We start from the raw sequence: 53,453 nt of genomic DNA, 5'->3' as shown, positions 1-53,453 counted from the left end.
GGCAGCTCCTACATAGATCCCCGTAGGAGCTGCCGAAGGCTGCGATCTTTTGCTCTTGCGAACAATTTCAGCTGTTCGCTACGACTGACTAGATTGCCGCGCCCTGGTCCAAAGCCATAGCGATTCCGGCCGATCCGATGAAGTCTGAAAGTTAACCACGGTTTCAGAGCATGGACAGCTCAGTCTTCAATCAGACCCAGCTCTTGTTGTGCCCGCACGTCGCCCGCACGGGCCGCCTGGCGCAAAAGATCGTGACCGATGCGCCGGTCCCGGGCATTGCCGCACTCACGGCACATCAGTTGGCCGAGACGGCTTTGCGCAACGACTACGCCTTCGCGTGCCGGCTGCTTGAGCAGGCGTCCGGCGAGGTGCTTGGCATTATGGCTGTCACTCAAGCGCGGGCTATCGAGCAGCCATTCAGCTACACGCACGGAAAAGCGCTTGGGCGGGGTAACAGGCGGGTGTTGTGAGGTAACAGAGTCTGATGCTGAGCGAAACTTCATAAAGCACTGTGGGACAGATCGGAAGGCGCGCCACTCTACTCTCTTTTTCTTACAGGTAAAGTCGAAAAACATCCCGGCACGCCCGTGCTAGAGCAAGCGCTCGGGACAATCCACAGAAGCTGTGGATAACTCAGTGGACAACCGTCCTTCAACCCTCGCAAAGCCTTGTGGAATGGGGCTCGCAGTCAAACTGACGATTTTTTCACCAACAAAAAAAAGCGATGTTTTTCATTGACTTAAACTTTCGATGCAGGCAGCCATCGGGGTCAGGATTGGTATGACAGTATCGTTACAGCTCCCGCAACTAATGTGCACAAGTACCTGTTACCCGGTTATATCGATGCGCTTTTTCGGGTCATTTTGACGGTCAGTCTGGGGATAAACCGGTCTGCGACGTGGCTTCATGACATTTTCTTCACCGACCGACGGTCAAGAAAATGAGCCAGGACGGGGCGGGCCGTTACTGACGAAAACAGGGGTTGCCCTTCATGGAATGTTTTTTCAGTCAGGGTTTGCTTTGTGCATTTCGATCCGTTACTATCCGCGGCGTTAGTACCAAGCTGAAAGTCAATTCCGGTCGAACACATCCCCACGGTCAGCCTTCTTCCAAGAAGCCCCTACCGAACAAGCGGGAGCGACCCCTCGATGGTTTCCAGGTAAATCTTGCGACGACACTGCCTTTGAATGATGCAAAGGGTGTTGCGAAGACCACTTACTCTGACCGAACCAACCTGCAAATTGATCAGGATCTTCACCCCGGGCCCAGAACCTTTGCCCTTGATGTGTTGCCTGCCCTCCTAAGTACCTACCTGCCAGCCCAAGCGCGCCAACTTATCAGCGCTTCAAACTGGCTGCTTTGTTCCAGTCGGGTTCTTCGTTCGACCAATGGTGGTCGTCGTCACTGGAACGTTTTAACGTTGCACGGTTCTTATCCGTGTCATTTGTAGGAACACCTAATAACTATGTCTACTCAAATCCATACTCAGGATGCCATTCGCACCCTAACCAACGCTTTTGCGCCAATGAACTGCCTGATCATGGCCGCTCGCAAAGGCTGCTTCAGCTTCACTTTGGTCAATGAACACGGTATCGCCCGCCACAGCGAGCGTCTGTACCCCGATCAATACTCCAGCGCAGAACCGCTGCAGGCCGTGATCGATCGTACCCGTCAGGCACTGGTTGCCTGAAAGCCGAAAAGGCTGCAAAAGCAAAAGCCCCGCTTAAATTGCGGGGCTTTTTATTGCCTGATGTTTCACTTTTGGCCCGTTAGCGCTTAAGCACCTTCTGATATAACGGTTATAACTCGAAGCCGGAAATATTTTAAAAACAGGCCTTTACGTTGTGAATATGACACTACACTTCAACTCAAGCGGCTTGATCCGCTTTCGGCGAGCCTGAGTCGATCCACCGCTGCCAAGGCCCCCTTCAGGCATCGCCGCCCAACAACAAGATCCGAGGATTTTATGGGTATCGCTGCCAGCGAACTGTGTCGCTACGTGATCCGTCCTACGTTGATTTATCTGGGACGTCACTGCGCAACCGCCGAATCCCTGCTGCTGGGTATCGCCGCCAGCCAATCCGCCCTCGGGTCTGCCCTGCATGACCGCCGTGGCCACGGCCTCTACCGCATTGCCGAGCATCGCCATCAGGCACTGTGGGATGACTATCTGGCCCTCGATCCCGAGCGTGCCAGCCTGGTGCGCGGCCTCGCCAGCCAACATGCGTTTTTGAGTGGCCCGCACCTGGAATTGACCGTCAACCTGCGTTACGCCACCGCCATCGCCTGGCTGCTGGTAGAAGAACAAAACCCCACCCTCCCCGACCCGGATGATTTGCTCGGGATGGCGCGCATCTGGCGTCAGACCTTCCAACCCCAAGGTCGTCTGCGTGACTTCACTTGCGCCTGGCAAACCTGTGTTTCACCGCTGAATCAGGTCGCTTGCTGACCCGTCGGTTTCAGAAGATCTGCCAACAGGTCGCGAATCTGGTCGGATTGTCCTACAAAACCGCTCTAACTCAAGGCATACGGACTATAGCGCTGGGACGAAAATCTTGGTAATTTTCGCCCCGGTGATCACCAGGAGTTCTAATAATGAAAAAAGTAATGCTCAAAACCACCCTTAGCCTCGCCGTTACCATGGCATCCACCCAGATCTTCGCAGCTGGCTTTGCCATCAACGAACACAGTATCAGCGGGATGGGCACTGGTTACGCTGGGCGATCTTCTTCTGCCGACGACGCAAGCACTGTTTATGGCAACCCTGCCGGCATGTCGCGCATCACGCGTGAACAAGTCACTGGCGGTGTTGCATTCCTCGACGCAAAAACCGATATCAGCGACGCCAGCTCCAGCCCTAACGGCGGCAGCAACAAAGGCGACATGGTGCCCTTCACCTCCGTACCTATGGGCTTCTACGTCAAGCCGATCGATGATCATTGGGCATTCGGCCTGGGCGTGTACGTACCGTTCGGCCTGATCACCGATTACGAAAACGGCTTTGCCGGCCGTTACTTCGGCAGCAAGTCCGAAGTACAAGTCATCACCTTCCAGCCAACCGTGAGCTACAAGTTCAACGACGTCGTGTCGATCGGTTTCGGCCCGACCATCAACCGCATCGACGGCACCCTGGAATCGAACCTGTCGATTACCCAGGCAGCACCGGACGGCAAGGTCAAGATCAAGGGTGACGACACTGCACTGGGCTACAACATCGGTGTGCTGGTGCAAGCCACTGACACCACTCGCCTGGGTCTGACTTACCACTCGAAAGTCGACTACAAGCTCGAAGGCAACACCAAGGTCAACTACGGTGTGCTGGGCGCAATCGGTCTGGGCGCCAACCAGAAGTACGACGCTTCGCTGAAAATCACCACGCCTGAATCCGTGGACTTCTCGGTGACCCAGGCGATCAACGATCAGTGGAACGTCTACGCCGGTTCGACCTTCACCCGTTGGAGCCAGCTGAAGAAAATCACCGTCGAGAACTCGGGCGTTCAGCCGCTGCTGGCCGGTCAATTCGGCGAGATCACCGAAGACCAGAACTGGCACGACTCCTGGGCTTACGCCGTGGGTACTTCGTACCAGCTGAACAAGGAATGGGTACTGCGTACCGGTCTGACCTTCGACCAGTCGCCGACCAACAACGTCGACCGCTCGCCACGTATTCCAACCGGCGACCGGACGATCTTCAGCATCGGTGCTGGCTGGAGCCCGACCGAAGACCTGACCATCGACGTTGCCTACTCGTACCTGAAAGAAGAGTCGGTCAACATCCGCAATCAGAACGATCGTGGCCAGACCTACAACGCCAAGTATGAAAACTCGGCAAACGGTTTCGGTGTCGGCGCTACTTACCGCTTCTGATGCTGCGTGGCGAGGCTAACCCCTCGCCCACAAAAAAGCCCCGCTCTCTTTGCAGAAAGCGGGGCTTTTTCATGCCCGCGACTTACAACCTACAGGAGCTGTCGAGTGCAACGAGGCTGCGATCTTCTGATCTTGCTTTTCAAGATCAAAAGATCGCAGCGTGCCGCAGCTCCTACAGGGATTGCGTCAGGGATTGAGAGGTTTCGAGGCGATGGCCTTTTCGATCGCGGCAATAAACTCCGGATCATCGGGCTTGGTCAAGCTGGAGAAATTGGCAATGACCTTGCCTTGGCGATCAATCACGTATTTGTAGAAATTCCACTTCGGCGCACTGCTTTGCGCAGCGAGTACCTGGAACATATGGGTGGCATCGTCACCACGGACTTTCTGCGGTTCGGTCATGGCGAACGTCACGCCGTAGTTGGCGTAGCAGACTTTGGCGGTCTCGGCGCTGTCCTTGGACTCTTGCTTGAAGTCATTGGAAGGCACGCCGAGCATTTCCAGCCCTTGCCCCTCGTAGCGCTTATGCAGCGCCTCAAGGCCTTCGAACTGTGGCGCAAAACCGCAGAAGCTCGCGGTGTTGACCACCACCAACGGTTTGTCGGCGTATTGCTTGCACAGATCGATGGATTCCTTGGCGCGTAACTTGGGCAGCGAACCTTGCAACACTTCCGGGCAATCCGCAGCGTGGGCCAGGCCAGTCAACGCCACCAGCAACGCGGGAACAGCACACCAGCGCATCAGCATCTCGAGCATCCTTGAGCAGTCGTCAGACTTCGACGTTACTCGCCGCGCCACGTTCTAGCAAATGCTCATGCCCAGTTGCATCAACGCCAGGCCACCCTGATGCCAGCCCCACCACACCAGCGCCAGCAATGCGGCGCCGAGTGCGGTGATGACGATACGCGGCCAGAATCGACTCATGCGGCGACCGCAGCAGCTTGCAGGCGTGCAACCGGACGCTCGCGCACCGGCCAGTTCAGCGCAGCCGCCAGCAGGCTCAAGAGAATCGCCACTTGCCAGATCAAGTCATAACTCCCGGTTCGGTCATACACCACCCCGCCCAGCCAGCCGCCGAGGAACGAGCCGAGCTGATGGAACAGGAACACGATGCCCCCGAGCATGGACAAATTGCGCACGCCGAACAAGGTCGCCACCGTACCGTTGGTCAACGGCACCGTCGACAGCCACAGAAACCCCATGGCCATGCCGAACAGGTAGGCCGACGTGGTCGTCACCGGCAGCCACAGGAACAGCACGATCACCACCGCGCGTAACAGGTAAAGCGCGGTGAGCAAGCGCGGTTTCGACATGCGCCCACCCAGCCAGCCGGCGGTGTAAGTGCCGAAGATGTTGAACAGCCCGATCAACGCCAGCACCGTGGTGCCGACACTGGCCGGCAGATGCTGATCGACCAGATAGGCCGGCAGATGCACGCCGATAAACACCACCTGAAAACCGCAGACGAAAAAGCCGAACGCCAGCAGCCAGAATCCCGAATGCGAGCAGGCTTCGCGCAGCGCTTCGGAGAGCGTTTGCTCATGACCCAGCAGCGGCAACGGTTTGTCCTTGAGCATGCTCACCAGCGGCACGATCAGCGCCACCAGCAAGCCCAAGACCAACAACGCCGCCGACCAGCCGAGCCAGCCGATCAGGCCCAGCGTGCCCGGCAACATGGCGAACTGGCCGAAAGAGCCAGCGGCACTGGCAATGCCCATGCCCATGCTGCGTTTCTCCGGCGGCACGGCACGCCCGACGACGCCGAGGATGACCGAGAACGAGGTGCCGGAAAGACCGATGCCGATCAGCAGACCGGCGCTCAAGGACAGCGTCACCGCCGAATCCGACAGGCCCATGCACACCAGACCCGCCGCGTAGAGCACGCCACCGACGAGCACCACTTTCGCCGCGCCGAAACGGTCGGCCAGCGCGCCGGTGAATGGCTGCGCCAGGCCCCAGATCAGGTTCTGCAAAGCGATGGCGAAAGCAAATACCTCGCGCCCCCAGCCGAACTGCGCGCTCATCGGCGACAGAAACAGGCCGAAGCCGTGACGCACGCCCAATGACAACGCGAGAATCAGCGCACTACCGACCAACACCCAACCGCACGTACGCCACATCGATGTCATTATTGTTCTCCGCTTGCGGGTATATACCCGCTTGAGTTTGGAAGAAACCGGCCTCAGGCCAGTTCATCCAGCAATCTGAGCAAGGTTCCACGCTTCTCGGCGCCCAAGCGATCAATCAACCGTTGCTGCGCCGCCTCCCACGCCGGCAAGGCCGCCGCCAGGCGTTGCGCACCGGTTTCGGTGAGACGGACGATGCGGTTACGCATGTCCTCACCTTCGGCCAGCGCCACCAATCCTTCACCTTCGAGAACGCGCAGATTGCGCCCGAGGGTGCTGCGATCCAGGCCCATGGCTTCAGCCAGTTCCGAGATGCTCGGTTGATCCAGACGTTGCAGGTTGCACAGCAAAGAATACTGCGCAACGTTGATCCCGAAGCCATCGAGAGCGCCGTCGTAATGCCTGCTGACGCCACGAGCGGCGCGACGCAGGTTGGTGCACAAACACTGAGAAGGAAGCATGATGCGTGTATATACCCGCGACTGTGTTAAATCAAGTTACAGATGAAAAGATCGCAGCCTTCGGCAGCTCCTACAGGTTTACGCGAACCGATGTAGGAGCTGCCGAAGGCTGCGATCTTTTGATTCTAAATCAGCACAACACCAACCAACACCACCATCTCCAGCAATTCCAGCAACGCCCCCGCCGTATCGCCCGTCGTTCCGCCCAGCCGTCGCATCATCACTCGCCGCAGCCAGCTAAAAACGGCGATCGAAATGACCAACGCAACAACCGCGCTAAACCCGGCGATCAACCAACACGCCAGCGCACTCACCCCGAGCACCCACCACCCGGCCCGACGCGGCAAATGATCCGCCAACGCCTGCCCCAACCCACCCGCACGTACATACGGCGTGGTCAGAAACAGCCCGAGCAACGCCGCCCGTCCAAGCACCGGCACAATGATCAAAACGATCCCATGCCCCTGCTCGATCAACGCCAACAGCGCAGCAAACTTGAGCAGCAACACCAGCACCAGCGTCACCACCGCAATCGGCCCGCTGCGCGGATCTTTCATGATCGTCAGCGTGCGCTCGCGATCACCAAAGCCACCGAGCCAGGCATCGGCGCTGTCGGCCAGGCCATCGAGGTGCAACGCGCCGCTGAGCAACACCCAAGCCGTCAACAACAGCGCTGCATGCAGCAACAGCGGCGCGCCGGCCAACGCCAGATTCAATGCCCAGAGGATCACGCCAAACAGCAAGCCCACCAGCGGATAAAACAACAGCGAACGGCCAAGCTGCTGCGGCTCGGGCATTCCCGGCAGACGAATCGGCAGACTGCTGAGAAATTGCAGGGCGATCCACAGCGGCAACATGTCAGCGACCTTCCTTGAGTGAACCGTCAGCCTCGACTGTCAGCGCAAACATTGCGCCATGCCCGACTTCAACATTGAGCAGTTGTTCGCGCGGCAAGCCTCGCGCCTGCGCCAGTAACAAACGCATGACGCCGCCGTGGCTGATCAGCAAAACCCGCTCCCCGGCATACGCCGCGTGCAGCCGCGATACCGCTGCCAACACTCGCGCAGAAAAATCACTGACCGGCTCACCTTGCGGCGGTGTAAAGCCGTAAGGATCAGCCCAAAACAGTCCCAACGCCTCAGCGTCAGTCTCCATCAACGCTGCCGCGCTCTGGCCTTCCCACGCACCGAAATGCAGTTCCTGCAGATCCTTGTCCAACTGCACCGGCAGATTCAATTGCTCACCGAGTTCTGCGGCAAACCGCGCACAACGCTGCAACGGCGAGCTGACCAGTCGATCCCACGGCCCGCTCTCAGCCACCGCTGCACGCATCTGCGCCCAGCCCTTCTCGGTGAGCGCGTCGTCGAGACTGCCGCGCAGACCACCGCCCAATTCAGTCTCACCGTGGCGCAGCAGGTCGAGATTCAATGTCATGCCGGGCGATCCGCCACCGCCGCTTCGGCGAACGTCGCCATCTGCCCGTGCAGATCGCAGGCCAGACGCAACAGCGGCACAGCCAACGCCGCCCCACTGCCCTCGCCCAGACGCAGACCAAGTTCCAGCAACGGCTCGGCGCCGAGCGCTTCGAGCACATGCCGATGCCCCGGCTCGGCGCCACGATGACCGAACAACAGCCACTCGCGGCACGCCGGATTCAAACGCACCGCGACCAGCGCCGCGACCGTGCAGATGAAGCCGTCGACGAGCACCGCCACACCTTCCTGCGCACACGCCAGATAAGCACCGACCAGCGCGGCAATTTCGAAACCACCGAGGTTGAACAACGTCTGCAACGCATCACCGCGCTGCGCCGCATGCAGCGCCAGGGCACGCTCGATCACTTGCGCTTTGTGGCGGACGCCTTCAGCGTTCAAACCTGTGCCGGGGCCGGTCAGGTGCGTCACCGGGCAATCAAGCAACGCGCACGCCAGCGCACTGGCTGCGGTGGTGTTGCCAATGCCCATTTCGCCGCCGATGAACAACTGCGCACCCGCCGCTTTCGCGCGCAAGGCGCTGTCACGACCGGCTTGCAACGCCAGTTCGCCCTGGGCTTGGGTCATCGCCGCGCCGTCGACGAAATTCGCAGTGCCGGGACCGATGTTCAAGTGACGTACGCCTGGCAGGTTCAGCGTCGGCGTCACGGTGCCCAGATCGACCACTTCCAGTTGCGCGCCAAGTTGCCGCGCGAGCACGCTGATCGCCGCGCCACCGCTGACGAAATTGAGCAGCATCTGCCCGGTAACTTCCTGCGGGAACGCCGAAACGCCTTCAGCGACCACGCCGTGATCACTGGCAAAAATCGCGATCCAGACCTGTTCCAGCGTCGGCTTGACCTGACCTTGCAGCCCGGCCAGTTGCACCGCCACCGATTCCAGGCGACCGAGCGAACCAGCCGGTTTGGTCAGTTGCTGCTGACGCGCCGCCGCTTGCGCAAGCACCTCGGCGTTCAGCGGTTGGCACGGGTTCAGCCACCAGGTTTGAGTCATAACGCAGATCCTTTCAGAGTCAGGGGCAGGCCGGCGACGGTCAGCACGACACGCTGACAGCGCTCAGCCAGAGCTTGATGCAGCCAACCGGCTTCATCGACGTAGCGGCGAGTCAATTCGCCCAGCGGCACGACACCCATTCCGGTCTCGTTGCTGACAAAAATGATTTCCCCCGGCAGCGTGGCCAGGCAGTTGAGCAAGGCTTCGCGCTCGGCGATGAGGCGTTCGGCGTCGTCGAGCATCAGCAGGTTGGTCAGCCACAGCGTCAGGCAATCGACCAGCAGGCAACGCTCGGCGCCGGCCGACTCACGCAGGACGCGAGCCAGTTCGAGGGGTTCTTCGATCAGTGCCCACTCGGCTGGACGACGGGCGCGATGATGGGCGACGCGCTCGCTCATCTCGCCATCGAGCGGTTGGCTGGTGGCGATGTAAGTAACGGCAAGATTGCTGTCGCTGGCGAGTTTTTCTGCCAGGCGGCTTTTGCCGGAGCGGGCGCCGCCGAGGATCAGTTGGAGCATGGGGACATCCTGAAAATTATGGGTTGAGACGACTGGCGCTATCGCGAGCAGGCTCACTCCTACAAGGGAACGCGGTCAACTGTAGGAGTGAGCCTGCTCGCGATGAGGCCATTGAACCCACCTCAAATCCCACAGAGCTGACGCAACAGATCGGTATCCAGATGCTTTTCCACCAGATCCGCCAAGCGCTCGATATCGCGCTCGCGCAACCCGTGGTAATCCACTTCCTGCACATCGTTCAACCCGGCCCAACGCAGCAACGCCGCACTCGCCGCCGGTGATTCAAACAAGCCATGCAGATACGTGCCGAATACCTGCCCATCAACACTCTGTGCACCGTCGCAACGGCCGTCGTCCAGATGCACCGCCGCATTCTCCAGCGCCGCCCCGGTCGTCACGCCTGCATGAATTTCGTAACCACTGACCTCGGCATTTTCAAGCGCCAAACGCCCACGCACATTGCGCAATTGCTTGTCGGCCTCAAGCGTCGTTTCAAACGCCAGCAAAGCCAAACCGGCACTCGAACCGGGCGCGCCTTCAAGACCGAGCGGATCATGCACCTGCTCACCGAGCATCTGCAGACCACCACAAATCCCCAGCACTTTGCCGCCGTAGCGCAAATGCCGATTGATCGCTGTGTCCCAACCATTGGCGCGCAAATAGGCGAGATCGCTGCGCACGCTTTTCGAGCCCGGCAGAATGATCAGATCGGCAGCCGTAATCGCCTGCCCCGGCCCGACAAATTGCAGGTCGACCTGCGGGTGCAGACGCAGCGGATCAAAATCGGTGTGGTTGCTGATGCGCGGCAGCACCGGCACCACCACTTTCAGCACTTGTTCGGCCTTGTCGGTCTGGCGCTGATCGATGCCGTCCTCGGCTTCCAGATGCAGATCCATCACATACGGCAGCACGCCCACCACCGGTTTGCCGGTGCGCTCCTCCAACCAATCAAGGCCCGGTTGCAGCAAGGCAATGTCGCCGCGAAAACGGTTGATGATGAAGCCTTTGACCCGCGCCTGTTCACTCGGCGAGAGCAGCTCCAGCGTGCCGACCAGATGGGCAAAAACCCCGCCGCGATTGATGTCGGCAATCAGCAGCACCGGGCAATCCACCGCTTCGGCAAAGCCCATGTTGGCGATGTCGCCAGCGCGCAGATTGATCTCGGCCGGCGAGCCTGCGCCCTCGACCATCACCAGTGGATACGCAGCACTGAGCCGCTCGTGAGAAACCAGAACAGCTTTCATCGCGATGGCTTTGTAGTCGTGATAGGCCACGGCATTCATCGACGTGACCGCGCGACCGTGAATGATCACTTGGGCGCCGGTGTCGCTGTTCGGCTTGAGCAGCACCGGGTTCATGTCGGTGTGCGGTTCGAGGAACGCCGCTTGCGCCTGCACCGCTTGCGCACGACCGATCTCGCCGCCGTCTGCCGTCACCGCGCTGTTGAGCGCCATGTTCTGCGGCTTGAACGGCACCACCGCGACGCCCTGACGGGTTGCCCAGCGGCACAGTGCGGTCACCAGTGTGCTTTTACCGGCGTCGGAAGTGGTGCCCTGCACCATCAAGGTGGTCATGGATTGTCCTTGGCGAAGGCGATTAACGCCTGTTCGAGTCGCGCTTCCTCGGCCGCATCAGCAGGCAGGCCGAAACGCAGGCTGCTGTTATGGGTGAAGATGCGCAGGAGGATGCCGCGTCGGGCCATGAATTCGTGCAACGCCTCGGCGTGCTCAGTCACCAGCCACTGAAACAGCGCGCAGCCGCCCTGCGGTTTGAAGCCGTGGCGTTCGAGCAACGACGCCAGCCGTGCGCTCGCTGCTTCGCTGCGCATCCGCTGGCGCGTGTGGTTTTCAGTGTCTTGCAGACAGGCCTGCCCGAGCACCCGGGTCGGCCCGCTGACCGCCCACGGCCCGACCTGCTCGGCGAGCAACTTGAGTAACTTGCGCTCGGCCAGTACAAAGCCCAGCCGCACCCCGGCCAGACCGAAAAACTTGCCGAACGATCGCAGCACGATCAGCCCGACCTGATGCGCATGCGCCGCCAGGCTCAGGTGCGGCGTGTTGTCCATGAACGCTTCATCGACCACCAGCCAACCGCCGCGCTGCGCCAGTCGCGCATGCCAGTCGAGCAGCCGCGCCGGGGTCAGGCTCAGGCCGGTCGGGTTGTTCGGATTGACCACCACCAGCACGTCAAGGCTGTCGAGGAAAAACTCGACTTCCTGCTCCAGCACTTCACGCACGATATAGCCACTGCGCCGCCACGCTTCGGCATGCTCGGCATAGCACGGCGACAACACGCCGACCTTGCCGGCGCGACGTAAACGCGGCAGCAACTGGATGGCCATCTGCGAACCGGCGACCGGCAGCACTTGCGTCGCGCCGTAGTAATCACACGCGGCCTGCTCCAGACCGTCATCGGTTTCCGGCAAGCGCGCCCAGGCACGCAGCGGGATTTCCGGGATCGGAAAGGGCCACGGCGCGAGACCGCTGGACAGGTCGAGCCAGTCCGCCTCGGCGATGCCGTAATCGTGCGCCGCCTTACGCAGTCGGCCACCGTGCTCAAGCATAGAATTCAGCCCCCACGCAGAGAATCAGCAGCCATAACCATACCCCGCGCTGGACCAATTGCCAGCCACGGTCGATGGAATCGGCATCGGCCGGAGCGCCTTCGCCAAGTTGCGGACGCTCATGCAGTTCGCCGTGGTAAATCGCCGGGCCACCCAATTCAACACCCAACGCTCCAGCGCCAGACGCCATCACCGGGCCGGCGTTGGGGCTGTCCCAGTTTGGCGCCTGCGTACGCCAGCACTTCAAGGCGAGTCGGGTTTTGCCCAATAGCGCGTAGGTCAACGCCACCAGACGCGCAGGAATGTAGTTGAGCACGTCGTCGATTTTCGCTGCGGCCCAGCCGAAACGCTCAAAGCGCTCGTTGCGATAACCCCACATCGCATCAAGCGTGTTGCTCAAGCGATAGAGCACTACGCCCGGGGCACCGGCGACGACAAACCAGAACAGCGCGGCAAACACCGCATCACTGCCGTTTTCCAGCACTGATTCGGTGGCGGCGCGGGCCACGGCGGTGCTGTCGAGTTCATCGGTCTGGCGGCTGACCAGATAGCCGACTCGCTTGCGCGCTTCGTCCAGATCATCCGCGCGCAACGCTGCGGCCACCGGGGCGACATGCTCGCCGAGGCTGCGCATGCCGAGGGCGCAATACAACGCGAGAATTTCGACCACCCAACCCACGTACGGCGCCCATGATAAGGCCGTGGCAAGCAACGTCAGCGGCAGCACCGCGATTACCCACGCAGTGACACCATGGCTGCGCCAGCCACGACCACCGCCGTTGAAACGTTGCTCGATGCGCCCGGCAAAATTGCCGAACGCCACCAGCGGATGCCAGCGTTTCGGTTCACCGAGCAGCGCATCCAGCGCCACTGCGGCGACACTCAACAACGCCACACTCATTGACTCACTCCCCAATAATTTTCATACAGCAACTCATTCAGCGGCCGCGCCTGCGCCCACCCTTCGAGTACCAGCATCGGCGCGGAATAGAATTCCTTGACCGGACCCAGGCACAAAACAGCCAGGGGTTTGGCGCCTGCCGGCAATTTCAGCAGATCGGCGAGTGCCTGTGGCTCGAACAGCGAGACCCAGCCCATGCCCAAGCCTTCTGCGCGCGAGGCCAGCCAGAGGTTTTGAATCGCGCAGGACAATGACGCCATGTCCATTTCCGGCAGCGTGCGGCGCCCGAAAATGTGCTTGTCGCGATCGTCCATCAGCGCGGCGACCAGCACTTCAGCGCAGTCGTTGATGCCTTCGACCTTGAGTTTCATGAACTCGTCACTGCGCTCGCCGAGGGCTTCAGCGGTGCGGATGCGCTCTTCTTCGACGAGATTCTGGATCTGGCCGCGCAACGTTCGGTCGCTGATGCGAATGAAGCGCCAGGGCTGCATCAGGCCGACGCTTGGCGCCTGGTGGGCGGCTTCCAAAAGTCGGCGCAACAGCTCTGGCTCGACGCTGCCACCGGTGAAGTGGCGCATGTCGCGGCGTTCGGCGATGGCTCTGTAAACCGCTTCGCGCTCGGCTTCGGAGAATGCGTTGTCGGTCATGGCCCCATCGCTGGCAAGCCAGCTCCCACAGGGGATTGCATTTCTTCAGGAAGCTCACCTTCCACTGTGGGAGCTGGCTTGCCAGCGATGGCGGCCTGGAGGCCAGGCGCAAACAACGCAGCGACAGCCGCAGGATTCGACGGAAAATAGAAGTGCACATAAGAAGCCGTCATCCGCCCTTCCCGATAAACCGCCTCGGCGCCGCGCCCACCATTCGGGCTCAGCCCTCGAGCAATCGGCGTCAGCTCGGTGGTGGTCAGCGAATGATGATAAGTGTGCCCACGCAACGAACCTTCCGGCAGATCCACCGCCTGCAACGCCAACGCCGCCAGACGCTTCTGCATCACCGCGTCGCCCTTGAGCAGCCCAACCAGCTCAGCGCGAGTGCCTTCAACATCCGTCAGCGAATCGAGCAAATACAGCATCCCGCCACACTCAGCGAGCAACGGCTTGCCCGCCGCATGGTGCGCACGGATTGCCGCAACCATCGCGGTGTTCTGCGACAACGCAACATGGTGCAATTCCGGATAACCGCCCGGCAGGTACAGACTGTCCGCCTCCGGCAATTGCGTATCGCGGATCGGCGAGAAAAAGCTCAACTCGGCGCCCATCGCGCGCAGCAGATCCAGGCTAGCGCCGTAAGTGAAGGCAAACGCCTCATCACGTGCAACGGCAATGCGCACATTCTTCAGCAGCGGCTCAACCGCGACGACGTCCGGCGCGGCAAATTCCACGGCCGGTGGCAGCGCTACCTCGCAGCTGCTGGCGAGCGCTTCGGCTGCGGCGTCGAGGCGCACATCGAGGTCATTCAGTTCGCTGGCCTGAACCAGCCCCAGATGCCGACTTGGCAATTCGATGCCGGTCTCGCGCGACAACGCGCCGTACCAACGCAGACCTTCGGTAAGACTGCCTTCCAACAATTGCGCATGGCGCAACGTGCCAACCCGGTTGGCCAACACCCCGGCAAATGGCAGATCCGGCTGATACTTGGCCAGTCCCAGCGCCAGCGCACCAAAGGTCTGCGCCATCGCTGTGCCGTCGATCACTCCGAGCACCGGCACACCAAAATGCCGCGCCAGATCCGCGCTCGAGGGCGTACCGTCAAAGAGGCCCATCACGCCTTCGATCAGAATCAGATCCGCCTCGGCAGCGGCTTCCCACAACAGACGACGACTCTCCTGCTCGCCGACCATCCACATGTCCAGTTGATACACCGGCGCACCGCTGGCGCGCTCGAGGATCATCGGGTCGAGAAAGTCCGGGCCGCATTTGAACACGCGCACTTTGCGCCCCTGATTGCGATGCAAACGGGCGAGCGCAGCGGTGACAGTGGTCTTGCCCTGACCGGAAGCCGGCGCGGCGATGAGTACCGCCGGGCAGTGACGTGGTTGATTCAAAGTTCGACGCCTTTCTGCGCTTTGATGCCGGCCTGGAAGGCGTGTTTGAGCATGCCCATTTCGGTGACCGTGTCGCCCATCTCGATCATTTCCGGCTTGGCCGCGCGACCGGTGACGATCACGTGCTGCATCGGCGGACGTGCCTGCAGATCGCTGAGCACCTGATCCAGATCGAGGTAACCGTGCTTGAGGGCGATGTTCAATTCATCGAGCACCACCAGGCCGATCGACGGATCACGCAGCAGCTCACGGGAAACCGCCCATGCCGCTTCGGCTGCAGCGATGTCGCGCTGGCGATCCTGGGTTTCCCAGGTGAAGCCCTCGCCCATCACATGGAAGCGCACTTGCTCGGGGAAGCGGCGGAAGAACAATTCTTCGCCGGTGCTGTTCCGCCCCTTGATGAACTGCACCACACCGCACTGCATGCCGTGCCCCATGGCGCGGGCGAGCATGCCGAACGCCGAGCTGCTTTTGCCTTTGCCGTTGCCGGTCAGCACCAGCACCAGGCCGCACTCGTCGGGGGAGTTGGCGATGCGTTCGTCGATCACGGCTTTTTTGCGCTGCATACGCGCCAGATGGCGTTCGTCGCGCTCGGGGGAATCAGTCATGGGGGAGCTCTCCGTTGGGGCTGGATAACGGCGGGCAGGCACAAGAATAGACGGCAAAAAGCCTGGCATCGCCCACCGTGATGCCGCTGGATGGATCAGGCCGGTCTCCGGGCTCATGAGCGGCGTTGGCCTGGCTGCGCGCCTTCCCGCTTCTGTCGAGGCAGTGGCTCAAGGCGCAGCTTTTACTCATTTACCGTTGCGGGGGCAGCGCCGGGATCGTGATTGTTCTTCACCTGAAGACAACCCTCACCGGCTTCCCTGTTTCACTCTGTCGACGTGGGTCACAGAGCACCTGAAACAAGCCGCGAAGGTTAGAGGGTTGGGGGTGGAGCGTCAATTAAAGAGGCGGCCATCGGGCGAATAACTGCCGTCGATCAATTATCCGGCGCCAATCTTGTGCCACACTGATACAAATGATATCAAAGAGCCATGCTTTTCCCGAAAAAGCCCATCACAAGAATAAGGATGATGACGATGCAAGGCATGATCATCAGCAACCCGCGCCTGGAATTCCTGCGCCCGCTGCTTGAACGCTGGTTTGACTGTATCGACCGCTTTAACGCCGTACGCGGCGACAGCGACACACCGTACTGGCATGACGAGAAAGCCAATCTCGGCCTGCTCTCGGCAGCGGCGTGGATGGCCGAACTGGTCACCCTGAACGACACGCCCACGCGCAAACAGAATGAAGAAGGCGAGCGCAATGCCCGCGCCGACCTGTTCATTGCCAGCGCCGAAGATCGCGCTTACATTCAGGCCACGCAGCGCTGGCCACGGGTCACCAACCTCAACCTGACCCAAGCCCTGCTCGACATTACCAACGATGCCAAACGCATCAGCTTTGCCAGCGACCTCAAGCTCGGCTGCCTGTTTGTCGCCCCGCAAAAAGCCCAGCACAGCGCCAGCCCCGAAGAGCTGCAAGACATGGTCGACGACCTGCAAAAGGAACACACCTGCGCGGTCGCCTGGTATTTCCCCTACGCCTACCGCAAATTGCGCAGCGAAGCCGGCAATTATCATCCCGGCATTGCCGTGCTGTTCAAGGAAGCCCGCGGCTGAGCAGTTGAACCATCGGGCTTGCGCCCTCCTCTATGATTAGGAATGCATTCATAGGGAAGATCAGCAATGCGCAAGCCCCAGCTCGTTTTCGTCATCGCCCTCGCCGGAGGGCTCGCCGCCTGCGGTGAATCCTCCAGCCTGCAAGTCACCGACGGCACCGGCCCGTCGCCGAAATTGCCTGAACCGAACAAGACCCTGATCCCGACGGTGAACATCGCCCCGGCGATCGGCTGGCCCGAGGGCGGCAAACCGACGGCGGCGGCCGGCACTCAAGTCGCGGCATTTGCCGAAGGCCTCGATCACCCGCGCTGGCTCTACGTGCTGCCCAACGGTGATGTGCTGGTGGCGGAAACCAATGCCCCTCCGAAACCCGACGACAGCAGCGGCGTTCGTGGCTGGGTCATGAAGAAAGTCATGGGCAAGGCCGGGGCCGGCGTGCCGAGCCCGAACCGCATCACCCTGCTGCGCGACGCCGACCACGATGGCGTGGCCGAGACGCGCACGGTGTTTTTGCAGAACCTCAATTCGCCCTTTGGCATGACCCTGGTCGGCAATGATCTGTACGTCGCTGATACCGATCGCCTGTTGCGCTTTCACTACGAACCCGGCGCGACCGAGATCAAGTCGCAGCCAATCAAAGTGACCGATCTGCCCGGCGGCACGCTGAATCATCACTGGACCAAAAACGTGATTGCCAGCAAGGACGGTAGCAAGCTCTACGTCACTGTGGGCTCGAACAGTAACGTCGGCGAGAACGGCCTGGATAAAGAAGAAGGCCGCGCGGCGATCTGGGAAGTCGACCGGGCGACCGGCAATCACCGGATTTTCGCTTCGGGCATTCGCAACCCCAACGGCCTGGCTTGGGAGCCTACCAGCGGCGCACTGTGGACAGCGGTCAACGAGCGTGACGAGATCGGCAGCGACCTGGTGCCGGATTACATCACTTCAGTGAAGGACGGCGGTTTCTACGGCTGGCCGTTCAGTTATTACGGGCAGCACATCGATGTGCGGGTGTCGCCACAGAATCTGGATCTGGTGGCCAAGGCCATCGCCCCGGATTACGCGGTCGGCCCGCACACCGCATCGCTCGGCCTGAGCTTCGCCGAAGGCAACACCTTGCCAGCGCAGTTCAAGGAAGGCGCGTTCATCGGCCAGCATGGATCGTGGAACCGTAAACCGCACAGTGGCTACAAGGTGATTTTTGTGCCGTTTACCGGCGGCAAGCCGAGCGGCAAACCGGTGGATGTGCTGACCGGGTTCCTCGACAAGGACGAAAACGCGCTGGGGCGCCCGGTGGGCGTGGTGATCGACCAGCAAGGTGGCTTGTTGGTGGCGGATGATGTTGGCAACAAGGTTTGGCGAGTGTCCGCAACCAAATAAACCAGATGGCACATGCCCACGATTGGGAGGTTTTCACTTCGCTCTCGTGGACATGTCCAACTAACCCGCGCAACCCACAATCAATCAGTTGCGAAGGATCGAGTGCTTCAGCTTGCGCATTGCCACTTCAAAAAACACACCTAAAAACAACGACATTAACGCCCCCATTTCCTGATCTGGAATCCGCTCTATAAAGCCAATGAAGTGGGAACCGACCGACCACGCAAAAAGAACACCCCCCCAAAAATAAAATACATTTCCCAAGACATTGCCGATAATGTCAAACACACGCGCTATCCGAACAGCTTCGGCACGAGGCATTTCGTGAATATTGAAATATATATACGCCAAAGTTGTTGCAACAATGCAAAGCCCTAGCTTCCACAAAGAGTTACGTGCTGAGACCTGCGAGTTCACAATCTTAGCCAGCCACCCTGGAACCTCGGTCGCAGCGTCTGCCCAGCCCATTTGGAGCAAACCATACACAACTAAAATCAGTGTTGGCACTATTGCGAATGAAAACGCTCTGAACTTCCACTTCCTGAGAATAAACTTCATGATTTTCCTGACGCAATAAAGGGCTCGTACGAAATACGAAGCACGAGGACTAAAACTTTGAAGATTGAAACAGACATTATTTTTATGGCAAATCCACGATAGCGCCCTCCCATAACGATTAAATATGGAGAGTCGGAGCACAATTCATAGATGCGTTCACCCGTCAAGCGATGAGCATAATATTCAAAAATCAGCGCTCGCTTACGGATTAAGGGTTGTGCGCCAGATGCTCAGGCTGCAATACGCGCTTGGCGCTTAGATAGGCCTTCTGCCAATACGCCTTCGACAGGCTGTCGAGCTTCACCGTGCCGCCCGTTGCCGGAGCATGCACGAAGCGCCCCTCACCAACGTAAATCCCCGCATGACTGACCTGCGAGCCGCCATTGGTGGCGAAGAAGATCAGGTCGCCGGTCTGCAAGCCTTCCTTGCCGACATTCGGTGCCTGCATCACGATCAGCTCACGCGTCGAACGCGGCAGGGAGATACCGGCTGCGTCGCGGTAAACAAAACCGATCAAACCACTGCAATCAAAACCCGAATCCGGCGTGTTGCCGCCCCAACGATAAGGCGTGCCGACCAGACCAAGCGCGCGAAACAGCACGTCTTCAGCAGCCGGCGAGAATGATTGAGAGGGGCCGAACACGACCGGCGCGCGAACTACCGGCGCAGGCGGCGGTGTGCGACTGGCGCAGGCGCTGAGCAGCGCTGCACAGAGCATCAATGTGAGGCGGGCCGACATCGTCATAAGCAGAACATCCTGATCTGGCTGCGGCTTTCTCTGCCGGATGGACAGAAAACAAAACCGCCTGCGGAGCACGCAGGCGGTTTGCCATCAATATAGATACAGGATTCTAGCGGCTACGCGGCAAACTTCAAGTAAGACTTTAACTTCACCTTGTAAAGTCTAGGTCTACTCCGTTGCCGGAAGCCATTTTGCCGCTGCGAACGCAGCGACAACGTGGGAATTACTTGCGAGCCGTGACCACGGTCGGGGCCATCGCGAGTGCGCGTTTGGCTTCGATGAAGGTCTTGTTCCAGTAGCTGTCACCCAGGCTGTCGATGCGAACACCGCCGCTGCGACGACTGCTGGAATGGATGAACTGGTTGTCACCCAGGTAGATCCCGGCGTGACTGACACGACCGCGACGACCGTTGGTGGCGAAGAACAGCAGATCGCCCGGCTCAAGGTTGCTGCGCGAAACCAGCGGCGCATCCACGTTGATCATTTCGCGAGTGGAGCGTGGCAGGTTCATGCCGGCTTCTTCGCGGAACAGGTAACCGATGAAACCGCTGCAATCGAAACCGGCTTCGGAGGTACCGCCGAAACGGTAACGGGTACCGATCAGGGACATGCCGCGTTCGAGGATGCTGTCAGCCAGAACAGGAAGCTGATAAGGCTTCTTGCCGTTGAATTCGTTGAGTTCTTTTTCGGTGTCCAGTTCTTCCTGATAAATAACGGAAGACTGGGCCGTGGCAGAATTTTTAACCTGTTGAGGCTGCTCTTGAACTGGAGAATGAGCAGCGCAACCGAACAACAGGGTGACAAATGCGAGAGGCACGAGGGGTGCGAAGCGCTTTAGCATGGGCACGACCGTGGTTGATAGTTGTAAAGAAGCCGAGACTATGCCCGCTATCAGCCTCATTTGCAAATTCAATCGATCTTTTTGTGACTTCTCGGTTTCTCGTTTACATCTAAGCGCTTAAGCCCATTTGAGTCGATACGCGGCCTGCACCCCGTGCAGGAAAGCGGATTTTCTGGCGCCTGAAATATGCCGAACGCCGCTGAGAGCCCCGGAACAAAAGGGATGACTACCAGCCGAGGGTTTCTTTGAGGAAGGGGATGGTCAGCTTGCGTTGCGCCTGCAAAGAGGCCTGATCAAGTTGCTCGAGCAGGTCAAACAGCGCACTCATGCTGCGCGTGCCACGGGTCAAAATAAAATGCCCGACCTCATCGGTCAGGTGCAGACCACGACGCGATGCGCGCAATTGCAAGGCACGCAATTTGTCTTCATCGGAGAGTGGGCGCATCTGGAAAATCAGGGCCATGGTCAGCCGCGACTTCAAGTCGGCCAGTTTGACCGGCAGTTCACGCGGCGAGGTGGAGGCCGCGATGAGCAGGCGGCGACCGCTGTCACGCAAGCGGTTGAACAGATGAAACATCGCCTCTTCCCAATCAGCCTTGCCGGCAATCACCTGCAGATCATCCAGGCAAACCAGTTCGTACTGTTCAAGGTTGTCGAGAATTTCAACACCGCGATCCATCAACTCCGCCAACGGCAGGTACACCGCCGGCTCACCCATCTGTTCGAAACGCAGGCAAGCCGCCTGCAACAGATGCGTGCGCCCTACACCGTGTTTACCCCACAGATAGATCAGGCTTTCTGTCCACCCGGCGTCGGCTTCGCATAGGCGCTCGACATAGCCGAGTGCAGCGGCATTGGCGCCTGGGTAGTAGTTGATGAAGGTGGCGTCGTCACGCAGACGCACACCTAGGGGCAGCTGAATCGGTTTCATGCTGACTGAACAGTTCTCAAGGAACCGTTAGTGGCCTCTGTGTAAAGTTTGCGAAGTTTATACCCGTGAAGCTGAGCGCACAATGCGACAGAGTCCAAGCAAAATCAAAGGTTTGCGTTAACACGCTGGTTTTATGACAGATTCTCTGACGGTGTCTTGCCAGCATTGCCCGCAAGACACGGGCCAACCCGGCTTCCACCGGGCCGCCCGCCGGCATTACAACTCCGGTTCGTCGACACCACTATAAATTTCGGAATCCTTGTACAAGTCGTGGACATGGCGCACCAGCACCATGATCACCGCCGCTACCGGCAGCGCCAGCAGCACCCCGGTGAACCCGAACAGTTCGCCACCCGCCAGAATCGCGAAAATCACCGCGACCGGGTGCAGACCGATGCGGTCACCGACCAGCAACGGCGTCAGCACCATGCCTTCCAGCGCCTGACCGACCATGAACACCGCGACTATCCCGATCATCGGATACAGATCACCACCGAACTGGAACAGCCCGGCAATCAGCGCCGCGCCAATGCCAATGACGAAGCCCATGTACGGCACGATCGCCGCGAGACCTGCGATCAAACCGATCAACAGTCCCAGCTCCAGGCCAACGATCATCAGGCCCGCCGCATAAATCACGCCCAACGCCAGCATCACCAGCAACTGTCCGCGCACGAATGCGCCCAGCACTTCATGACACTCACCCGCCAATGCAACCACGCGCTCTTCACGATCACGCGGCAACAGGCTGCGGATCTTCGCCATCATCACGTCCCAGTCGCGCAGCAAGTAGAAACTCACCACCGGGATCAGCACCAGATTGGCCAACCAGCCAATCAGTGCAAGGCTCGACGCCGTCGCCTGGCTCAGCACCACACTGACGATGTCGGTGGTCTGACCCATGTGCTCGCTGATGGCAGCCTTGACCTTGTCGAATTTCCAGAAGCCGTCCGACAGCCCCAGCTTCGCCTGCGCCCACGGCAGTGCGGTGTGCTGCAGCCAGTCGAGCATCTGCGGCGCCAGCTCGTACAAACGCACTAGCTGCTTGGCGAGCATCGGCACCAGCACCAGCAACAGCGCTGTGACAATCAGGGTGAACAAGGCAAATACCGAGATCACGCCCCAGGTTCGCGACAGACCGAGCCGCTCCAGGCGATCCACCAGCGGATCGAACAGATACGCCAGCAACAGCGCCACCAGGAACGGCGTGAGGATCGGGTGCAGCAACCATACAAACGCGCAAAGCAGGACTACCCCACCGAGCCAGAACCAACGCCGCGTATCGGCCATGTACCACTCCTGTTGCTTCTATATAAGGAAAGACTTACCAGCGAAACCGCAACGACGGCGCCGCCGGTGTCGGGGCAGGCACCGCGATCGGCGCGGCACCTGCCACCGCCGGCTGAGGCGCTGTTACCGGAACCGGGGCTTCGGCAGGCAGTTCCTGCAACTTTGCCAGCGACAATTGCGCGCGCATTTGATCGGCGCTGCCATTGACCTGATAAACGATACGATCGCCGTCAACACTTTGCAGACGCACGCCAAACGGTTCGAGTAACCGCAACAGCGTTGCGTAATGCTCAAGATTCATGCCCTGCACTTCCAGGGTCTGTTGACCCGAAGCACCAGGCTTGGCAACAAAGCGTGGTGCCAGGCGCTCAGCCACCGCGAGCATCACCGCGTCGGCCACGGCAGCCTGATCGGCGCCCTGCACGCTGCCGGCTTCTTTTTGATCGCCCAGCCACAAGTGCCATTTGGCTTGCCACTGCCCGCCTTCTTCGCGCGCATGCACCGCCAGCAAGGCATCCGCGTTGTACCGCTCGGAGGCGCCGCGCAACGGTGCCGCGTCGGTGCCTTCCAGCGCTGGCGCAGTGGCGACCAGTTGTTCACTGAGGTCCGCCAGTGGCAAACGCAGCGGCAAACCGCGATGTTGCGCGGCAGTACGCAACGGTGCAGCAGCGGCTTGACCGTCACCGACCAGGCTTGAACCCTCAGCCGAATCGTTGAGCCACCAACTCAGAATCGACGGCCGACTGGCGCCCCACAACGACAAGCCGGCGCGACGCAGCGCCTGCTCGGTGGTCGCCGGATCGAAATCGACCTTAAGCACCTCCGGCGGCCCGGCATCAAAACCGAACTGACTGATAATTTGCTGCGGGTCCTTGCGAATCGCCGCCAGCCCCGGGTTCTGCGAGGCCTTCGGATCGCCGGTCAGGCGCAGCACCAGCGTGTCGAGCGCCGCTTGCGTAGCGCGATCACGCTCTTGCGGCGCTTGGCCATTGACCGGCTCGCGCACCTGATAAAGGCCTTTGAGGTTTTCGGCGTGACCCGCCAGGCTGATCAATGACAAACAACCGACAAACAATAATTTACAAAAACGCATGGAGAATTCCCGTCGACAGGAGCGGCTGGAACAGGCCGCATGAACCGGTTAAGCAAGGCTGTGACCCTCGGCCGTTGCAAAACATTCACACGGCGGCGATAAGTTTTTGCACAGTGATAACGATAGACGGTTAATCGCCACACCTTATACAGGCAGTCATACGCCTCAATTGCAAAAAATTTCTGCGGATATGGCCCTGCCCGTCGGTGCGAGGATGGCCGCTGCCCCTCAAGCCTGATAAAATCGCGCGCCTTCGCAGACCGGCAACAGCCGGGCCCCTCGAAACTCGCGTGAGGCACTCGCCCCCTCGATTTCGATGTTCCCGCTGAACTCGGTCGTTACCCCTGAATCCCCTCCCCTAAAGGCCTGGATCATGAGCAAGCAACCCTCCCTGAGCTACAAGGACGCCGGTGTAGACATCGACGCCGGTGAAGCATTGGTCGAACGCATCAAGAGCGTCGCCAAGCGCACTGCGCGCCCGGAAGTCATGGGCGGCCTGGGCGGTTTCGGCGCCCTCTGCGAAATCCCGGCCGGCTACAAGCAGCCAGTGCTGGTTTCCGGCACCGACGGCGTTGGCACCAAGCTGCGTCTGGCGCTGAACCTGAACAAGCACGACAGCATCGGCATCGACCTGGTCGCCATGTGCGTCAACGACCTGGTCGTTTGCGGCGCTGAGCCACTGTTCTTCCTCGACTACTACGCCACCGGCAAACTCAATGTCGAGACCGCGACCCAAGTGGTTACCGGTATCGGCGCTGGCTGCGAACTGTCGGGTTGCTCGCTGGTCGGCGGCGAAACCGCTGAAATGCCAGGCATGTACGAAGGCGAAGACTACGACCTGGCCGGCTTCTGCGTCGGCGTCGTGGAAAAAGCTGAAATCATCGACGGCTCGAAAGTCGCCACCGGTGACGCGCTGATCGCTCTGCCATCGTCCGGCCCACACTCGAACGGCTACTCGCTGATCCGCAAGATCATCGAAGTCTCCGGTGCCGACATCGAAAACATCCAGCTCGACGGCAAACCGCTGACCGACCTGCTGATGGCCCCGACCCGCATCTACGTGAAGCCGCTGCTCAAGCTGATCAAAGACACCGGCGCCGTCAAAGCCATGGCCCACATCACCGGTGGCGGCCTGCTCGACAACATCCCGCGCGTGCTGCCAAAAGGCGCTCAGGCTGTTGTTGACGTCGCCAGCTGGACTCGCCCGGCCGTGTTCGACTGGCTGCAAGAGCAAGGCAACGTTGACGAAACCGAGATGCACCGCGTACTCAACTGCGGCGTCGGCATGGTCATCTGCGTGGCTCAGGAGCACGTTGAAGTGGCCCTGAACACCCTGCGTGACGCTGGCGAGCAGCCTTGGGTGATCGGTCAGATCGCTGCTGCCGCCGAAGGCGCAGCTCAGGTTGATCTGCAGAACCTTAAGGCTCATTAATGTCCGCAACCTGTGATGTCGTGGTGCTGTTGTCCGGCACCGGCAGTAACTTGCAGGCCTTGATCGACAGCACGCGGACCGGCGACAGCCCGGTTCGCATCGCTGCGGTGATTTCCAACCGCGCCGACGCCTACGGCCTGCAGCGCGCCAGTGATGCGGGTATCGCCACCCGCTCGCTGGATCACAAGGCATTCGAAGGTCGCGAGGCCTTCGATGCTGCTCTGATCGAACTGATCGACGAATTCAATCCGAAACTCGTGGTACTGGCCGGCTTCATGCGCATTCTCAGCGCTGACTTCGTTCGCCACTACCAGGGGCGCCTGCTCAACATTCACCCGTCGCTGCTGCCCAAATACAAAGGGTTACACACTCATCAGCGCGCCCTGGAGGCCGGTGACACCGAGCACGGCTGCTCCGTCCACTTCGTCACCGAGGAACTCGATGGCGGACCACTGGTCGTACAGGCAGTATTACCGGTAGAGTTGCACGACACGCCGCACAGTCTCGCGCAGCGAGTTCACGTTCAGGAACACCTGATCTATCCGATGGCGGTACGCTGGTTTGCCGAAGGCAGACTGACACTCGGTGAACACGGTGCTTTACTGGATGGCCAGTTACTCGCGGCCAGCGGCCACTTGATTCGACACTAGGAGATATTATGCGTCGCGCCCTGCTCTTCGCTTGCGCTCTGCTCACCCTGCCTTTCGCGCAGGCTGCAGAACTTCAACCGTTCTCCGCCAGCTACACCGCCGACTGGAAGCAGTTGCCCATGAGCGGCACCGCTGAACGCAGCCTGACCAAGGAAGCCAACGGCGTCTGGAAACTCAGCTTCAAGGCCTCGATGATGATCGCCAGCCTGAGTGAAGAAAGCACCCTGACTCTGGACAAGGACACCTTGCTGCCGCAGTCCTACCACTTCGAACGTGGCGGCTTGGGCAAAGCCAAAAAGGCTGATCTGGATTTCGACTGGAACAGCAAGATGGTCACCGGCACCGACCGTGGCGACGCGGTGAAAATCCCGCTGAACCGTGGCATGGTCGACAAGTCCACCTACCAACTGGCACTGCAACATGACGTGGCTGCCGGCAAAAAGACCATGAGCTATCAAGTGGTCGATGACGGCGAAGTCGATACCTATGACTTCCGCGTGCTGGGTTCGGAAAAGGTCGAGACCAAGGCTGGCCAGATCGACGCGATCAAGGTCGAGCGCGTACGCGACCCGACGCAAAGCAAGCGCATCACCGTCCTCTGGTTCGCCAAGGATTGGGATTACCTGCTGGTTCGCCTGCAACAGGTTGAAACCGACGGCAAGGAGTACAACATCATGCTCCAGGACGGCACGGTCAACGGCAAAACCGTTAAAGGCAGCTGATCCATTGCAAGAACAAAGAGCCCCGCGATATGCGGGGCTTTTTTGTGCCCCTGCAGGAGCTGCGGCACGCTGCGATCTTTTGATTCTGATCTTTAAAATCAACATCTAAAGATCGCAGCCTCGTTTCACTCGACAGCTCCTACAGGGGTAATTTCAGACGGAGAATTTGGCGACCATGCTGTTCAGGTCTACCGCCAGCCGCGACAACTCCTGACTCGCCGCACTGGTCTGATTGGCCCCCGCCGACGTCTGCATCGCCAGATCACGAATATTCATCAGGTTGCGATCCACCTCCCGCGCCACCGCCGCCTGCTCCTCCGAAGCGCTGGCGATGACCAGGTTGCGCTCGTTGATCAGGGTAAACGCCGAAGCAATCTCCTCCAGCGCCACGCCTGCCGCTTTGGCCAGTTCCAGCGTCGAACGCGCCCGCACATTGCTTTGCTGCATCGAACTGACCGCCGAATCGGTGCCTTGCTGAATGCCGCCGATCATCTGTTCAATCTCTTGAGTCGATTGCTGCGTGCGATGGGCCAACGCCCGCACCTCATCCGCCACTACGGCGAAGCCTCGCCCCGCGTCACCGGCCCGCGCCGCCTCAATCGCAGCATTCAGCGCCAGAAGATTGGTCTGCTCGGCAATCGATCGAATCACCTCCAGGACTTTGCTGATGCTGTAGACCTTCTGCGCCAGATCCTCCACCTGGTTCGCATTGGCCGTCACATGATCGGCCAGCGATTCGATGGACAACACCGTTTGATGCACCTGTTCGCGGCCATGCTGGGCGATGCGATCGGATTCACGCGAGGCTTCAGAGGTGGCCACCGCATTGCTGGCCACCTCTTCCACCGCGGCTGTCATCTGATTGACCGCCGTGGCCGCCTGTTCGATTTCCAGACTCTGCTGATGCAACCCCCGCGTGGCGTCTTCCGTGACGCAGCTCAATTCTTCAGAGGCTGAGGCCAATTGGCTGGACGACTCGGAGATTTGCCGAATCGTGTCGCGCAGGTTGTGCTGCATGCTCTTCAGCGCCTGTAACAGGCGCGCCGGTTCGTCCTTGCCGCTGATATTGATATCGCCCGTCAGATCGCCACCGGCGACCACTTCGGCCACGCCCAACGATTGCGCCAGCGGCAGCACAATGCTGCGGGTCAGCAGCAGCGCCAGGCCGATGGTGATCAGCGCGGTGACGCCGATCATTACCCCGACCCACACTCGTGAATTGATGAACACCAGCCGTGCCGCTTCAGTGGCAAGATTGGCGTTGTGCTTATTCATCTCAACCAGCTCGCGCAGGATGACGGCGATTTCATCGGCCAACGGACTCATCTGGCCATTAAGGATGGTCGCCGCCTCCTCCACTCGATTCTGCGCAGACAACTGCATGACCTGCGCCTGAAGCTCCAGATATTGGTGCTCGGCGACCTTGAAGCGGTCGAACAGCTTGCGTTCCTCGGGCAATACGATCAGCACGTCATAACGCTGCTGGGCTTCGCTGAGTACGCCACGCAGCTCGTTGAGCTTGGTGACATTCTGCTCAAGCGCCTGCGGATCGCGATTGAGCAGCAGGCGCATGGTCAGCGCACGCAGGCGCAGCATGTCCTGGCTCATCTCGCCCACCGCCATCACGCTCGGTAGCCAGTTGTTGTCGACCTCATCGGACTGCGCGCGCATGTTCGACATTTGCAATAACGCGAACGCCCCGAGGGCAAAGACCATCAGCGCCAACAGGCCAAAACCGAGGCCGGCGCGCGGGGCAATATTGAGACTACGGATACTCATTGCTCTGGTTCCTTCCAAAAGCGCTGCATCAACCCTGCAGCTGGTTGCTTAAGAAGGTATCGGCCCGGCGAAAAATTGCGTAAGACGAAAAGGCGATATCAAAAGGCCTTGATCCTTCAAACGGTCGGCATTAACGATTCAGCGGGGTTTTGCCGGACATGAGCACCGTTCGCGGCAAGATCGCCAGGAAGTTGTCTCGCGCGACTTTGCGCGCAACGCCTTCTGGCAGCGCATCAAGGAACGGATCGAAGCTGTGCATTTCCTGACCGAGCTTGTTGAAACGCCCTACGACGTCCGAGCCAAGCATGAAGCGCTCTGGGTACTTCTCGACCAACGCCAGCCATTCCGCGCGCGGTTTGCCCTGCTCGTCCAGCAGATACGGCGTGAGCATGCTCCAAGACAAATCAATAAACAGATTGGGGTACGCCTCGAGCATGCGCGTCAGGGTCGGCAGCAGGAACGGCAGCTGCGTCTGATGCCGATGGATTTCTGCGCTGGTGCCCGCGTGCGCCCAGATAAACCGCGTGTGCGGGTGTTTGCGCAGCGGCTCCTCGACTTCCTTCAAGTACAGCGGATTTTTCTCACGCTTGGAGGTGATGTTGGAATGCAGCATCACCGGCAGATCGTTCTCGGCGGCCAGATGATAGATCTTGGTCATGGCCTCGTTATTGGCGCGCGGCGTGTCGCCGGCGGTCAGCGCCGTGAGGTCGTCATGCCGGGTAAACACCTCACCGATGCCCTGCCACACGCCCGGATACATCTCGAGCATGCGCTGAATGTGCGCGGCGGAGTTCTTGTCATTGGGGTTGAAGCCCGACAGAAACGGATGAAAGTAGGGACGTTTCTCGGCTGGCAGTTTCTGCACCGCATCGGCAACGATCACGTCAGTCGCGCTGTACCAATAGGCATCAGCATCATCGCCGGCGTAATAACGCGGACGTTTGGGTTCGTCTTCGTGCCACTTCTTCGCCACCGGAATACCGGAAATCATCACATGCTCGACAGAACCGTCCTGCATGGCCGCCAGCAGTTTCGCCATGCCCGCGCTTTCCTGGAAAAAATCCACGTAATGCAAGTGCGCGTCGCTGTAGGTGTATTCGCGGGCGCTGACGTTGCCGGCAAGCAGCAGAAAGCAGGCAAGACTCAAACGATACAGGGACACAAGTAATCTCCAGGAAGTAGGCATAGCCTAGACCGCGCCCTGACAACAAGGGTTCATCCCGCAGGAAAGTGGAACGCGCGCCGGTGGGAATGCTCTATAACTGCAAGGTCTTGTTTGATCGAACGACTTTTCCTACTGCCTGTGAGGTTCCCATGACTGTTACCGTCAATACCGTCTCTGCCGAAGGTTTTCGTCACACAGTCCAGATCGATGACCACGAATTGTTTGCCGATGTGCCGAAATCCGCCGGCGGCGAAGGCTCGGCGCCTGAGCCGCACGATTACTTCGACGCCGCCCTCGGTGCCTGCAAGGCGCTGACCCTGAAGATGTACGCGAAGAAGAAAGACATCCCGCTGACCGGCGTCGGGGTCGACGTCAAACGCGACAACAGTGAGGAGCAGAAAGGCAAATACGTCCTGCACGTCACCCTCACCCTCAAAGGCGTGCTCACCGACGCCCAGCGCGAGGAACTGCTGCGTGTCGCCGACCGTTGCCCGATCCACAAACTGATGACCACCAGCGAAGTGACGATCGAAACCCACGCCCCGCAAGGCTTCGACAGCCAGTAATCCTCCTCATGCCAGCGGCGGGTTATGCTTCTGGCATCACCCGCTCAGCCTGGAATGCACCATGGACACGCAACCCCTGATCATCCGCCCGCGCGCCGAAGACGTCGAAGGCCAGCCGATTCTGCGCCCGTTGCCGTCAGCCAAATGCCGCAGCGTCGGGCCTTTCGTGTTTTTTGATCACATGCTCGAGACGGTTTATCCGACGGGCAAAGGCATGAACATCCGACAACACCCGCACATCGGTCTGTCGACGCTTACGTATCTGTTTGAAGGCCAGCTCCAGCACAAGGACAGCCTCGGCTCCGACCAGGTTGTCGGTGCTGGCGATGTCAGTTGGATGACCGCAGGCAGTGCGATTGCTCACGTCGAGCGCACGCCGGAGCCGTTGTGGGAGCAGAGCTTCACGATGCACGGCTTGCAGATCTGGCTGGCCTCGCCCAAGGATCACGAGCAAGGCCCGGGGCATTACAGCCATCACCCGGCAGCGACCTTGCCGGTCAGCGATAACCTTGGCGTACAGATCCGCATGATTGCCGGGTCAGGCTTTTGCCTGGAATCGCCGGTGCCGGTGCTTTCTCCTACGTTGTATGCCGAAGTGCAGATGCAAACCGCGACTACCCTGCTGATTCCGACCGAGCATGAAGAGCGGGCGGTGTATGTGTTGAGCGGGGATGCGCAGTTGAATGGCCAAGCGATTGAGCCACATGCGTTGGTGGTGTTGCCGGCTGGGGAAGAGATGAGCCTGTTTGCCGAGAGCGATGTACACGCGGTGGTGTTTGGCGGCGCACCGCTGGACGGGCCTCGGCGGATCAACTGGAATTTTGTCGCGAGCGATCCGGCGGCGATCGATGAAGCACGGCGTAAATGGGCGGCCGGCGATTGGCCGACGGTGCCGGGGGAAGTCGAACGGATTGAATTACCGTAGTGCTGTGTCGCCTGTGAGTCAGTCATCGCTGGCAAGCCAGCTCCCACAGGTTTTTCGCGTCGAATGGATATTCCGCAAACGACTCGAAAACTGTGGGAGCTGGCTTGCCAGCGATAGGGCCTCGTCAGGCACCACAAAGATCAGCGCCTGATACTTCAATCAACCTTTAAACACTTCATCCAGCAAATCATGCATCGACTTGAAGGCGCGCTTGGCGGTCTTCGCGTCGTACATCATCTTGCCGGGCACATTGGCATGCGGATCGGTAAACGAGTGCACTGCACCGCCGTAGCTCAGCAGTTGCCAATCGACTTTCGCCGCGTTCATCTCGTCTTCAAACGCCGGCAGTTGTTCCTTCGGCACCAACGGGTCGGAAGCACCGTGCAACACCAGCACCGCGCCCTTGATGTTTCGCGCATCAGCCGGATTCGGCGAATCCAGCGTGCCATGGAACGACACCGCCGCTTTCACCGGCGCACCGGTACGCGCCAGATCCAGTGCACAGCAACCGCCGAAGCAGAACCCGAACACCGCCAGTTTCGACGTGTCCACCGCCGCCTCGCCCTGCTTCTGCAACTGCTCGAACGCCGCCTGCATACGCGTGCGCAGCAACGCACGGTCGTCCTTCAACGGCATCATCGCCGCGCCAGCCTGATCAGCGTTTTGCGGACGCACAGCTTGACCGTAAACGTCTGCGATCAACACCACGTAGCCCTTGGCCGCCACCGATTTGGCGATCTCTTCGGCACCGGCGCTGACGCCCATCCAGTTCGGCGCCATCAACAAACCCGGGCGCGCGCCCTTATGCTCGGCGTCAAACGCCAAACGACCTTCATAAGGCTGGCCGTCGATCTGATAGACCACGGAACGTACAGTGACTTGGCTCATTTCTGACTCCTGATTTGCTAAACACCAGAATGAAAAAACCCGCCGAAGCGGGTTTTTCTGCAACTTGGTTAAACCGACAGTTCAACCAGCAGCTTGTTCAGGCGGCGCACATAAGCGGCCGGATCCTTCAAGCTGTCGCCGGCAGCCAAGGCTGCCTGATCGAAGAGGATGTGCGACAGGTCGCCAAAACGCTCTTCGCTCTGCTCGCCGTCGAGTTTCTCGATCAGCGGGTGGCTTGGGTTGAATTCGAAGATCGGCTTCGAATCCGGCACCTTCTGCCCGCTGGCTTCGAGGATCTGACGCATTTGCAGACCCAGATCCTGCTCGCCGATGGCCAGAATGGCCGGCGAATCGGTCAGACGATGGGATACGCGGACTTCCGCCACCGAATCGCCCAGCGCGGTTTTCAGACGCTCAACCAGACCTTCTTTGGACTTGGCGACTTCTTCTGCAGCTTTCTTGTCCTCTTCCGAGTCCAGATTGCCCAGATCGAGGTCACCGCGTGCCACGTCGACAAAGGTCTTGCCGTCGAACTCGCTGAGGTAGCTCATCAGCCACTCGTCGATGCGGTCGGTCAGCAGCAGCACTTCGATGCCTTTCTTGCGGAAGACTTCCAGGTGCGGGCTGTTCTTGACCTGCGCGTAGGTTTCGCCGGTGAGGTAATAGATCTTGTCCTGACCTTCCTTGGCGCGGGCCAGGTAGTCGGCCAGACCAACGATCTGCTCGCCGTCGTCGCCATTGGTCGATGCGAAACGCAGCAGACCGGCAATTTTCTCTTTGTTGGCGAAGTCTTCTGCCGGTCCTTCTTTCATGACCTGGCCGAAGTTCTTCCAGAAGCCTTTGTATTGCTCAGGCTCGTTTTTCGCCAGTTTTTCCAGCATGTCGAGCACGCGCTTGGTCAGCGCGGTCTTCATCGAATCGATGATCGGGTCTTTCTGCAGAATCTCACGCGACACGTTCAGCGACAGGTCGTTGGAATCGACCACGCCTTTGATGAAGCGCAGGTACAGCGGCAGGAAGGACTCGGCCTGATCCATGACGAACACGCGTTGCACGTACAGCTTCAGGCCTTTCGGCGCTTCACGCTGGTACAGGTCGAACGGTGCGCGGGCCGGCACGTACAGCAGCGAGCTGTACTCGAGCTTGCCTTCGACTTTGTTGTGGCTCCAGGCCAGCGGGTTTTCAAAGTCGTGGGCGATGTGCTTGTAGAACTCCTGGTATTCCTCGTCCTTCACTTCAGTGCGCGGACGAGTCCACAGAGCGCTGGCGCGGTTGACGGTTTCCCATTCAGCGACCGGCGCCTCTTCACCTTCAGCAGGTGCGACTTCTTTCGGCAGCTCGATCGGCAACGCAATGTGATCGGAGTACTTCTTGATGATGTTGCGCAGACGCCAGCCATCAGCGAATTCGTCTTCAGCCGCTTTCAGGTGCAGGACGATTCGGGTGCCGCGCTCTGGCTTGTCGATGGTGGCGACTTCGAACTCGCCCTCGCCTTTCGACGACCAGTGCACGCCTTCGCTGGCTGGAGTACCGGCGCGACGGCTGTACACGTCAACCTGGTCGGCCACGATGAACGCCGAGTAGAAACCCACGCCGAACTGGCCGATCAAGTGCGAATCTTTCTTCTGATCGCCCGAGAGGTTTTTCATGAAATCGGCAGTGCCGGATTTGGCGATGGTACCCAGGTGGGTGATCACATCGTCACGGTTCATGCCGATACCGTTGTCTTCGAGGGTGACGGTCTTGGTGTCTTTGTCGAAGCTCACACGGATTTTCAGGTCAGCGCCACCTTCGAGCAACTCTGGCTTGGCCAGGGCTTCGAAGCGCAGCTTGTCGACAGCGTCAGAGGCGTTCGAGATCAATTCGCGAAGGAAAATTTCCTTGTTGGAATACAGCGAATGGATCATGAGGTGCAGCAGCTGCTTTACCTCGGTCTGGAAGCCCAGGGTTTCCTTTTGAGTTTCCACACTCATGGTCATCAAACTCCAATCAGATGGCAGTGGCCGCGACCCGAAATGGTCGGCAGCGGGTTGTCTTGTGAGTTTGGGGCGCTGTTCAGGATTTCAAGGGCTCATCGATTTTGAAGTGCGCCCGCGCGGTGGCAATCGGTTCGCTTTCGGTACTTTGCCAGGCTGTGATGGCGACGTTGGCCACCCGCCGTCCCTGCCGACACACCTGACATCTGGCCCAGGTATCGCGGAACTGCCCGGCGCGCAGATAATCGAGGGAGAAGTCGATAATCTTCGGCACGCCCGGCGTTTCGGTAAAAATCAGCAAATGAAGCGCCGCCGCCAGCTCCATGAATCCGGCGATCACCCCGCCATGAATGGCCGGCAATAAAGGGTTACCAATGTTGTCTTTGTTCGCTGGCAGCTTGAACAACAAGTCATCACCGACGCGCGAGCATTCGATGCCGATCAAACCGGCGTAAGGGATCAATTGCAACAACGGCGCGTAGTCGCCCTGCTGATGAGCTTGCTGCAGTTGCTGCTTGAGGTCATCGCTCATTGCCCTGCTCCCTTTATCACGCCGCCGAAGCCTTTGGTGCCTTTAAGGCCTTTGGCCATACGCATGAAGGTACCGACGACATGGGCGATGGGCTGTTCGGGATCGTCCTGATAGGCGAAACCACGGGCAAAGATCACATCAGTAGTCACCCGATAGCATTGGGCGAAACCATAGACGTCTTTGTTCGGTTCAGCGGCATGCATATAGTCGATGCGTAGATCGAGCGTTGGACAGACTTCGAACTCCGGCAACACGCACAGGGTCGACATCCCGCAGGCGGTGTCCATCAATGCAGTAATCGCGCCGCCGTGAATGACACCCGTCTGGGGGTTGCCGACGATTTTTTCACTGTACGGCAAGATCACCGTGAGCCCTTCCGCAGAAGCACTGTGCACCGCTAAGCCGAGCACCTGGCAATGACGCAGTGCCGATAAAAATCGCGTCGCGCGCTCAAAAACGGGGTTTTCGGACATTTGATAATTACTCTCGTTAGAGCCAATTGCCAGTAGTGAGCAATACAGCAAAAGTTCCCGGTAAAAACAAACTTATATATCTGAAAGAAATGAGGAACTTAACCCTCAGCGCCAAGCTCTTAAGGCCAGTAGTTATTTTCCATAAGGAGAAACACCCCATGCGTAAGACTTTAGCTATTGCCTTGATGTTGACCGCTTCCCTCGGTCTCGCTGCCTGCGATAAAAAATCCGAGGACAAAGCTCAAGATGCCAACCAACATGCTGAACAAGCTCAGCAAGACATGAACAAAGCTCAGGATAAAGTGAACGACGCTGCGAAAGAAAACGCCGAAGCTGCCAAAGCTCAGGCTGAATCGAACGCTGCTGCGCAAGACGAAGCTGCCAAGAAGCAATAACTCGCTTTTTGCTGCAGAAAAAAGAAAACCCGCCTAGTGCGGGTTTTCTTTTGCCTGTGATTTATTGCCAGGTCAGCGTTACCCGCCACTAGTTGGCGGCGGCTGAAAGGCACAGTCCCCAGGATACCCCGGTCGTCCATCACACACTTTCAAACAACCCATGTCGTTATTGAACTTGGCACTGACAGAGAGTGCATAACCGTACTGCGGCGTTGTCACGTTCAAAGACGTTGCACAGGACGTCTTGTCGTCAAAGCGAAACGTGATCGTTTCATGCCGCTTACGACGTTCAAACAACAACGCGAAGGTATGGCCACTGTTCCACATTGATTTCGTCGGCACGACAAAACGATAGCGTTGTTCATCCAGACGCTGGCCGAATACCTTGAAATCGCTGCGGCCATTTTCAATCCCGGCTTTCGGGTAGGGAATGGGCAGGATGTAGGGCAGCCCGGTCAGACCCTGTTTGACGTTCAGGCCTTTCTGAAAATAAGGCACTTCGATGTGCGGGATACCGCCGTAAGTGATGCGCTCATCGCCGTGAAATTTATTCTGCAATGGCTGGTAATCCGGGGCCAGCGCGAACTCGACGTCAAACGTCAGCAGCGCCTTGCTGGCATCCAGATTCTCCGAGAGAAACTCTCTGTCGGTTGCGCCATTGTCACTCACGCAACCTCCCAGCGATGCCGCCATTGCCATCAACAGCAAGAGGCCGTCACCAGACCGTGAATTGTTCATCAGGCTCAACGCTCGGAAAGAGGTAATGCGGGACCGAGGCCGCGGCCAATCAGTTCCCATGAGTCGTTTTTGGCCTGCCAATGGAAGCGCTGTGCAAACCAGGCAATCTGCATGTCCCGAGCCTGTCGGTGATTATTAACGTGGGGCACGCCATCCTTGATCGCCTGGGCCGCTTGCGCATAAGCGCTTTTGAAGATGTCGGCCAATTCACCGACATTGGCATCGGCCGGCAATTTATAAGCGGCTACAAGGCCGTCCTCGCGCCCGGCCACCAGTATTTCCTTGAAGCGCAGATACGCGGCCACCTTATTGTCGGGAGACACCGACATCAGCGTCCCGACAACCCGGTAACCGCTGCCTTTGACGGCGGTGTCGAACCACAACACCTCACCGGTTCGAGTATCCAGCGCGAGGCCTGATTCGGCGAACAGCAACAGGTCCTCACGACCGGGTTGCGGCACACCCCAGTCGGGAAAATTTTCATCCTGGAGCGGGCTGAGCAGGCGTGACAGCGGCGTGCCGTTTTGCACGCTGATCAGCAGTGTGCCGACGCTGTCGGCGCGTGAAGTGATCGCCAGAAGCATCGGCTGGCCTTCATGTTGCGCCTGGATCGGCCGCACACCCTTGACGACGTTCACGCCGAAAGGCCAGTACTCCTGCGAGCGAAACACGATGGTGTAGTGCGGCCCCGGACCATACAGACTGTTTTGCGCCGGGCGAATGAGGAAATCGCCCAGGCGCTTTGCCCCGGGCACCTCTGGTTGGGGGGATGGCGCAGCCTGCACTAGCGCAGTCCCCAGCATTAGCGCCCCTATCCACCCGCCGAATCGGCGCAAGGGTGATTTACGCGGTTGAAATCCGTTCAAGAACTGCCTTCCATGAAAAACCGACGCCGGAGGTTACAACGACACTCGGCTGATGCCCAATAGCCTGTCTGGCCGGCAGCTCTTCGCTCAGAGCAATACCGTTCTGAACGTCGGACTGACCATCAGCAACAACGAACACACCAGACCGACCAGCCACACCAGACTGCGCAATTTGGGCAGATCGGCGAGGTAGAACCACAAATAGATGATTCGCGCGATGACAAAGACGATCGCCAATGTATCGATCAACCATCCCGCCGTTTGGGTGGTGTGCGCCATCAGCACACCCACCGCAAACAGAATGAATGCCTCGATGCTGTTCTGGTGCGCCGCCAGCGCCCGCGCGCCGTAACCGGTCAGTTGCGCCTGTTGCTGGCGCGGCAGGTGATTGTTGTAGCCGCCCTGCTCTTTCATCGCCTTGCCCACCGGCATGCGCGCGATATAAATCAACAATGCACTGATAAACACACACCAGAACGGAATACTCATCAAACGACCTCTTTGTTTGTCTCGGAAATGGGGGCTTCTGTAGGGGTATAGACCATCACATCGAGAACGTCGGAATGAAACTCGCGTCGGTACAGCACCAACACCACACCGGCGCTCATCAACATGAACAGCCATGGGCTGACGAACCACGCCAGCATGGTCATGCCGAAGTAGTAGGAGCGCAGGCCGAAGTTGAACTGGTTGGCCGCCATCGAAATCACCCGCGCCGCCCGCGCAGCGAACGCCTTGCGTTCCTGCTCGGAGACATGCCGCTCACCGATCATCGGTGCCGAACCGACCAGCACCGCCGCGAAGTTGTACTGACGCATGCACCAGCTGAAGGTGAAGAACGCGTAGACGAACACCATCGCCAGGCACAGCAGCTTGATCTCTGACATGCCTTGCGATGCTTGCTGCACCATCGGAATGTCTGCGAGCAACGACACCGCGCGCTCGGATGCGCCGAGTACGGTGAGAATGCCGGCGAGGATGATCAACGTACTGGAGGCGAAGAACGAGGCGTTGCGCTCCAGATTGCCGATCACGCTGGCGTCGGCGATGCGGTTGTCACGCAGCAGCATGCGGCGCATCCAGTCTTCGCGGTACAAGTGCAGCACGCTGGCCAGGCACGCGGTGTCGCGGCCTTTCCAGGAGGCATAACGGGTGTAACCGCCCCAGCAGATGACAAACCAGCACGCGGCGAGCAAGTGGATCAGATTGGCCTGGATGAACGACATGCAATTCCCTTGAATACGTGACCTTGTAGGAGCAAAGCTTGCTCGCGAAAGCGGCGTTTCTGTCGACATCAATGTTGAATGTCAGATCGCTTTCGCGAGCAAGCTCTACTCCTACAAAAAGCGATGCAACCCTTCGACGTTGGTTCAGGGAAAAAGACACTGCCTGACGCGCATAAAAAATGCCCCGTATCGTTTGATACGGGGCATTTCTGTTTAAGCGCTGAAGACCCGCTTGTGGCGGGTCAGCCAACGTCAGGCAACCGCTTCGCTGCGCTTGCCCAGCAGGCGATCGCAAACCACTGCAACCACCAGGGTCATCACGCACGGCACCAGCCACGCCAGGCCCTGCTCGCTCAGCGGCAGGTGCGACAGCTGCGTCGGCATCCAGTCAGCCAGACCGGCGCCTTTCAGCGCATCAATACTGCCGAACAGGAACGACACCAGCATCACCGGGCCGAGAATACGCCCGTGTTCATGCCAGAAGTCTTTGCAGAAGCTCAGCGCCACCAGCACGATGCATGGCGGGTAAATCGCCGTCAGCACCGGAATGGAGAAGGCGATCAGCTTGGTCAGGCCGAGGTTGGATACCAGCAACGAGAACGCTGCAAGGATGATCACCAGGGTCTTGTACGACAGCGGCAGCACGCGGCTGAAGTATTCGGCACAGGCGCAGGTCAGGCCGACCGCCGTTACCAGGCAGGCCAGCGAGATCAGCACCGCGAGGAAACCGCTGCCCAGCGAACCGAAGGTGTGCTGTACGTAAGCGTGCAATACCGCTGCACCGTTGGTTGCACCGACGGCCACTTCATGGCTGCCGGAGCCGAGGCGGAACAGGCTGACATACACCAGCGCCAGACCGACACCGGCGATCAGGCCAGCGATGATCGCGTAACGGGTGATCAGCTTCGGCGACTCGACGCCACGGGAGCGAATAGCGTTAACGATGACGATGCCGAACACCAACGCGCCGAGGGTATCCATGGTCAAGTAACCATTGATGAACCCTTGGGAGAACGGCGCCGCGACGTATTCCGGCGTGCCTTGGCCGATGTCACCGGCCGGCAAGGCGAATGCAGCGATACCCAGCACTGCCAGCGCGATGATCTTCAGCGGCGCGAGGAAACGGCCGACGGTGTCGAGCAAACGCCCAGGGTAGAGCGAAATGAAGAACACCAGCAGGAAGTACACCGAGCTGTAGAGGAACAGCGCCAGCGGGCTTTCGCCAGTCAGCGGCGCCAGGCCCACTTCAAACGAAACGGTCGCGGTACGCGGGGTGGCGAACAACGGGCCGACCGCCAGGTAGCATGCAGCCGCCAGAATGCCGCCGGCGACCTTGCCGATCGGGCTGCTCAGCGCGTCCATCGCCCCACCGACCTTGGCCAGTGCAACGACAGTGATCACCGGCAGACCCACTGCGGTGATCAGGAAGCCCAGTGCGGCCATCCAGACGTGAGGTCCGGCCTGCAAGCCAACGATAGGCGGGAAGATAATGTTGCCAGCCCCAACGAACAGGGCAAATGTCATAAAGCCAAGTGCCAGGATGTCCTGACCTTTCAAAACTTTCATTAAGGTAATACCACACTACTGAATCGGAATTTAGAGGGGGATTGCCCTGTGTAATTAGGGAAATGCTGTCGATCCGTATGGGACTGACCCTTAAAGCGCGTTGCATGCCTTGTGGGCGGCAGACGCAAAAATGGCTGCTAGCCTAACGAATTTGGCTTACAAACGCACTGTTAGAGGGCGAACTATCCGATACGCGACGTTTTTGTGTCGCGTTTACGTATCTATTTTTCGTTGGGATGGCAAAGATCAAAAGATCGCAGCCTGCGGCAGCTCCTACATGGAATTGCATTTTCAGGGCGAACGGTCGGAATGCATTCATGGCCGGCAACCATCATCCCTGTAGGAGCTGCCGAAGGCTGCGATCTTTTGATCTTCTGATCTGCAGAAACGACAAAGGCCACCCGAAGGTGGCCTTTGTTTGGTGAAGCGTCAGCTAAGCGCGAGGCTTACTTGACAGCCCAACCGGTCAGCTCGGCCAGGGCCTTGCCGATGTCTGCCAGCGAACGCACGGTTTTAACGCCTGCGTCTTGCAGTGCAGCGAATTTCTCGTCTGCAGTGCCTTTGCCGCCAGAGATGATTGCGCCAGCATGGCCCATGCGCTTGCCCGGAGGAGCAGTCACACCAGCGATGTAGGAAACAACCGGCTTGGTCACGTGTGCCTTGATGTAGGCAGCCGCTTCTTCTTCAGCCGAACCGCCGATCTCACCGATCATTACGATCGCTTCGGTCTTCGGGTCTTCCTGGAACAGCTTCAGGATGTCGATGAAGTTCGAACCCGGGATCGGGTCACCACCGATGCCGACGCAAGTCGACTGACCGAAACCGGCGTCAGTAGTCTGCTTCACAGCTTCGTAGGTCAGGGTGCCGGAACGCGAAACGATACCGACCTTGCCTGGCAAGTGAATGTGACCTGGCATGATGCCGATCTTGCATTCGCCTGGGGTGATCACGCCTGGGCAGTTAGGGCCGATCAGGACAATGCCCAGATCGTCGCAAACTACTTTGGCATCCAGCATGTCCAGGGTAGGAATGCCTTCGGTGATGCAGACGATCAGCTTGATGCCGCCGAATGCCGCTTCCAGGATCGAATCTTTGCAGAAAGGAGCCGGAACGTAGATCACGCTGGCGGTAGCGCCAGTGGCCGCTACTGCGTCTTTAACGGTGTTGAACACTGGCAGACCCAGGTGCTCGGTGCCGCCTTTGCCAGGCGTAACACCACCAACCATCTTGGTGCCGTATTCGATGGCTTGCTGGGTGTGGAAACTACCTTGCGAACCGGTAATACCCTGGCAGATAACTTTGGTGTCTTTATTGATCAGGACGCTCATTATTTGCCCTCCGCAGCTTTGACAACTTGTTGAGCAGCGTCGGTCAGGCTGGTAGCAGCGATGATGTTCAAACCGCTTTCTGCCAGTACTTTAGCGCCCAGCTCAGCGTTGTTGCCTTCAAGGCGAACAACAACCGGGATTTTCACGCCGACTTCTTTCACAGCGCCGATGATGCCTTCGGCAATCATGTCGCAGCGAACGATGCCGCCGAAGATGTTGACCAATACTGCAGCGACGTTGGTGTCGGACAGGATGATCTTGAACGCTTCAGTTACGCGTTCTTTGGTAGCGCCACCACCTACGTCGAGGAAGTTGGCTGGCTTGCCGCCATGCAGGTTGACGATGTCCATGGTACCCATGGCCAGGCCAGCACCGTTGACCATGCAGCCGATGTTACCTTCCAGCGCTACGTAGTTCAGTTCGAACTTGGCAGCGTGCGCTTCGCGCGGATCGTCTTGCGACGGATCGTGGAAAGTCTTCAGCTTAGGCTGACGGTACATTGCGTTGGCGTCGATGTTGATCTTGGCGTCCAGGCAGTGCAGATCGCCGTCAGCCTTGATCACCAGCGGGTTCACTTCCAGCAGAGCCAGGTCGTGATCCTTGAACAGCTTGGCCAGACCTACGAAGATCTTGGCGAACTGAGCAACCTGCTTGCCTTCCAGACCCAGCTGGAATGCCAGCTCGCGACCCTGGAATGGCTGAGCGCCAACCAGTGGATCGATAGTGGCCTTGAGAATTTTTTCTGGAGTGTCGTGAGCGATTTTCTCGATGTCCACGCCACCTTCGGTGGAAGCCATGAACACGATGCGACGGCTCGAACGGTCAACGACAGCGCCCAGGTACAGCTCTTTAGCGATATCAGTGCACGATTCAACCAGGATCTTGGTGACTGGCTGGCCATTGGCGTCAGTCTGGTAAGTCACCAGACGCTTGCCCAGCCACTGCTGTGCGAAGGCTTTGGCGTCTTCTTTGCTGCGAACCAGCTTGACGCCGCCCGCTTTACCGCGACCACCAGCGTGGACCTGGGCTTTGACAACCCACTCACTGCCGCCGATTTTGTCGCAAGCTTCTGCTGCTGCTTCCGGGGTGTCTACTGCGTAACCAGTGGAAACTGGCAGGCCGTATTCAGCGAACAGCTGCTTACCCTGATACTCGTGAAGATTCATGCTTTTTACCGTCTTCGTTAGGTACTGCGCATTCGGCGCTGCGCTCGATTGAGTGCCGCGCCACCTGTGACTGCTGCTTGCGTAGCTGAGCTACGCAAGACTGCGTCCAGCGGACATTCCGCGGTGAGACTTGCTCGCAAGGCTCACGACGGGCCGTTACCGCCGTGGTTTCTTATTGTCTGTTAACGCTTTTTGCGGTTGGCAATGTGGATGGCGCCGCCATTCACCGCCAAAGCAGCTTCGTGCAAAGCTTCAGACAGGGTCGGATGGGAGAAAACCATCATGCCCAGGTCTTCAGCGCTGGTGCCGAATTCCATACCGATCGCGCCCTGCTGAACCAGTTCTGCAGCGCTCGGGCCAATCACGTGCACGCCCAATACGCGGTCAGTCTTGGCATCAGCGATGACCTTGACGAAACCACCGGTATCGTTGGCGGCCATGGCACGGCCGGATGCGGCGAACGGGAAGGTGCCGACGTTAACTTCAACGCCTTCAGCTTTCAAGGCCTGCTCGGTTTTGCCAACCCACGCGATTTCCGGGTGAGTATAAATAACCGAAGGGATCAGGTCATAGTTCATCTGGGCTTTGTGGCCCTTGATGCGCTCGACAACCATGATGCCTTCTTCCGAAGCTTTGTGCGCCAGCATCATGCCGCGAACCACGTCACCAATGGCGAAAACGCCCGGAACGGTGGTCGCGCAGTGATCGTCAACGTGCACGAAACCGCGCTCGTCGAGGGTCACGCCGCTGTCGGAAGCCAACAGATCAGTGGTCACCGGACGGCGACCAACGGCTACGATCAGCTTGTCGAAAGTGATGGTCTGTTCGCCGTTGGCATCGGTGTAGTTCACAACGACTTCGTCGCCATTCACTTTCGAGCCGGTTACGCGAGCGCCCAGTTTGATGTCCAGACCCTGTTTGGTCAGGGTTTTCAGCGCTTCCTTGGAAACAGCGGTGTCCGCTGCCATCAGGAAAGTGTCCAGTGCTTCGAGGACAACCACTTCCGAACCCAGACGCGACCACACCGAACCCAGTTCCAGGCCGATCACGCCAGCGCCGATCACGCCCAGACGCTTAGGTACGGTCTGGAATTCCAGAGCGCCAGTCGAATCGACGATGACGTTCTGATCAACCGGAGCCGGTGGAATGTCGATCGGGCGCGAACCTGGAGCCAGGATCACGTTTTCAGCTTCGATGATTTCAACCGAGCCGTCTGGCTTGGTGACTTCGACTTTCTTGCCAGCCAGCAGTTTGCCGTGGCCCTGGATCGAAGTAACGCCGTTGGCCTTGAACAGGGTGGCTACGCCGCCGGTCAGGTTCTTGACGATGCCAGCCTTGCGGCCAACCATCGCAGCGACGTCCATTTTGACTTCGCCGGTCGAGATACCGTGAACGTTGAAGCTTTCTTTCGCTTCCTTGTATTTCCAGGAGCTGTCGAGCAGTGCCTTGGAAGGAATGCAGCCCACGTTCAGGCAGGTGCCGCCCAGAGCTTGCTTGCCTTCAGCGTCGGTGTACTTCTCGATGCAGGCAGTGGTCAGACCCAGCTGCGCCGCCTTGATGGCAGCCACGTAGCCACCAGGGCCAGCACCGATCACTACTACGTCAAATTTCTGCGACATTCAAAAAATCCTCTTTAGCAATAAAGCTACAAGCCGCAAGCGACAAGCTCCAAGCCCACCCCGCTCGCTTTGAGCTTGTGGCTTGAAACTTGAAGCTTGCCGCTGTTTTTTAGATATCCAGCAACAGACGCGCCGGATCTTCCAGCAGGTTCTTGATGGTCACCAGGAAGGTCACAGCTTCTTTGCCATCGATCAGACGGTGATCGTAGGACAGTGCCAGGTACATCATCGGACGGATAACGACCTGACCGTTGATGGCCATAGGACGCTGGATGATGTTGTGCATGCCCAGAATCGCTGCCTGCGGCGGGTTGACGATCGGGGTCGACATCATCGAACCGAAGGTACCACCGTTGGTGATGGTGAAGGTACCACCGGTCATCTCGTCCATCGACAGTTTGCCGTCACGGGCTTTTTTGCCGAATGTTGCGATGCCGCCTTCGATTTCAGCCAGGCTCATCAGTTCGGCGTTACGCAGAACCGGAACAACCAGGCCACGGTCGCTGGAAACGGCAACGCCGATGTCAGCGTAGCCGTGGTAAACGATGTCAGCGCCGTCGATCGAAGCGTTGACAGCCGGGAAGCGTTTCAGCGCTTCGGTAGCAGCCTTGACGAAGAACGACATGAAGCCCAGGCGTACGCCGTTGTGCGACTTCTCGAACAGGTCTTTGTACTTCGAACGCAGGGCCATGACTTCAGTCATGTCGACTTCGTTGAAAGTGGTCAGCATCGCCATGTTCGACTGAGCTTCAACCAGACGCTTGGCCACGGTGGCGCGCACGCGGGTCATCGGTACGCGTTTCTCGATGCGGTCGCCAGCGGCGAACACAGGAGCGGCGGCCGAAGGAGCAGCAGCTTTGGCAGGCGCGGCAGCCGGAGCGGCTTTCTTGGCAGCAACAGCAGCGACTACGTCTTCCTTGGTCACACGACCGCCTTTGCCGGTGCCGGCAACGGAAGCGATGTTGATGCCGTTTTCTTCAGCCAGCTTGCGCGCAGCAGGAGCAGCAACAGGATCGTCTTCGCCTTCAGCAGCAGCTGGAGCAGCGGCAGCGGCCGGAGCAGCAGCGGCGGCTGGAGCAGCGGCAGCAGCGCCGCCCGCTTCGATGGAGCCCAGCACTTCGTCGGACAGAACGGTGTCGCCTTCGTTCTTGACGATTGCGCCCAGCACGCCGTCGGCGGTAGCCAGAACTTCCAGTACGACTTTGTCAGTTTCGATGTCGACGATCAGGTCGTCACGCTTGACGGCGTCGCCCGGTTGTTTGTGCCAGGTGGCAACGGTGCCATCGGCAACCGATTCCGGGAAAGTGGGGGCTTTGATCTCGATAGCCATTATCTGTAGTTCCTTAATTCGGTTTCAGGTGCGCGAAGGCATTAAATGGTAAACGCGGCTTGCAGGAGTTTTTCCTGCTGCTCGGCGTGCATCGATGCGTAACCACAAGCAGGTGCAGCAGAAGCCTCACGGCCCGCGTACTCAAGTACGAGAGACTTGTCGAGGTTCCCGATGCTGCGACGCAAGTGGTGTTGGCTGCAGTACCAGGCGCCCTGGTTCATCGGCTCTTCCTGACACCAAACGGCATTTTTGACGTTGGTGTACGGAGCCAGGACTTCTTTCAAGTCGTCCTCAGGGAATGGGTACAGCTGCTCGATACGCACGATGGCAATATCTTCACGGCCTTCGGCACGGCGTTTTTCCAGCAGGTCGTAGTAGACCTTGCCGCTACACAGAACCACACGCTCGACCTTTTTCGGGTCCAGAGTATCGATTTCCGGGATCACGGTCTGGAACGAACCTTCGGCCAGATCTTCCAGGGTCGAGATGGCCAGCTTGTGGCGCAGCAGCGACTTCGGCGTCAGCACGATCAACGGTTTGCGCAGCGGACGAATCACCTGACGACGCAGCAAGTGGTAGATCTGTGCTGGCGTGGTCGGTACCGCTACCTGAATGTTGTGCTCGGCGCACAGCTGCAGGTAACGCTCAAGACGTGCCGAGCTGTGCTCAGGGCCCTGACCTTCGTAACCGTGTGGCAGCAGCATGGTCAGACCGCAGAGACGGCCCCACTTGTGCTCGCCGCTGGTGATGAACTGGTCGATCACAACCTGTGCACCGTTGGCGAAGTCGCCGAACTGGGCTTCCCAGATCACCAGCGCGTCTGGCGTGGTGGTCGAGTAACCGTATTCGAATGCCAGTACCGCTTCTTCCGACAGGAACGAGTCGTACAGGTCAAAGCGTGGCTGACCGTCGTACAAGTGCGCCAGCGGAATGTAGGTGCCCGCGTCTTTCTGGTTGTGCAGCACAGCGTGACGGTGCGAGAACGTACCGCGGCCGATGTCCTGACCAGTCATGCGAATCGGGTGACCTTCAAACGCCAGGGTCGCGTACGCCATGGTTTCGGCGTAACCCCAGTTGATCGGCAGGCCGCCGGCTTGCATTTTCTGACGGTCTTCGTAGATCTTCGCAACCTGACGCTGAACCACGAAGCCGTCCGGAATTTCCAGCAGCTTGGCGGACAGTTCTTGCAGGGTCTTCAGATCGAAACGCGTGTCGTGACGCGCAGTCCAGGCGTGGCCCAGATACGGACGCCAGTCCACGAACAACTCTTTGTTCGGCTCTTTGACCAGCGATTTCACTACGTGCAGACCGTTGTCCAGCGCGTTGCGGTATTCGTCGACTTTCGCCTGAACACGCTCAGCGTCGAGCACACCGCCCTGGGTCAGACGATCAGCGTACAGCTCACGGGTGGTGCGCTGCTTGGTGATCTGCTGATACATCAGAGGCTGGGTGCCGCTTGGCTCGTCAGCTTCGTTGTGGCCGCGACGACGGTAGCAGACCAGGTCGATCACCACGTCACGCTTGAACTGCATGCGGTAGTCGATGGCCAGCTGGGTCACGAACAGCACGGCTTCCGGATCATCACCATTCACATGGAGGATCGGCGCCTGGATCATCTTCGCAACGTCGGTGGCGTACTCGGTGGAACGCGAGTCCAGCGGGTTGCTGATGGTGAAACCAACCTGGTTGTTGATCACGATGTGCACGGTACCGCCGGTCTTGAAACCGCGGGTCTGCGACATCTGGAAGGTTTCCATGACCACGCCCTGACCTGCGAAAGCAGCGTCACCGTGGATGGAGATCGGCAGAACCTTCTCACCGGTCGGGTCGTTACGACGATCCTGACGGGCGCGCACCGAACCTTCTACCACCGGGGAAACGATTTCCAGGTGGGACGGGTTGAACGCCATGGCCAGGTGAACTTCACCGCCGGCGGTCATCACGTTGGACGAGAAGCCCTGGTGGTATTTAACGTCACCGGAACCCAGCTCGACCTTCTTCTTGCCTTCGAACTCGTCGAACAGCTCGCGCGGGTTCTTGCCGAAGGTGTTGACCAGTACGTTCAGACGGCCACGGTGGGCCATGCCGATGACGACTTCCTTGGTGCCGTAGGAACCGGAACGCTGGATCAGTTCGTCGAGCATCGGAATCAGGCTTTCGCCGCCTTCCAGACCGAAACGCTTGGTGCCCGGGTATTTGGTGCCCAGGTATTTTTCCAGGCCTTCACCGGCAGTCACGCGCTCAAGCAGGTGGCTCTTGATGTCGGCGGAGTACGTCGGACGACCACGCACGCTTTCCAGACGCTGCTGGAACCACTGGCGCTGCTCGGAATCGGTGATGTGCGTAAATTCAGCGCCGATGGTGCGGCAATATGTCTGCTGCAACGCTTCGTGAATTTCGCGTAGGCTCGCTTCCTCTTTGCCGATGAACAGGTCGCCGGCACGGAAGGTCGTATCAAGATCGGCATTGGTCAAGCCGTAATGATTGATCGACAGGTCTGCAGGTGCAGGACGCTGCCACAGCCCCAGCGGGTCAAGCTGGGCTGCCTGGTGGCCACGCATACGGTAGGCCTGGATCAATCGCAGCACTTCAACTTGCTTCTTCTCGTGCTCACTGCTCACGCTGCCGGCGGAAACCGGTTGGGCGCGGCGCTGGTTCTTTGCCAGCAGCACGAAATGATCGCGAATTGTGGAGTGCGAAACATCAGTGGCAGAGTTGCCGTCGGCGGGCAACTTCTGAAAGTAGGTGCGCCACTCTTCTGGCACAGCGTTAGGGTCGTGCAGGTAGAGCTCATAAAGCTCTTCCACATAGGCAGCGTTTCCACCTGAAAGGTAGGCGCTGTTCCACATGCGCTGCATCACGCTTTCTTGCATGCTTGGTCACCCTCGGTTAGGGGAACACCATCGATGTCGACACCGAGCAAACTTGCAGAAGTCCGAATGCAGCGACTAAAACAAGCCACTTAGGATCACACTGATAGTCCGGGTACCAGCCCGGATGCCCCTGCTTGTCTCATTTCTTCAAAATAAGAGCGGCAGCTTGTGGCTACTGCTCTGGTTATAGCCATGACGCGGGTTGAAGCCCGCGCCACAGCCTCTACGGCACAGCGGTTACAGCAGCTGAATCACACGCCGCTCGAAAGCAACATGTTACGGATGTGACCGATGGCCTTAGTCGGGTTCAGGCCTTTCGGACATACGTTGACGCAGTTCATGATGCCCCGGCAGCGGAAAACGCTGAACGGGTCATCGAGTGAAGCCAGACGCTCGGTAGTCTTGGTGTCACGGCTGTCTGCCAGGAAGCGATAAGCTTGCAGCAGTGCAGCTGGACCCAGGAACTTGTCCGGGTTCCACCAGAAGGACGGGCAAGAGGTCGAGCAGCAAGCGCACAGGATGCACTCGTACAGACCGTCGAGCTTTTCGCGCTCTTCTGGCGACTGCAGACGCTCGATGGCCGGAGCCGGCGTGTCGTTCTGCAGGTAAGGCTTCACCTTCTCGTATTGCTTGTAGAAGATGCTCATATCGACGACCAGGTCACGGATAACCGGCAAACCTGGCAGCGGACGAACGATCAACTTGTTACCTTTTACAACGGCAGACAGCGGCGTGATGCACGCCAGACCGTTCTTGCCGTTGATGTTCATGCCGTCGGAGCCGCAAACACCTTCACGGCAAGAGCGACGATAGGAGAAACCCTCGTCCTGCTCTTTGATCAGGGCCAGTACGTCCAGCACCATCAGATCTTTACCACCGGTATCGATCTGGAATTCCTGCATGAACGGCGCGGCGTCCTGATCAGGGTTGTAACGATAAACGCTGACTTGCAACATGGCGGCCACCCTTAATAAGTCCGAATCTTAGGTTCAAAAGTCGGAACAGTCTTCGGCGAGAAGTTCACGGCACGCTTGGTGACGCGCTTGTCACCCGGGAAGTACAGGGTGTGGCACAGCCAGTTTTCGTCGTCACGGTCTTCGAAGTCTTCACGGGCGTGAGCACCGCGCGACTCTTTGCGGACTTCAGCGGCGATGGCGGTAGCTTCAGCCACTTCCAGCAGGTTCTGCAGTTCCAGCGCTTCGATACGGGCAGTGTTGAACGCCTGCGACTTATCGTTGATTTTCACGTTGGCGATGCGGGTACGCAGGTCAGCAAGCTGAGCAATACCTTTCTGCATGTATTCGCCAGTACGGAATACACCGAAATAGTTCTGCATGCAGTTCTGCAGCTCGCGACGCAGGGTTGCCACGTCTTCGCCATCAGTACGGCTGTTCAGCGCGTTCAGACGCGACAGGGCAGCTTCGATGTCGGCTTCGGTAGCGTCGTCGTATTCAATGCCGTCGGTCAGCGCCTTTTCCAGGTGCAGGCCGGCAGCGCGGCCGAATACCACCAGGTCGAGCAGCGAGTTGCCGCCCAGACGGTTGGCACCGTGAACCGATACGCAAGCCACTTCGCCTACAGCGAACAGGCCCGGGATGATCTTGTCGACGCCTTCAGCGTCCTGGGTGATCGCCTGACCATGAATGTTGGTGGCAACGCCGCCCATCATATAGTGGCAAGTCGGAACAACCGGAACCGGCGCAACAACCGGGTCAACGTGTGCGAAAGTCTTCGACAGTTCGCAGATGCCTGGCAGACGGCTGTGCAGCACTTCCTCGCCCAGGTGGTCGAGTTTGAGCAGTACGTGGTCGCCATTCGGACCGCAACCGTTGCCGGCGATGATTTCTTTAACCATCGAGCGAGCAACCACGTCACGACCGGCAAGGTCTTTGGCGTTCGGAGCATAACGCTCCATGAAACGCTCGCCGTGCTTGTTGATCAGGTAACCACCCTCACCACGGCAACCTTCGGTCACCAGTACACCGGCGCCGGCGATGCCGGTCGGGTGGAACTGCCACATTTCGATGTCTTGTACCGGCACGCCAGCACGCAGAGCCATGCCGACGCCGTCACCGGTGTTGATCAGGGCGTTGGTGGTGGACGCGTAGATACGACCTGCACCGCCGGTAGCCAATACGGTGGCCTTGGCGCGGATGTAGGTGGTTTCGCCGGTTTCGATGCAGATCGCGATCACACCGACGAAGTCGCCTTCCTGGTTTTTCACCAGATCGACAGCGTAGTACTCGTTCAGGAACGTGGTACCGGCTTTCAGGTTGCCCTGATAAAGGGTGTGCAGCAGTGCGTGACCGGTACGGTCGGAAGCGGCGCACGTACGGGCAGCCTGCCCGCCTTTGCCGTAGTCCTTGGACTGACCGCCGAACGGACGCTGATAGATGCGGCCCTGTTCGGTACGCGAAAACGGCATGCCCATGTGGTCCAGCTCATAAACAGCAGCCGGGCCTTCCTGACACATGTATTCGATAGCGTCCTGGTCACCGATGTAGTCGGAACCCTTGACGGTATCGTACATGTGCCAGCGCCAGTCATCGTTCGGGTCAGCGGACGCGATTGCGCAAGTGATGCCGCCCTGAGCGGATACAGTGTGCGAACGGGTCGGGAAAACCTTGGTGATCACGGCAGTCTTGTGACCGCCCTGCGCCAGTTGCAGCGCAGCGCGCATGCCGGCACCGCCACCACCAATAATGATGGCGTCGAAAGAAATCGTTGGAATGTTAGCCATGACTCAGATACCCCAGAGAATCTGCACACCCCAGACGAAGTAAGCGAACATCGCAACGCCGCATACTGCCTGGAAAAGGAAACGTATCGCCGTTGCGGACTTGCCGAACGCCATTGGCGTCAGGTAGTCGGTCGCAATGGTCCACATGCCGACCCAGGCGTGAGCGCCGAGGGCAACAAGGGCCAGGAGGCTGAAAATACGCATCCCGTTGTGGGCGAACAGTTCATGCCACTGGGCGTACTCGAGGCCAGGGTGGGCCACGACGTATCCGATCAGAAAGATGAAGTAAGCCGCGAGAACGACCGCAGACACACGTTGCGCCATCCAGTCATAGAGGCCCGAACGCGACAGGTTCGTGACGTTAGTTACCATATCCAAACTCCTGCCAGAACGATTACCACCACGGAAACGGCGATAACGATTTTCGAGCCCAGTTTGCCGCCTTCCAGCGTCTCACCGATGCCCATGTCCATGATCAAATGGCGCACACCGGCTACCAAGTGATACAGCAGAGCGGACAGGATGCCCCAAATCACTAGCTTGGCTAGCGGACTGGTCAGACACGCTTTCACCTGACCGAAGCCTTCCTCGGAGCTCAGCGACTTGTCCAATGCGTAAAGCATGATGGCCAGGCTGACAAAGAGGATGACACCGGAGATACGGTGAAGAATGGACGTGTAAGCAGTGACTGGGAGTTTGATGGTCCTTAGGTCTAGGTTTACAGGTCGTTGGCTTTTCACGGCTTTTTTTTCACACTGAAGAGCCCCTAACAATCAGGGCAAAGTTGTTGGGGAGTGCACTGGTCAGGTAACCACCACCCAGGGATGCGACCCCCAATGAAAGCAAGCCCAAAAGCCCTTGGCGGTCGGTGGCCGAGTATAGACAGTTAGGCTACTAATGACAACGCAATCACCTACCCCCAATAGCTGATTGCACAAGTTGCATAAAAGGCGTAAATGGCAGTCAATTTCGAGGAAAAAGTGCGCTTAAAGCCTTCTGGAGCAAGACTTTAGGCAAATTGACATTCGAATTTATCTCACTATAGTGGTGCGGGCCCTGCGTGGGGGGTCTGTCTGATGGTTCAAGCATAAATAGGAGGCCACATGGCTGACAAAAAAGCGCAGTTGATCATCGAGGGCGCAGCCCCCGTCGAGCTGCCCATTTTAACCGGCACCGTTGGTCCCGATGTAATCGATGTTCGGGGCCTGACGGCCACGGGCCGCTTCACTTTCGACCCGGGTTTCATGTCGACCGCTTCGTGCGAATCGAAGATCACCTATATTGACGGCGACAACGGCATTCTGTTGCACCGCGGCTACCCGATCGAACAGCTGGCTGAAAAGTCGGACTATCTGGAAACCTGCTATCTGCTGCTCAACGGCGAACTGCCGACCGCAGAACAGAAGGCCCAGTTCGTCAGCACCGTGAAAAACCACACCATGGTTCACGAGCAGCTGAAAACCTTCTTCAACGGCTTCCGTCGCGACGCCCACCCAATGGCCGTCATGTGCGGTGTAGTCGGCGCCCTCTCGGCCTTCTACCACGACTCCCTCGACATCAATAACCCGCAGCATCGCGAAATCTCCGCGATCCGTCTGGTTGCCAAGATGCCGACCCTGGCAGCGATGGTTTACAAGTACTCCATGGGCCAACCCATGATGTACCCGCGCAACGACCTGACGTACGCGGAAAACTTCCTGCACATGATGTTCAACACCCCGTGCGAGATCAAACCGATCAGCCCGGTGCTCGCCAAGGCCATGGACCGGATCTTCATCCTCCACGCCGACCACGAGCAGAACGCTTCGACCTCCACCGTGCGTCTGGCCGGCTCTTCGGGTGCCAACCCGTTCGCCTGTATCGCCGCCGGTATTGCCGCACTGTGGGGCCCTGCCCACGGCGGTGCGAACGAAGCCGTGTTGACCATGCTTGACGAGATTGGCGATGTGTCGAACATCGACAAGTTCATCGCCAAGGCCAAGGACAAGAACGATCCTTTCAAACTGATGGGCTTCGGTCACCGCGTTTACAAAAACCGCGATCCGCGTGCCACCGTGATGAAGCAGACCTGCGACGAAGTGTTGAAGGAACTGGGCATCAAGGACGACAAGCAACTCGAACTGGCCATGCGCCTGGAAGAGATCGCCCTGACCGATCCGTACTTCATCGAACGCTCGCTGTACCCGAACGTCGACTTCTACTCGGGGATTATCCTCAAGGCGATCGGCATTCCTACCAGCATGTTCACTGTGATCTTCGCCCTCGCACGTACTGTTGGCTGGATTTCGCACTGGAAAGAGATGCTCTCCAGCCCGTACAAGATTGGCCGTCCGCGCCAGTTGTATACCGGTTATGAGTCGCGTGATCTGACCAAGCTGGAAGACCGCAAATAAGACCTGTCTTGCGATAACGTCTTAAGTTGTACCGGGAACGGCCTCTATTTATATAGGGGCCGTTTTTGTTTGTTTGGACTCAGCGGCCTGTGGGCCGACTGGATTTGAGGGTTGGGTGTATATCCGTTTTTGCGGGTGCTGCCGCTGGCGGTTTCGCTCTTACAGCGACTCACTTTTCCAAACGCCGGAGTGCCGGCCCAGCGAAAAGTAAGCAAAAGGCTTTGCCCCTGGCGTACGGCACTTCGCTGAGGCTCAGTGTTCCCTCGCTACGGTGTCCATCCGGGGGCATCGCCTACGGTTTGCTTCGCTGCACCTCCTCTCGATGTATGCGGCTTCGCCGCACGGCGCTGCGCGCCTACCCCCTGATGAATACCTCCGCTCGGCCTGCCGATGGGGCAAAAAATCAAGATCAAAAGCCAAAGCAGATCAAAAGATCGCAGCCTTCGGCAGCTCCTACACGGGATGAGCGTTAGCTCGGATGAAGCTTTTGATCTTGATCCACGGGCGACATCGGAAGGCTGAGTGGAGGGATTGATCCGGGGGTGGGAGCGCAGCGACCGTTTGGCGCAGCCAAACACAGCGAGAGGAGGTGCAGCGAAGCAAACCGTAGGCGCTGCGCCCGGATCGATCCCGGAGC

53 protein-coding genes, 1 pseudogene and 1 riboswitch are annotated in these 53,453 nt (G+C 58.9%); of the genes and pseudogenes, 12 read left to right on the top strand and 42 right to left on the bottom strand.

Annotated elements, in window-relative coordinates; all coding sequences use genetic code 11:
* Nucleotides 1-179 precede the first annotated feature (179 nt).
* Nucleotides 180-503, bottom strand: a complete 324-nt coding sequence (locus tag EJA70_RS10600; protein ID WP_158830705.1) for a sel1 repeat family protein — start codon at nucleotides 501-503, stop codon at nucleotides 180-182.
* A 962-nt stretch (nucleotides 504-1,465) separates the two neighbouring features.
* Between EJA70_RS10600 and EJA70_RS10595 the strand changes: the two genes are divergently transcribed.
* The 3 genes from EJA70_RS10595 to EJA70_RS10585 all read left to right on the top strand — a co-directional run bounded on the left by EJA70_RS10595 (nucleotide 1,466) and on the right by EJA70_RS10585 (nucleotide 3,867).
* A complete protein-coding gene (locus tag EJA70_RS10595) occupies nucleotides 1,466-1,690 on the top strand; it encodes a hypothetical protein (RefSeq protein ID WP_003214941.1) in 225 nt (74 codons plus the stop codon).
* Between the two features lie 276 nt (nucleotides 1,691-1,966).
* The gene (locus tag EJA70_RS10590) at nucleotides 1,967-2,449 is read left to right on the top strand and encodes a hypothetical protein (RefSeq protein ID WP_008077902.1); all 483 of its coding nucleotides are present in this window, start codon (nucleotides 1,967-1,969) and stop codon (nucleotides 2,447-2,449) included.
* A gap of 146 nt (nucleotides 2,450-2,595) precedes the next feature.
* Nucleotides 2,596-3,867 (top strand): OmpP1/FadL family transporter, encoded by a 1,272-nt coding sequence (locus tag EJA70_RS10585; protein WP_008077903.1) that lies wholly within the window; start codon nucleotides 2,596-2,598, stop codon nucleotides 3,865-3,867.
* 186 nt (nucleotides 3,868-4,053) lie between these two features.
* On the opposite strand, the gene EJA70_RS10580 is transcribed toward EJA70_RS10585, so the two are convergent.
* The 14 genes from EJA70_RS10580 to cobO form a co-directional block, all read right to left on the bottom strand.
* Nucleotides 4,054-4,614, bottom strand: a complete 561-nt coding sequence (locus tag EJA70_RS10580) for a glutathione peroxidase (protein WP_158830704.1) — start codon at nucleotides 4,612-4,614, stop codon at nucleotides 4,054-4,056.
* A gap of 54 nt (nucleotides 4,615-4,668) precedes the next feature.
* Nucleotides 4,669-4,791: a hypothetical protein gene (locus EJA70_RS31090; protein ID WP_008077905.1), complete on the bottom strand. Its 123-nt coding sequence runs from the start codon at nucleotides 4,789-4,791 to the stop codon at nucleotides 4,669-4,671.
* On the bottom strand, nucleotides 4,788-5,996 hold the full coding sequence (locus tag EJA70_RS10575) for an MFS transporter (RefSeq protein WP_158830703.1): 1,209 nt from the start codon (nucleotides 5,994-5,996) through the stop codon (nucleotides 4,788-4,790). The genes EJA70_RS31090 and EJA70_RS10575 overlap by 4 nt, the downstream gene beginning before the upstream one ends.
* A gap of 53 nt (nucleotides 5,997-6,049) precedes the next feature.
* Entirely contained in the window at nucleotides 6,050-6,454 is a 405-nt protein-coding gene (locus EJA70_RS10570) for a MarR family winged helix-turn-helix transcriptional regulator (RefSeq protein ID WP_158830702.1), read from the bottom strand.
* Between the two features lie 125 nt (nucleotides 6,455-6,579).
* The gene (locus tag EJA70_RS10565) at nucleotides 6,580-7,311 is read right to left on the bottom strand and encodes an adenosylcobinamide-GDP ribazoletransferase (RefSeq protein ID WP_158830701.1); all 732 of its coding nucleotides are present in this window, start codon (nucleotides 7,309-7,311) and stop codon (nucleotides 6,580-6,582) included.
* Nucleotide 7,312: 1 nt separating this feature from the next.
* Complete coding sequence (cobC, locus tag EJA70_RS10560) at nucleotides 7,313-7,888, bottom strand: alpha-ribazole phosphatase family protein (protein ID WP_158830700.1); 576 nt, start codon at nucleotides 7,886-7,888, stop codon at nucleotides 7,313-7,315.
* Nucleotides 7,885-8,940, bottom strand: a complete 1,056-nt coding sequence (gene cobT, locus EJA70_RS10555; RefSeq protein ID WP_158830699.1) for a nicotinate-nucleotide--dimethylbenzimidazole phosphoribosyltransferase — start codon at nucleotides 8,938-8,940, stop codon at nucleotides 7,885-7,887. The genes cobC and cobT overlap by 4 nt, the downstream gene beginning before the upstream one ends.
* Nucleotides 8,937-9,458: a bifunctional adenosylcobinamide kinase/adenosylcobinamide-phosphate guanylyltransferase gene (gene cobU, locus EJA70_RS10550; RefSeq protein ID WP_158830698.1), complete on the bottom strand. Its 522-nt coding sequence runs from the start codon at nucleotides 9,456-9,458 to the stop codon at nucleotides 8,937-8,939. The genes cobT and cobU overlap by 4 nt, the downstream gene beginning before the upstream one ends.
* 122 nt (nucleotides 9,459-9,580) lie before the next feature.
* Nucleotides 9,581-11,032, bottom strand: coding sequence for a cobyric acid synthase (locus EJA70_RS10545; protein ID WP_158830697.1), 1,452 nt, complete (start codon nucleotides 11,030-11,032; stop codon nucleotides 9,581-9,583).
* Nucleotides 11,029-12,021, bottom strand: a complete 993-nt coding sequence (cobD, locus tag EJA70_RS10540) for a threonine-phosphate decarboxylase CobD (protein ID WP_158830696.1) — start codon at nucleotides 12,019-12,021, stop codon at nucleotides 11,029-11,031. Before cobD ends, EJA70_RS10545 begins: the two co-directional genes overlap by 4 nt.
* On the bottom strand, nucleotides 12,014-12,922 hold the full coding sequence (gene cbiB, locus EJA70_RS10535; RefSeq protein ID WP_158830695.1) for an adenosylcobinamide-phosphate synthase CbiB: 909 nt from the start codon (nucleotides 12,920-12,922) through the stop codon (nucleotides 12,014-12,016). The genes cobD and cbiB overlap by 8 nt, the downstream gene beginning before the upstream one ends.
* Nucleotides 12,919-13,569, bottom strand: a complete 651-nt coding sequence (bluB, locus tag EJA70_RS10530) for a 5,6-dimethylbenzimidazole synthase (RefSeq protein WP_158830694.1) — start codon at nucleotides 13,567-13,569, stop codon at nucleotides 12,919-12,921. The genes cbiB and bluB overlap by 4 nt, the downstream gene beginning before the upstream one ends.
* A complete protein-coding gene (locus EJA70_RS10525) occupies nucleotides 13,566-14,966 on the bottom strand; it encodes a cobyrinate a,c-diamide synthase (protein ID WP_158830693.1) in 1,401 nt (466 codons plus the stop codon). The genes bluB and EJA70_RS10525 overlap by 4 nt, the downstream gene beginning before the upstream one ends.
* Nucleotides 14,963-15,574, bottom strand: coding sequence for a cob(I)yrinic acid a,c-diamide adenosyltransferase (gene cobO / locus EJA70_RS10520; protein ID WP_003223053.1), 612 nt, complete (start codon nucleotides 15,572-15,574; stop codon nucleotides 14,963-14,965). The genes EJA70_RS10525 and cobO overlap by 4 nt, the downstream gene beginning before the upstream one ends.
* Before the next feature lie 80 nt (nucleotides 15,575-15,654).
* Nucleotides 15,655-15,885, bottom strand: a riboswitch (cobalamin riboswitch).
* 163 nt (nucleotides 15,886-16,048) lie between these two features.
* Between cobO and EJA70_RS10515 the strand changes: the two genes are divergently transcribed.
* Both EJA70_RS10515 and EJA70_RS10510 read left to right on the top strand, forming a co-directional pair.
* Nucleotides 16,049-16,633, top strand: a complete 585-nt coding sequence (locus EJA70_RS10515; protein ID WP_008082926.1) for a hypothetical protein — start codon at nucleotides 16,049-16,051, stop codon at nucleotides 16,631-16,633.
* A 66-nt stretch (nucleotides 16,634-16,699) separates the two neighbouring features.
* Nucleotides 16,700-18,013, top strand: coding sequence for a sorbosone dehydrogenase family protein (locus EJA70_RS10510; RefSeq protein ID WP_158830692.1), 1,314 nt, complete (start codon nucleotides 16,700-16,702; stop codon nucleotides 18,011-18,013).
* An 84-nt stretch (nucleotides 18,014-18,097) separates the two neighbouring features.
* On the opposite strand, the gene EJA70_RS10505 is transcribed toward EJA70_RS10510, so the two are convergent.
* The 6 genes from EJA70_RS10505 to EJA70_RS10480 form a co-directional block, all read right to left on the bottom strand.
* Nucleotides 18,098-18,571 carry a hypothetical protein gene (locus tag EJA70_RS10505; RefSeq protein ID WP_158830691.1) on the bottom strand — a complete coding sequence of 158 codons (474 nt, stop codon included), beginning with the start codon at nucleotides 18,569-18,571 and terminating at the stop codon, nucleotides 18,098-18,100.
* Nucleotides 18,572-18,779: 208 nt separating this feature from the next.
* A complete protein-coding gene (locus EJA70_RS10500; RefSeq protein ID WP_008082929.1) occupies nucleotides 18,780-19,316 on the bottom strand; it encodes a C40 family peptidase in 537 nt (178 codons plus the stop codon).
* Nucleotides 19,317-19,536: 220 nt separating this feature from the next.
* The gene (locus EJA70_RS10495) at nucleotides 19,537-20,154 is read right to left on the bottom strand and encodes a C40 family peptidase (RefSeq protein WP_008082930.1); all 618 of its coding nucleotides are present in this window, start codon (nucleotides 20,152-20,154) and stop codon (nucleotides 19,537-19,539) included.
* 226 nt (nucleotides 20,155-20,380) lie between these two features.
* On the bottom strand, nucleotides 20,381-21,085 hold the full coding sequence (gene hda, locus EJA70_RS10490) for a DnaA regulatory inactivator Hda (protein ID WP_008082931.1): 705 nt from the start codon (nucleotides 21,083-21,085) through the stop codon (nucleotides 20,381-20,383).
* A 216-nt stretch (nucleotides 21,086-21,301) separates the two neighbouring features.
* Nucleotides 21,302-22,375, bottom strand: a complete 1,074-nt coding sequence (locus EJA70_RS10485) for an AI-2E family transporter (RefSeq protein WP_158830690.1) — start codon at nucleotides 22,373-22,375, stop codon at nucleotides 21,302-21,304.
* A gap of 34 nt (nucleotides 22,376-22,409) precedes the next feature.
* Nucleotides 22,410-23,468 (bottom strand): DUF2066 domain-containing protein, encoded by a 1,059-nt coding sequence (locus EJA70_RS10480; RefSeq protein WP_158830689.1) that lies wholly within the window; start codon nucleotides 23,466-23,468, stop codon nucleotides 22,410-22,412.
* Between the two features lie 373 nt (nucleotides 23,469-23,841).
* On the opposite strand from EJA70_RS10480, the gene purM reads away from it, so the two are divergent.
* Genes purM through EJA70_RS10465 form a run of 3 tightly spaced genes read left to right on the top strand, consistent with a single transcriptional unit; the run spans nucleotide 23,842 to nucleotide 26,272 of the window.
* Complete coding sequence (gene purM, locus EJA70_RS10475; protein ID WP_053118528.1) at nucleotides 23,842-24,900, top strand: phosphoribosylformylglycinamidine cyclo-ligase; 1,059 nt, start codon at nucleotides 23,842-23,844, stop codon at nucleotides 24,898-24,900.
* Nucleotides 24,900-25,550: a phosphoribosylglycinamide formyltransferase gene (purN, locus tag EJA70_RS10470; RefSeq protein WP_158830688.1), complete on the top strand. Its 651-nt coding sequence runs from the start codon at nucleotides 24,900-24,902 to the stop codon at nucleotides 25,548-25,550. The genes purM and purN overlap by 1 nt, the downstream gene beginning before the upstream one ends.
* Before the next feature lie 8 nt (nucleotides 25,551-25,558).
* Nucleotides 25,559-26,272, top strand: a complete 714-nt coding sequence (locus EJA70_RS10465; RefSeq protein WP_008082942.1) for a DUF3108 domain-containing protein — start codon at nucleotides 25,559-25,561, stop codon at nucleotides 26,270-26,272.
* 153 nt (nucleotides 26,273-26,425) lie between these two features.
* Here EJA70_RS10465 and EJA70_RS31370 read toward each other — a convergent pair whose 3' ends face one another.
* The 3 genes and pseudogenes from EJA70_RS31370 to EJA70_RS10455 form a co-directional block, all read right to left on the bottom strand.
* Nucleotides 26,426-27,289 (bottom strand): methyl-accepting chemotaxis protein, encoded by an 864-nt coding sequence (locus EJA70_RS31370; RefSeq protein WP_371924549.1) that lies wholly within the window; start codon nucleotides 27,287-27,289, stop codon nucleotides 26,426-26,428.
* Nucleotides 27,281-28,051, bottom strand: a pseudogene (locus EJA70_RS31365) (MCP four helix bundle domain-containing protein); the annotation flags it as partial. The pseudogene EJA70_RS31365 and the gene EJA70_RS31370, both read right to left, overlap by 9 nt.
* A gap of 130 nt (nucleotides 28,052-28,181) precedes the next feature.
* Nucleotides 28,182-29,237: an amidohydrolase family protein gene (locus EJA70_RS10455; RefSeq protein WP_158830686.1), complete on the bottom strand. Its 1,056-nt coding sequence runs from the start codon at nucleotides 29,235-29,237 to the stop codon at nucleotides 28,182-28,184.
* A 128-nt stretch (nucleotides 29,238-29,365) separates the two neighbouring features.
* Between EJA70_RS10455 and EJA70_RS10450 the strand changes: the two genes are divergently transcribed.
* Both EJA70_RS10450 and EJA70_RS10445 read left to right on the top strand, forming a co-directional pair.
* Entirely contained in the window at nucleotides 29,366-29,782 is a 417-nt protein-coding gene (locus EJA70_RS10450) for an OsmC family protein (protein ID WP_008082948.1), read from the top strand.
* A 61-nt stretch (nucleotides 29,783-29,843) separates the two neighbouring features.
* Nucleotides 29,844-30,707 (top strand): pirin family protein, encoded by an 864-nt coding sequence (locus tag EJA70_RS10445; RefSeq protein WP_158830685.1) that lies wholly within the window; start codon nucleotides 29,844-29,846, stop codon nucleotides 30,705-30,707.
* Between the two features lie 159 nt (nucleotides 30,708-30,866).
* On the opposite strand, the gene EJA70_RS10440 is transcribed toward EJA70_RS10445, so the two are convergent.
* From EJA70_RS10440 to EJA70_RS10425, 4 genes are all read right to left on the bottom strand, one after another.
* Entirely contained in the window at nucleotides 30,867-31,595 is a 729-nt protein-coding gene (locus EJA70_RS10440; protein ID WP_158830684.1) for a dienelactone hydrolase family protein, read from the bottom strand.
* 68 nt (nucleotides 31,596-31,663) lie between these two features.
* On the bottom strand, nucleotides 31,664-33,568 hold the full coding sequence (htpG, locus tag EJA70_RS10435; RefSeq protein ID WP_158830683.1) for a molecular chaperone HtpG: 1,905 nt from the start codon (nucleotides 33,566-33,568) through the stop codon (nucleotides 31,664-31,666).
* Nucleotides 33,569-33,650: 82 nt separating this feature from the next.
* A complete protein-coding gene (locus EJA70_RS10430; protein WP_105709280.1) occupies nucleotides 33,651-34,103 on the bottom strand; it encodes a PaaI family thioesterase in 453 nt (150 codons plus the stop codon).
* The gene (locus tag EJA70_RS10425; RefSeq protein ID WP_158830682.1) at nucleotides 34,100-34,576 is read right to left on the bottom strand and encodes a PaaI family thioesterase; all 477 of its coding nucleotides are present in this window, start codon (nucleotides 34,574-34,576) and stop codon (nucleotides 34,100-34,102) included. The genes EJA70_RS10430 and EJA70_RS10425 overlap by 4 nt, the downstream gene beginning before the upstream one ends.
* A 158-nt stretch (nucleotides 34,577-34,734) precedes the next feature.
* On the opposite strand from EJA70_RS10425, the gene EJA70_RS10420 reads away from it, so the two are divergent.
* Nucleotides 34,735-34,971, top strand: a complete 237-nt coding sequence (locus tag EJA70_RS10420; RefSeq protein ID WP_008082962.1) for a hypothetical protein — start codon at nucleotides 34,735-34,737, stop codon at nucleotides 34,969-34,971.
* Nucleotides 34,972-35,049: 78 nt separating this feature from the next.
* Here the strand turns inward: EJA70_RS10420 and EJA70_RS10415 are convergent, their stop codons facing one another.
* From EJA70_RS10415 to sdhC, 14 genes are all read right to left on the bottom strand, one after another.
* Nucleotides 35,050-35,640: a hypothetical protein gene (locus EJA70_RS10415; RefSeq protein WP_256677662.1), complete on the bottom strand. Its 591-nt coding sequence runs from the start codon at nucleotides 35,638-35,640 to the stop codon at nucleotides 35,050-35,052.
* Between the two features lie 74 nt (nucleotides 35,641-35,714).
* A complete protein-coding gene (locus EJA70_RS10410; protein WP_256677661.1) occupies nucleotides 35,715-36,575 on the bottom strand; it encodes a hypothetical protein in 861 nt (286 codons plus the stop codon).
* A gap of 87 nt (nucleotides 36,576-36,662) precedes the next feature.
* Complete coding sequence (locus EJA70_RS10405) at nucleotides 36,663-37,064, bottom strand: MAPEG family protein (RefSeq protein ID WP_158830680.1); 402 nt, start codon at nucleotides 37,062-37,064, stop codon at nucleotides 36,663-36,665.
* The gene (locus EJA70_RS10400; RefSeq protein ID WP_158830679.1) at nucleotides 37,064-37,801 is read right to left on the bottom strand and encodes a DUF599 domain-containing protein; all 738 of its coding nucleotides are present in this window, start codon (nucleotides 37,799-37,801) and stop codon (nucleotides 37,064-37,066) included. The genes EJA70_RS10405 and EJA70_RS10400 overlap by 1 nt, the downstream gene beginning before the upstream one ends.
* A 252-nt stretch (nucleotides 37,802-38,053) precedes the next feature.
* Entirely contained in the window at nucleotides 38,054-39,367 is a 1,314-nt protein-coding gene (gene brnQ / locus EJA70_RS10395; RefSeq protein WP_158830678.1) for a branched-chain amino acid transport system II carrier protein, read from the bottom strand.
* A gap of 446 nt (nucleotides 39,368-39,813) precedes the next feature.
* The gene (sucD, locus tag EJA70_RS10390) at nucleotides 39,814-40,695 is read right to left on the bottom strand and encodes a succinate--CoA ligase subunit alpha (RefSeq protein ID WP_158830677.1); all 882 of its coding nucleotides are present in this window, start codon (nucleotides 40,693-40,695) and stop codon (nucleotides 39,814-39,816) included.
* On the bottom strand, nucleotides 40,695-41,861 hold the full coding sequence (gene sucC / locus EJA70_RS10385) for an ADP-forming succinate--CoA ligase subunit beta (RefSeq protein WP_007919879.1): 1,167 nt from the start codon (nucleotides 41,859-41,861) through the stop codon (nucleotides 40,695-40,697). The genes sucD and sucC overlap by 1 nt, the downstream gene beginning before the upstream one ends.
* 182 nt (nucleotides 41,862-42,043) lie before the next feature.
* On the bottom strand, nucleotides 42,044-43,480 hold the full coding sequence (gene lpdA, locus EJA70_RS10380) for a dihydrolipoyl dehydrogenase (protein WP_008082973.1): 1,437 nt from the start codon (nucleotides 43,478-43,480) through the stop codon (nucleotides 42,044-42,046).
* 109 nt (nucleotides 43,481-43,589) lie between these two features.
* Nucleotides 43,590-44,810 carry a 2-oxoglutarate dehydrogenase complex dihydrolipoyllysine-residue succinyltransferase gene (odhB, locus tag EJA70_RS10375; RefSeq protein ID WP_053118490.1) on the bottom strand — a complete coding sequence of 407 codons (1,221 nt, stop codon included), beginning with the start codon at nucleotides 44,808-44,810 and terminating at the stop codon, nucleotides 43,590-43,592.
* 41 nt (nucleotides 44,811-44,851) lie between these two features.
* Nucleotides 44,852-47,683, bottom strand: a complete 2,832-nt coding sequence (locus tag EJA70_RS10370; RefSeq protein ID WP_053118487.1) for a 2-oxoglutarate dehydrogenase E1 component — start codon at nucleotides 47,681-47,683, stop codon at nucleotides 44,852-44,854.
* Between the two features lie 251 nt (nucleotides 47,684-47,934).
* Nucleotides 47,935-48,639, bottom strand: a complete 705-nt coding sequence (locus tag EJA70_RS10365; protein ID WP_158830676.1) for a succinate dehydrogenase iron-sulfur subunit — start codon at nucleotides 48,637-48,639, stop codon at nucleotides 47,935-47,937.
* An 11-nt stretch (nucleotides 48,640-48,650) separates the two neighbouring features.
* Complete coding sequence (gene sdhA, locus EJA70_RS10360) at nucleotides 48,651-50,423, bottom strand: succinate dehydrogenase flavoprotein subunit (protein WP_008077944.1); 1,773 nt, start codon at nucleotides 50,421-50,423, stop codon at nucleotides 48,651-48,653.
* A gap of 3 nt (nucleotides 50,424-50,426) precedes the next feature.
* Nucleotides 50,427-50,795, bottom strand: coding sequence for a succinate dehydrogenase, hydrophobic membrane anchor protein (sdhD, locus tag EJA70_RS10355; RefSeq protein ID WP_003222999.1), 369 nt, complete (start codon nucleotides 50,793-50,795; stop codon nucleotides 50,427-50,429).
* Nucleotides 50,789-51,163, bottom strand: a complete 375-nt coding sequence (sdhC, locus tag EJA70_RS10350; RefSeq protein WP_017127965.1) for a succinate dehydrogenase, cytochrome b556 subunit — start codon at nucleotides 51,161-51,163, stop codon at nucleotides 50,789-50,791. Before sdhC ends, sdhD begins: the two co-directional genes overlap by 7 nt.
* 363 nt (nucleotides 51,164-51,526) lie before the next feature.
* Between sdhC and gltA the strand changes: the two genes are divergently transcribed.
* On the top strand, nucleotides 51,527-52,816 hold the full coding sequence (gene gltA, locus EJA70_RS10345) for a citrate synthase (RefSeq protein WP_008077946.1): 1,290 nt from the start codon (nucleotides 51,527-51,529) through the stop codon (nucleotides 52,814-52,816).
* Nucleotides 52,817-53,453: the final 637 nt, after the last annotated feature.

The organism is Pseudomonas sp. PB103 (assembly GCF_009764635.1).
Lineage (GTDB): Bacteria > Pseudomonadota > Gammaproteobacteria > Pseudomonadales > Pseudomonadaceae > Aquipseudomonas.
The sequence above is the reverse complement of the archived record's forward strand: the minus strand, read 5'-3'. Positions and strand labels throughout refer to the sequence as shown.

What these genes read in the sequence shown, in the direction of transcription:
- EJA70_RS10600 (WP_158830705.1), bottom strand. Translation starts at nt 503, where the DNA reads ATGAAGTTTCGCTCAGCATCAGACTCTGTTACCTCACAACACCCGCCT.
- EJA70_RS10595 (WP_003214941.1), top strand. Translation starts at nt 1,466, where the DNA reads ATGTCTACTCAAATCCATACTCAGGATGCCATTCGCACCCTAACCAAC.
- EJA70_RS10590 (WP_008077902.1), top strand. Translation starts at nt 1,967, where the DNA reads ATGGGTATCGCTGCCAGCGAACTGTGTCGCTACGTGATCCGTCCTACG.
- EJA70_RS10585 (WP_008077903.1), top strand. Translation starts at nt 2,596, where the DNA reads ATGAAAAAAGTAATGCTCAAAACCACCCTTAGCCTCGCCGTTACCATG.
- EJA70_RS10580 (WP_158830704.1), bottom strand. Translation starts at nt 4,614, where the DNA reads ATGCTGATGCGCTGGTGTGCTGTTCCCGCGTTGCTGGTGGCGTTGACT.
- EJA70_RS31090 (WP_008077905.1), bottom strand. Translation starts at nt 4,791, where the DNA reads ATGAGTCGATTCTGGCCGCGTATCGTCATCACCGCACTCGGCGCCGCA.
- EJA70_RS10575 (WP_158830703.1), bottom strand. Translation starts at nt 5,996, where the DNA reads ATGACATCGATGTGGCGTACGTGCGGTTGGGTGTTGGTCGGTAGTGCG.
- EJA70_RS10570 (WP_158830702.1), bottom strand. Translation starts at nt 6,454, where the DNA reads ATGCTTCCTTCTCAGTGTTTGTGCACCAACCTGCGTCGCGCCGCTCGT.
- EJA70_RS10565 (WP_158830701.1), bottom strand. Translation starts at nt 7,311, where the DNA reads ATGTTGCCGCTGTGGATCGCCCTGCAATTTCTCAGCAGTCTGCCGATT.
- cobC (WP_158830700.1), bottom strand. Translation starts at nt 7,888, where the DNA reads ATGACATTGAATCTCGACCTGCTGCGCCACGGTGAGACTGAATTGGGC.
- cobT (WP_158830699.1), bottom strand. Translation starts at nt 8,940, where the DNA reads ATGACTCAAACCTGGTGGCTGAACCCGTGCCAACCGCTGAACGCCGAG.
- cobU (WP_158830698.1), bottom strand. Translation starts at nt 9,458, where the DNA reads ATGCTCCAACTGATCCTCGGCGGCGCCCGCTCCGGCAAAAGCCGCCTG.
- EJA70_RS10545 (WP_158830697.1), bottom strand. Translation starts at nt 11,032, where the DNA reads ATGACCACCTTGATGGTGCAGGGCACCACTTCCGACGCCGGTAAAAGC.
- cobD (WP_158830696.1), bottom strand. Translation starts at nt 12,021, where the DNA reads ATGCTTGAGCACGGTGGCCGACTGCGTAAGGCGGCGCACGATTACGGC.
- cbiB (WP_158830695.1), bottom strand. Translation starts at nt 12,922, where the DNA reads ATGAGTGTGGCGTTGTTGAGTGTCGCCGCAGTGGCGCTGGATGCGCTG.
- bluB (WP_158830694.1), bottom strand. Translation starts at nt 13,569, where the DNA reads ATGACCGACAACGCATTCTCCGAAGCCGAGCGCGAAGCGGTTTACAGA.
- cobO (WP_003223053.1), bottom strand. Translation starts at nt 15,574, where the DNA reads ATGACTGATTCCCCCGAGCGCGACGAACGCCATCTGGCGCGTATGCAG.
- EJA70_RS10515 (WP_008082926.1), top strand. Translation starts at nt 16,049, where the DNA reads ATGCAAGGCATGATCATCAGCAACCCGCGCCTGGAATTCCTGCGCCCG.
- EJA70_RS10510 (WP_158830692.1), top strand. Translation starts at nt 16,700, where the DNA reads ATGCGCAAGCCCCAGCTCGTTTTCGTCATCGCCCTCGCCGGAGGGCTC.
- EJA70_RS10505 (WP_158830691.1), bottom strand. Translation starts at nt 18,571, where the DNA reads ATGAAGTTTATTCTCAGGAAGTGGAAGTTCAGAGCGTTTTCATTCGCA.
- EJA70_RS10500 (WP_008082929.1), bottom strand. Translation starts at nt 19,316, where the DNA reads ATGACGATGTCGGCCCGCCTCACATTGATGCTCTGTGCAGCGCTGCTC.
- EJA70_RS10495 (WP_008082930.1), bottom strand. Translation starts at nt 20,154, where the DNA reads ATGCTAAAGCGCTTCGCACCCCTCGTGCCTCTCGCATTTGTCACCCTG.
- hda (WP_008082931.1), bottom strand. Translation starts at nt 21,085, where the DNA reads ATGAAACCGATTCAGCTGCCCCTAGGTGTGCGTCTGCGTGACGACGCC.
- EJA70_RS10485 (WP_158830690.1), bottom strand. Translation starts at nt 22,375, where the DNA reads ATGGCCGATACGCGGCGTTGGTTCTGGCTCGGTGGGGTAGTCCTGCTT.
- EJA70_RS10480 (WP_158830689.1), bottom strand. Translation starts at nt 23,468, where the DNA reads ATGCGTTTTTGTAAATTATTGTTTGTCGGTTGTTTGTCATTGATCAGC.
- purM (WP_053118528.1), top strand. Translation starts at nt 23,842, where the DNA reads ATGAGCAAGCAACCCTCCCTGAGCTACAAGGACGCCGGTGTAGACATC.
- purN (WP_158830688.1), top strand. Translation starts at nt 24,900, where the DNA reads ATGTCCGCAACCTGTGATGTCGTGGTGCTGTTGTCCGGCACCGGCAGT.
- EJA70_RS10465 (WP_008082942.1), top strand. Translation starts at nt 25,559, where the DNA reads ATGCGTCGCGCCCTGCTCTTCGCTTGCGCTCTGCTCACCCTGCCTTTC.
- EJA70_RS31370 (WP_371924549.1), bottom strand. Translation starts at nt 27,289, where the DNA reads ATGCAGCACAACCTGCGCGACACGATTCGGCAAATCTCCGAGTCGTCC.
- EJA70_RS10455 (WP_158830686.1), bottom strand. Translation starts at nt 29,237, where the DNA reads ATGCCTACTTCCTGGAGATTACTTGTGTCCCTGTATCGTTTGAGTCTT.
- EJA70_RS10450 (WP_008082948.1), top strand. Translation starts at nt 29,366, where the DNA reads ATGACTGTTACCGTCAATACCGTCTCTGCCGAAGGTTTTCGTCACACA.
- EJA70_RS10445 (WP_158830685.1), top strand. Translation starts at nt 29,844, where the DNA reads ATGGACACGCAACCCCTGATCATCCGCCCGCGCGCCGAAGACGTCGAA.
- EJA70_RS10440 (WP_158830684.1), bottom strand. Translation starts at nt 31,595, where the DNA reads ATGAGCCAAGTCACTGTACGTTCCGTGGTCTATCAGATCGACGGCCAG.
- htpG (WP_158830683.1), bottom strand. Translation starts at nt 33,568, where the DNA reads ATGAGTGTGGAAACTCAAAAGGAAACCCTGGGCTTCCAGACCGAGGTA.
- EJA70_RS10430 (WP_105709280.1), bottom strand. Translation starts at nt 34,103, where the DNA reads ATGAGCGATGACCTCAAGCAGCAACTGCAGCAAGCTCATCAGCAGGGC.
- EJA70_RS10425 (WP_158830682.1), bottom strand. Translation starts at nt 34,576, where the DNA reads ATGTCCGAAAACCCCGTTTTTGAGCGCGCGACGCGATTTTTATCGGCA.
- EJA70_RS10420 (WP_008082962.1), top strand. Translation starts at nt 34,735, where the DNA reads ATGCGTAAGACTTTAGCTATTGCCTTGATGTTGACCGCTTCCCTCGGT.
- EJA70_RS10405 (WP_158830680.1), bottom strand. Translation starts at nt 37,064, where the DNA reads ATGAGTATTCCGTTCTGGTGTGTGTTTATCAGTGCATTGTTGATTTAT.
- EJA70_RS10400 (WP_158830679.1), bottom strand. Translation starts at nt 37,801, where the DNA reads ATGTCGTTCATCCAGGCCAATCTGATCCACTTGCTCGCCGCGTGCTGG.
- brnQ (WP_158830678.1), bottom strand. Translation starts at nt 39,367, where the DNA reads ATGAAAGTTTTGAAAGGTCAGGACATCCTGGCACTTGGCTTTATGACA.
- sucD (WP_158830677.1), bottom strand. Translation starts at nt 40,695, where the DNA reads ATGAGCGTCCTGATCAATAAAGACACCAAAGTTATCTGCCAGGGTATT.
- sucC (WP_007919879.1), bottom strand. Translation starts at nt 41,861, where the DNA reads ATGAATCTTCACGAGTATCAGGGTAAGCAGCTGTTCGCTGAATACGGC.
- lpdA (WP_008082973.1), bottom strand. Translation starts at nt 43,480, where the DNA reads ATGTCGCAGAAATTTGACGTAGTAGTGATCGGTGCTGGCCCTGGTGGC.
- odhB (WP_053118490.1), bottom strand. Translation starts at nt 44,810, where the DNA reads ATGGCTATCGAGATCAAAGCCCCCACTTTCCCGGAATCGGTTGCCGAT.
- EJA70_RS10370 (WP_053118487.1), bottom strand. Translation starts at nt 47,683, where the DNA reads ATGCAAGAAAGCGTGATGCAGCGCATGTGGAACAGCGCCTACCTTTCA.
- EJA70_RS10365 (WP_158830676.1), bottom strand. Translation starts at nt 48,639, where the DNA reads ATGTTGCAAGTCAGCGTTTATCGTTACAACCCTGATCAGGACGCCGCG.
- sdhA (WP_008077944.1), bottom strand. Translation starts at nt 50,423, where the DNA reads ATGGCTAACATTCCAACGATTTCTTTCGACGCCATCATTATTGGTGGT.
- sdhD (WP_003222999.1), bottom strand. Translation starts at nt 50,795, where the DNA reads ATGGTAACTAACGTCACGAACCTGTCGCGTTCGGGCCTCTATGACTGG.
- gltA (WP_008077946.1), top strand. Translation starts at nt 51,527, where the DNA reads ATGGCTGACAAAAAAGCGCAGTTGATCATCGAGGGCGCAGCCCCCGTC.